Consider the following 57671-nt stretch of genomic DNA (forward strand, 5'->3'; position numbering starts at 1 on the left):
TAAGCAGGCTTTCAGCCTGCGTGATACAAGGCCATACTTTCGCCAGTTGAAAACTCGCGGCAGGTATTTAGCACTGGGCAATACCGGCATGTATACTTACGGAACTATCAATCAGTTATTTCTTCTGCTTCATGCCCTCTGTAAAACAGTGGCGGCAGCGGGCCTCGTAAGAGTCGGTTTCGCCCAGCAGCACCTGTTTCTCGTCGGCCACGTTACGGAACGAATAATTGGCAATGTCGCCGCACTGCACGCACACGGCGTGTACTTTGGTAACATACTCCGCCACCGCCATCAGGGCCGGCATCGGGCCAAACGGCTTGCCCAGGTAATCCATATCCAGGCCGGCGGCAATGACGCGCACCCCGCTGTTGGCCAGCTTCACGCATACTTCGGCCAGGCCGTCGTCGAAGAACTGCGCCTCGTCTATGCCCACCACATCGCAGCTACCGCCCAGCAGCAGCATATCCTGGGCAAAGTCAATGGGTGTGGAGCGGATGGCGTTGGCGTCATGCGACACCACATCCTCCTCATGGTAACGCTTGTCTATGGAAGGCTTAAAAATCTCGATCTTCTGCTTGGCAATCTTGGCGCGGTTCAACCTCCTGATCAGTTCCTCCGTCTTACCCGAGAACATCGACCCGCAGATCACCTCAATCCAACCCTTTCTGTTAACATGGCTTTTGTTGCCTACGCGCGGTTCAATAAACATGCGTTAATATGCTGGTATGGTAATTTTTGAATGAGTGATGGAGCAAATGAGTGAATCAGTATTTCCAGGATATGATGCGCAGGATTGAAACTCTATAACTCTCAAACTCTATAACTCTCAAACTCTATAACTTTCTAATTCCTAAACTTTCTAACTGCTATACTTCATGTGCGGCAGCTTTGTCTGCTCCGGCACCTTCCCGGTAATTTCGCCGCCTGTCAAAGTACACTGGCAGGTTAATCGTTCGTTATCCTTTAGGCGGCCTCTGTCGCGGTAGCGGATTTCGGCAGCCGTAAGCGGCCCAGTATGCTCCATTCCCTGCAAAACAATGATGCGGCAGGTAGTGCAGCGGCCCTTTGCCCCGCAAGCGTGCATCCAGTCGGTGCCGGCAGCCTGAAGCGCCTTCAGCAGCGTTTGCCCTTCGGTCACCGTTACCTCCAGGTTCGCCAGGTTTTGCACCTTTAACTTCGGCATAATTTTATAACTTTACAGGAGAAAGCGACAGCAATGGAAGACAAATATAATCAATTACACCTGGAACGGTACAGCAAAGAGCTGGCAAATCTGCTCTGCGACCGTCATTTTGCATCTCACGATACCCTGAACGGTCCTCAACTGATTAGTTTTACGCCCATCAAGCAGGTAAACCTGTTTGTAATAAAGGAGTTACTGCTGAAGTGGCACCACGAGATGGCCAACCTGCGCAGCCCGTACTTCGATTATGAGCACGAGGAGGTGAAAGAGGCCCTGGTGAACTTCATGAACGTGCTCTCGCGCAAGATCCTGATGAAGCGCGACGCCTTTGAGCCGCTGCTGCAAAAGGCCATCTACGACACCTTTCTGGTAGTGCTGGCACCGGTGGCTACCTTCGAGGAGAAGTTTTTGCGCATACAGGAGGAGATTACCCTGCCCAAGCTGCAGGAGAACCTGAAGTATATCGATATTGACAAGGGCCTTTTTGCAGGTTTTGTAGATACGCTCTCGCCAAGCAGCCGCGACCGCGAGTACATCCTGAGCCGCTTTAAGCTCTATGTAAACGCCAATCAGGGACTGCGCACGCCACTGCACCAATTGGTGGAGCAGTTCGACGCATTGCTGCCTGTTACCGAGGCCGAGATAAAGGAGCAGGCACAGCCAAAGTCCGCGCCATCGTTCCTGGACAGGCCTGCAGCCACTGCCAAGCCAGCCCCTGCTGCCCCGGTGCAGGAGAAGGACGTGGTAGCCCCGATACATACGGCCCAACGCGAGGCAGCTGCCCCTGTGGCACGCCCTGCCATGTATAAAGAGGAAGACGACGAGTTAGAAGAGGTAGCAGCCAACGTGCGCCCGACCCTGAACGATAACTTCCGCAAAGCCGCCGCTCCGTCGTCGCTGGCCACCGCGCACAGCAACCGCAAGATAGACTCGCTGAAGAACTCAATCTCCATCAACCAGCGCTTCAGCTTCATCAACGAGCTCTTCGACGGCGATAACCTGACGTACTACCAGACCATCCAAACATTGGACAATTTCACGGATGCGGACTCGGCGATGCAGTACATTACCGGCACCCTGGCCAGCAAGTATGACTGGAGCAGGAAGCAGGAACACGTGGCCAAGCTAATGAAGCTGGTTGAAAGAAAGTTTGCCTGATAAACGCCGGCATGAAGCTTAAAAGAGGAGCCGCTACTGGGTAGCGGCTCCTCTTTTTTATGGCTTTTTTATCCGGTTTGGCCGGCATTATCATACTTCCGGGCGGCGCTGTACTGATATTTTAGGCAACATGGCTAAATGTACAGTCGTAGGCATTGCAAATAAAGGCACGAAGTACTAATTATGCACTTTGCATTGCGCCAGGCTTCTGGAATTGCACTGAACTGCCTGATGGGAGCGGCAAAAAGTTTACCACGACCTGACACAAAGACTGTTTTAACCCGTAACAACTAAAAAGCAACCTGATTATCACCATGAGAGACGATTTTGACTACGAGGACGATTTCGCCTACAACGATTTCGACGATGAGGAGGAGGATGACTTCGGAATGACGTTTGAGGAGGATTTGTACCTGATGATACGGGAAAAACTCCGCGACACCATTCAGGAGTACAAGGGACAATACCCGGCTCTGAAAAAACTGGAGAGCGCCGTGAGCTCGTTTAAGGTGAACGCCAAAAATACGGACGACTCTAAATTCTACCCGCTGGCGGCCAAGCTTCTGAGCGAGCACATCAAGCCCCTAACGGAGGACTCGGAAGAGATCCAGGAAATCTACGACAACATGCAAACCGATATTTCTCGCTTCAAAAACCAGCGCGCGCATGGGTATGAGGGTGAGTTTTACCTGACAGATTAATCTGTTTACGAAAATATGCAGGGCAGCCTGAGCCGGATGGAACGGTTCAGGCTGCTTTTTTATTATATATAGATATATCTACTCACCTGACATTCTATATATATACTTCTACTAGCCAGCCACTTATATAAATCCTTTTGCTAATTATCCGTATAATAGTGCAAAATAAAGCATTGAGAAAATAATAAATTATATATTTGTGGCATTATATTGATGCAACCCTTTACAGGTTTTAGGAATCTTAAAGATACCGAACCGTAAAAATGAAAGCTGTGATACATTCATTATTTCGCTCCTTATTTACCATTAACAAACTTAATACTCCGGCCCGAATGGCGACAACGAAGCTACTAACTGGAGAGCAGTACCTTATTCAGACTGTGGATAAGCGCATAGCCCTCACAACTCACCGACTGATTCAGCGGCAGCACCCGCTGTCGTGGCGCAGCAGCAAAGCTGTTATGCTGGAGGACATTGCAGCCTGGGAAGTAAAACCCACAGGCTCGCAGGTGTACCTTGGCCTTAGCGTGCTCACAGCCTTGCTGGTATACTTTAACGAGTCCTTTTTCCTGCTTAGCGGCTTCTTCATCTCCCTCTTCTTCATGACACGCAGCCAAAAGGTGCATGTGCTAACCACACAGGGCCACAGCATGGTGCTGCCGCTTGATGTAGAGCAAAAACATATAAACAGCCTGATTGAGATGGTAAAGCAGGCACAGCAAAACCGCCTTAAAAAACTGGGTATTCAGAAACCTGTATACAACAAAACCAAGGCAGTGGCAGCTGTAGAAGGCGCCATGGCAGCTGCCTGACGTTCCCAACCATACATGCGAAAGCACAAAAAAGGCAGCCTGAGAGCTGCCCTTTTTGTTTTAGCCCTGCAGGCAATAATCTGGAACCACATCCGTATTATCGCTATATTTAGGCGCTAAACCGTCTATATTTCAGACAGGCGTCGGAGCTTTTACATACATATCCGGATAACGTGAACGCATATCAACTAAAAATAAAGCAGGTTTTCAGCGAGGTGGGCAAGGTGGTGGTCGGCCAGTCGTACATGGTAAACCGCCTGCTGATTGGCCTGTTTACCGGGGGCCACATCCTGCTGGAGGGCGTGCCCGGTCTGGCCAAAACACTTACCATCAACTCGCTCTCCAAGGCACTGCACCTCGATTTCCAGCGCATACAGTTCACCCCAGACCTGCTGCCCTCCGACCTGATAGGCACGATGATCTATAACCAGAACGCCTCGGTGTTTGAGGTAAAGAAAGGCCCTATCTTCGCCAACCTTATACTTGCCGATGAGGTGAACCGCTCTCCGGCCAAGGTGCAGTCGGCGCTGCTGGAGGCCATGCAGGAGAAGCAGGTTACCATCGGCGAAACCACTTACAAGCTGGACCTGCCTTTTCTGGTGCTGGCTACCCAGAACCCGGTGGAGCACGAGGGTACTTACCCGCTGCCCGAGGCACAGGTAGACCGCTTTATGATGAAAGTATACATCGACTACCCCAAGAAGGAGGACGAGCTGGAAATCATGCGCCGCATGGCCAACATGAGCTTTACCGGCTCGGTAGCCAAGGTACTTTCCAGAGAGGACGTGTTTGCCATCCGCAACGAGATTAACAATGTACAGATCTCCGAGACGCTGGAGAAGTATATTATCGAGCTGGTGTTTGCCTCCCGCCGCCCGTTGGAGTATGACCTGGTAGAGTTCGCGCCCTACATCCAGTTCGGGGTGTCGCCGCGGGCAAGTATAGCCCTTAACCGCGCCGCCAAAGCCGTGGCCTACTTCGACGACCGTGACTACGTGCTGCCCGAGGACATCAAAGAAGTGGCCTACGACGTGATGAACCACCGCCTTATACTTAACTACGAGGCCGAGGCCGACGGCATCCGCACCAAAGACTTTATCGAATCTATCCTTCGGAAGGTACCTATCAGCTAAAGCCTTCTAAACGTTATAGAGTATACCCACGTACCAGAAACTCCCGCTACACATGGCTGTAGCGGGAGTTTTTGACTTTGTTTCTGAGAAACTATGTGGAAAGGTCTTTTAAAACTATACTTCCTAAGGAGGCTTTTAGGCGGCGGGCGCGGTGACAGCGGTGGCAGAGGAGGTGGCTGTGGTTGCCTTGGCTTTGTCGTGCTGCTGGTTATACTTGCCGTAGTCTTCCTGCTCTTCCGCTCCTAAGCAACAGGCCACAGCAAGTATAAAAATAGACCCGCCCTGCTGGCGGGTCTATTGGCGCAGTGTGGGAGACTAAGCCACACCACTCTTGATGGCGCAGTAGATCTCACCCATCATGCGCAATCAGTTTCTTTGTTAAGGCAGGATTCATGCAACAAAACTATCCCGGCAATATTAGCTGTAGATTATTGCAGCATTACTGTTTTGTTAAAATCCACCCGACAGTCGTTTCCTGCCTCTGCAAGAGCGATTCATCTCCCCTACTCTGGCCAAAACCTGACCATATAGCAATAAGACTCTATACTTCAGTGCCTTACATCCAAACATTAGCCTTTATTAATAGAAGCTTAACCACCTATTAATATTGAGGTAATACGGCCCCTCTACTTTTGTCGCATCAATCAGACTACAATACAATGCGACAGAATCTCACCACAGTTCTATTTTTCCTGCTATCGGCTTTTCTTTCGGTGCATGCGCAGACGGGCAGCATACAGGGAGCCATCAAAGACGCCAGCAACGGCGAGGAGTTGATTGGCGCTATCATCAGGGTGCAGGACACGGGGATGGGGGCACCTTCGGATGCCTTCGGTAATTTCCGCATCGACAACGTGAAGGAGGGCTCTTATACTTTAGAAGTGAACAGCCTCTCATACACGCCCAAAACGATTGCCAATGTTACTGTAACGGCAGGCAAAACCACAACGCTCGATATCAGGCTGGAGCAAAACACAGCGCAGCTGGCGGAGGTAACCATCACGGCCAAAGGAAATAGGGAAACGGAGCAAATCTTACTCTTAGACCAGAAAAAAGCCGTTATAGCCACCCAGGCTATCGGCGCACAGGAACTCTCCCGGAAAGGCGTTAGCGATGCCGAAGGCGCCGTTGCCAAGATCTCGGGCGTTTCAAAGCGCGACGGCGTGAAGAACGTGTTCGTCCGCGGATTAGGTGACCGCTACAACACGACCACTCTCAACGGGTTTGCCATCCCCTCTGAAGACCCCGAATTCAAGAACATCTCCCTCGATTTCTTCACAAGCGATATGATTCAGTCGGTTGATGTGAACAAGGTATTCTCCGCATCGATGAATGGTGATGTGGGGGGCGCGCTGATTAACATCAACTCCAAAGAACTGGTTGATGACCATGCGTTTCAAATCGGCGTTTCAACCGGGATAAACAGCCAGGTGCCAGGCAGTAACTTTTATGTGCCCGATGGCCTGAGCAAATTCGGCTATGCCACCGCATCAGGCAACCCTAAGAATGGAAACGGGCAGCAATTCCTGAACAATTACTCCTTTAATAACTCGCTTGACCCGGCACAGAAAAACCCCTTGTTAAACGGCGGCATCTCTTTTTCCGGCGGCAAAAGGTTCCTGGACAAGCACCGCTTTTTTGTGATGGGCTCAATGGATAACAAGTACCATTACCAGGAGGGCGTTACCCGATTGATTACAGCGACCAATCCTGAAAACCCTTTCCGCGATTTTGACTACCAGCAATCCACCCGAAGCGCTTCCCATATGTTAGCGGGTAATCTAGAGATTAACCTGAACAACAGCCAACTACGCTACAACTCCCTGTACCTGCACACAGCTACCGCCGCAGCAGCAGGCTTCTACGGCAAGGAGACAGAACAATTCCAGGTAGCCGAGGACCACAACTCAGAAGGGTACACCAGGCGCCTGCAGGTGAACGACAATACGGCTTTTATAAACCAACTCATCTGGGACGGCAATTTATCGGATAGGATAACCTACAACGTAGGGGCTGCGGTAAACCATGTCATCGGCCAGGAGCCTGACCGCCGAATCATCATGTTCCCATCCATCGGAGACGGCATGGTACAATTGGGCGTGGGAGAAGGAAGAAACCAACGCTTCAACAGTAAAATAACAGAAACCGCTGTCCTGCCTAAAGTTAACCTGCAATACGCGCTTTCGACAGACCCGGCAAAACTATCTTACCTGGAAGTCGGCTACGATAGCCGGATTAGCTCCAAAAACTTCTCGGCCCCCATTTACAACCTTATCTGGGCTGACGGGCAGAGTACGCTCCCTACTTTCCGACTGGATGACATCCGCCTCGACCCATACTTTAACCAGGAGAGCTTAGCAAACGGCGACTTTAGAGTAGAGCACTTCAATGACACCTACGATGTGGAACGAAACAACCACGGCGCCTATGTGGATGTGGTGCATCAGGTCGGAACCAAACTTACCCTGAATGCAGGATTAAGGGCAGATGACATTTACACGAAGATTAACTATAAAGTTAACCGTGGCGCTGATGTCGGGTCTAACACGATTGATGAGTTCTTTCTATCGCCCAGCCTTAACGTCAAATACGAGCTCAACGATAAAAACCATCTAAGAACAGGCATCAGCCGCACCTATACCCTGCCGCAGGATAAGGAAATATCGCCTTTCATTTACCTGGGCATTGACGGAAACGAGAATGGTAACCCAAACCTGGAAGTATCCACCAACTACAACTTCGACCTGAAATGGGACTACTACCCATCAGCGGACGAGCAAATCTCGGTGAATGCCTTTTACAAGCATATCCTCAATCCCATCGCAAGGGTAGACCAGGGCAACTCGGCCGGCCTAAGAACCTATGATAACGTGTCGGACCATGCCGTGGCCACCGGTGTGGAGGTAGAGGTTAGAAAATCGCTGATGAATCTTGCCGAGAAGCATCGTCTGAATGCCGGCCTGAATGCCTCCTACATCCACACGAGAGTAAACCTGGACCCAACCTTCTTTGTGCAGAACACCTCCTCTACTCTGGAAGGAGCCGCCCCCTACATCCTCAACGCGGACCTGACTTACAACCTGCTCACCGACAGAAATGTTAGCGTAACATCAGCACTGGTCCTCAACTACCTGAGCGACAAAGTGCACACCATCGGCACACGTGGCTTCAACAACCTGATTGAGGAAAGCATCACCACCCTGGACTTTGTGACCGCCGTAGGCCTGAACGAGCACCTCAAACTCAATCTGAAAGCCAAAAACCTGTTGAACCCGGCCTACAGACTTACCCGAGAAGGCGCCGGCGCCGATACAGCTCCTCAGACCGTGGTTATCCGCAGCTATAAGCGAGGTGTTCAGTTCGACTTCGGCGTGACCTACCAGTTTTAACAATTAGTTAATAATCCGTTCACATTCAGTTGATTTCTCATTACTAACATTGTATAAACAATCAAAAAAATGAAAAAGACAATCCTTTACCTATTGATGATTCCGCTGGGGCTATTTTCCTGCAAAGAGGACGATGATTCGACACCAGCACCAGTTGTAAACAATGAACTAAGCGGTGACATCTCCACCGAAGTAACACTTGACCCGAACATCGAATACAAATTAACAGGGTCATTGCTTGTAGTGGATGGCGGTAAACTCCGTATTCCGGCAGGCACGGTTATCAAAGCCGAGAAGGGCTTCAACAAGTATATTCTGGTGGAGCAAGGTGGTCAAATCTTTGTGAACGGTACGGCCGACAAGCCGGTTAAAATAACATCTGCGGCGGCTAGCCCTGCGCAGGGCGACTGGGGTGGCTTGATTATTAACGGTAAGGCAAAACTTTCCGGCCCGGCTGGCAAAGTGACTACCAGCACCACAGAAATTAACCCGGCCGTTATTTACGGCGGCGATAATAACAACGACAACTCCGGCTCAATCGAATACCTTATCCTGGAGTATACCGGCGCAAAGTCTTCCGCTGATATCGAGCACAATGGTCTGACGCTGAATGCCGTGGGAAGCGGCACTAAAATCGAGAACGTTTACATACCGTATGGTGCTGATGACGCGATAGAGTTCTTCGGTGGCTCGGTAAATGTGAAGAACCTGTTGGTAGTGGATTCTGATGACGACATGTTCGACGTGACGCAGGGCTGGTCAGGCACGCTGGATAACGCCTATGGTGTTTGGAAGGCCGGCTATACCAGCACAGAGTCTGACCCAAGAGGCGCTGAGCTGGACGGCAACCTGGATGGCAACACTCCTGGCGACGTGAACCAGTCTGACTTCATCTTCAAGAACATCACGATTGCAAACGAGTCTACATTTGAGATGCAGGATGCGGTGAAGGTGCGCAGAGGCGCTAAGGCCCATATCACCAACCTCCTTATCAAAGGCGGCTCCGCCACAGACCTGATTGACCTGACAGACGGCAAAGGAAATGGAAATGCCGGTACTGTTATCGAGTATCACCATACCGGTGTAACGGTGAAAGGCCAGGAAGTGAAAAATCCTGACAGGGCCGACATCAAAGCCAACAATGCAAACACAGGCGCTGATACCTCCGTGTTCGGCTGGACTGGCTACAAATTCTAAACAGAATTTAAAACTATACTGGAGGCTGTTACAGATGGATATTTGTGACAGCTTTTTTTTGCGTGAGGGGATGAGAGAGGTTTATACTTTATAGCTGAAGGTGGCACGCATCGCGTTTTTATACTTTGCAGTAACTAAAAATAAAAGGCAACATTTGTTAACACTTTCTTAACATGAGCATAACGCATGAATAACATTGGCGTCCAACCTTTGTGGCGTTGAAAATAATTCAGTATTCTAAAGCTTTAAAAGGCTTTTCATATTCAACGGCTGCCTTCCTGCAGCGAGTAGACTCCGCGGCAGGAACAGACTAAGGCAGTAAGCAAAACTATTCTCACCCAAGAAATGAAAGTAACGACAGTAACGCGTGCTATCCTGGCGGCAGGACTAGCCACAGGCTTTTTTATCTCGAAAGAAGCGAAAGCACAGACTTCGGACTCTACCGCACAGCGCACGTCGGTGATGGTGCAGCAGCCAGCCCCTGCCGCGGTGCAGGAAGCACCTAAAAAGAAGGCTTGGTACGACATCATCTCTATCAGAGGCTACGCCCAAATCAGGTACAACCGCTTGCTCGAAACCAACCCCAACCTAAAATGCGACCAGTGCGACAGATCTTTAGGCGAAAATGGCGGCTTATTTATTAGGCGCGCCCGCCTGGTCTTCAGCGGCAATGTAACCGACCGTATCTCCTTTTATATACAGCCAGATCTGGCTTCTTCCGTCAGCTCTACCTCGCTTAACTTCCTGCAACTGCGCGATGCCTACTTTGATGTAGCGATGGACCAGAAGAAGGAATACAGGGTACGCCTTGGCCAGAGCAAGATCCCGTACGGCTTTGAGAACCTGCAGTCGAGCAGCAACCGCCTTACCCTGGATCGAAACGATGCCCTTAACAGCGCCATTGCCAACGAGCGCGACCTGGGTGTGTTCTTCTACTACGCGCCACAGGAAATCAGGGGGCGTTTTGATGAGCTGACCAGCTCTGGCCTGAAAGGGAGCGGAGACTATGGCATGTTGGGTATTGGTGTATTTAACGGACAAACCGCCAACAAACCCGAAGCCAACGACAACCTTCATGCTGTTGCCAGGCTAACCTATCCTTTTAAACTAACCAATGGCCGGTTTATAGAAACAGGCATACAGGCCTACTCCGGCAAGTATACGGTTACGCCTGACATGGTAACTTCTGGGGTTGCTGTTGACAAGAGCTACACAGACCAGCGCGTGGCGGCATCGCTTGTAGTATATCCGCAGCCGCTGGGCTTCCAGGCTGAGTATAATATTGGCAAGGGCCCTGAGTATGACCCTGCGGCAAACGCTATTGTAGAGAAGTCGCTGCATGGCGGCTACGCACAGGCCATGTACAGGCTTGAGGCAGGCGACCAAGTTATTATGCCGTTTGTAAAGGCGCAATACTACGATGGGGGCAAAAAGCACGAAAAAGACGCGCCCGGCTACCTGGTGTATGAAACAGAGATTGGTGCAGAATGGCTCATCAACAAGAGCCTGGAGTTTACTGCCCTCTACTCCATCGGCGACAGAACGGTGCGCAATGCAGCCAACCCGGATAACAACCAGCATGGCAACCGGCTGAGACTGCAGGCACAGTTTAATTTCTAACTCCTTCTTCGCAGATACGGCATACCCTTTGGCTGCAAGGCCAGAGGGTATGTTTTTTTATACTTCAATTTATAGGTTGCACCACCCTCCCCAGCCGCCTCCCAACCTCTCGCAGCCAGGTAAAAGTCCTTGTTAGCAGGACTTAACATTAAGTTAACATTGAGGTAACTACCAGGTAATATAACACGCGTTACTTTGCAGCGTAGATTGCAAAAAGTTATAGCTGCAGCCTGACTAACTGCAGGTAGTTTGCAAAGAACATATGGCCTGACTAACCATATAGAAGTATAAAGGTTAATTCTCACCTAACCCTTTGACTCGTGAACAGACGCTTTAAAAGAGCCGGATGGGCGCTCTTCTTTTTTATACTTGTGACCCATGCTACGCAAGGACAAAGTATAAATGACTCCAAATTTGGCAAGGGCCTACAGTTTGTAGCCGCCGACTCTTCCTTCGCCCTCAAGTTCAGTACCCGCTTTCAGCTACTCTACCAGGGCATCCAGAACCCTGCCACCGACAACTGGGACGACCGACTCCTTATTCGCAGGGCCCGCCTGAAGTTTGAAGGCTTTGCCTACTCCCCTAAGCTCACCTATAAAATCGAGGTCGGGCTGAGCAACAGCGACATCGGCAGCGACATTCCCGACAAGACTAACAACGCCGATAACGTTATCCTGGACGCAGTAGCCCGATGGAACTTTGCGCCGGGACTGGAACTGTGGGCAGGCCAGACCAAACTTCCCGGAAACCGCGAGCGGGTTGTATCCTCCCAGAAAATGCAGTTCGTGGACCGCAGCCTCCTTAACTCACAGCTTAACCTCGACCGCGATGTGGGCCTGCAGCTGCACCACCAGCACCAGGTGGGCGGCATGGTGCTGCGCGAGACTGGCGCCATCAGCATGGGCGAAGGCCGTGACATCACAGTGAATAATGCCGGAGGTTACGCCTACACCGCCCGGGTAGAATTGCTTCCCTTCGGCGAGTTTAAGGGCGGTGGCGATTACGTGGGCGGAGACCTGGAGCGGGAGCCGACACCGAAGCTAGCGCTGGCTGCCTCCTACGATTTTAACGATAATGCTTCCAGGGCAAGAGGCCAACTAGGAGACTTCCTGACGGAACAGCGTGACCTGAGCACAGTATTCGTGGACGCCATGTTCAAGTACAGGGGCTTCTCCTCCATGGCGGAGTATGCCAACCGGAGCGCGCAAGATGGCCCTGTAGTGCTAAGAGACGAAAGCGGCGCCGTGGAGGAGACTTTTGTAACGGGTAATGCCTTCAACATTCAGGCGGGTTACCTGCTGCCATCCAACTGGGAGGTGGCCGGACGCTACACCACCTTCAACCCGGAGAATGAAACCGGCATCAGCGCGCAGGAGCAGTACACATTGGGGGTATCGAAGTATATCGTGGGCCACAGCCTGAAGGTGCAAAGCGATGTGACGCTGCAGGATCAGCCGGGCAGGGACAATACCTACCAGTTCCGGCTGCAGATGGAGTTAGCGCTGTAAGAAGGGAAAAGCTTTATAATTTCTTAACACGCTAAATTATCAAAATCCGTCAGTTCTGTGTCACTTCGCACCCTAAAAGGCCCCTTAGCTGCGGCAGGCGCGGCTCCCAAAACTACTTACCTGACACACAAGTATAATCTGGAGTGTCAGCGCGTATTAGACATCTAAAAACCAACACTATAACCAACAGCTTATGTTAAAATTTAAGCTTACCAACCTAAACGCTGCAGCCATACTGGTGGGTACCTCCATGCTGTTTAGCGCCTGTGGCGGCAACCAGGAAAACACTGGCGACTCAGATCTTTCGGGCAGCGTGCAGATAGACGGCTCTTCTACAGTTTACCCGGTTACGGAGGCCGTGGCAGAGGAATACCGCGCTGAGGCTCCGAATGTACGAGTAACAGTGGGCGTATCCGGCTCAGGCAGCGGCTTTAAGAAATTGGTGAGAGGCGACGTAGACGTTGCCAATGCCTCCCGATCCATCCACGCCGATGAGGCCAAAACCGCGGAGCAGAATGGCCTGTCTTATGTAGAGCTGACCGTGGCGTATGATGGCCTGACGGTGGTGGTGCACCCGGAGAACGATTGGGTGAAGGAAATTACGGTGGAGGAGCTGAAAAAAATATGGGAGCCATCCGCACAGGGCAAGATTACCCGCTGGAACCAGATCCGCCCGGAGTGGCCTGACCAGGAACTGCACTTGTACGGACCTGGCGTGGAGTCTGGCACTTATGACTACTTTACAGAGGCTATTGTAGGGGAAGCCCGCGCCAGCCGCGGCGACTTTACGGCCAGCGAAGACGATAACGTGCTGGTGCAGGGCGTTTCTACCGATAAGTATGCGCTGGGCTTCTTCGGGCTTGCCTACTATGAAGAGAACAAGAGCAAGCTGAAGGCTGTAGCCGTGGACGATGGCGATGACAGCAACGGAAAAGGCGCCATTGTAGCCTCTCTGGAGACAGTGAAAGACGGTTCTTACGCACCGCTATCGCGCCCGCTGTTCATCTATGTGCAGTCCAAAGCCGTGGAGCGCCCGGAGGTGGTGGACTTTGTAAACTTCTACCTCGACGCAGCCGGTGAACTGGCCCAGGAGATTGGCTACATTCCGCTTCCGGACAACCTGTATGACGAGCAGCGACAGAAGTTTGAGCAGTTCGTTTCCGGCAAGGGAGCAGCCACCGCTAAGCAGCAGTAAACCTATACTTTAAAAACATTGCCCGGGTGTGGTTGGGGAAAACCACCATGCCCGGGCTACTTAAAATAAACAGCACCTTGAGAGTAACGGAGAAAATTATCGAGGGCCTGTTGTGGTTATCCGCCCTAATCACGATTCTTGTTACCATAGGCATTATCTGGGTACTGCTTTCAGAGTCCATCGGCTTCTTTAAAGAGGTATCCATTGTGGAGTTCCTGACAGAGAAAGAATGGACCCCGCTTTTTGCCAACAAAAAGTTTGGCATCATGCCGCTGGTAGCAGGCACCTTGCTTACCACCCTTATCGCCATCGCTGTGGCTTTGCCTATCGGCCTTACCATCGCCATTTACCTGAACGAGTACGCGCATGCCCGCATGAAGCAGATCGTGAAGCCGATGCTGGAGGTACTGGCCACCATACCAACGGTAGTGTACGGCTTCTTTGCCTTAACTGTGGTAACCCCTTTTCTGCAGCAGTTCATACCTGGCCTCGCGGGCTTCAACGCCCTGTCAGCCGGTATCGTCATGGGCATCATGATCATCCCGATGATTTCCTCCCTCAGCGAGGATGCCATCAGCTCCGTGCCGCGCTCGCTGCGGGAGGCTGCTTATGGGATGGGCTCTACCAGGCTGCAAACCTCCTTTGGGGTAATGGTTCCGGCTGCCTCCTCGGGTATTATAGTGTCGGTTATACTTGCTATTTCCAGGGCTGTGGGCGAAACCATGATCGTGGCCGTGGCCGCCGGCCAGCAACCGCGCCTCACCATGAACCCGCTCGTGCCCATCGAGACAATCACCACTTACATTGTGCAGGTAAGTATGGGCGACGTGCCGCAGGGCTCGCTGGAGTATAAAACCATTTTCGCGGCAGGCATTACGCTATTCGTCTTCACCTTCGCGCTGAACAACCTCAGCTTCTGGATTAAAAAGAAATATCAGGAAAAGTATGACTAACTCTGAACTTAACAGGTTAAAGGATAAAGCCTTCCAGGTTTTCGGTATCTTCTGTACCTTTATAGGGTTGGTGGTGCTGGCCATCTTCCTGATCGACATCGTAGTGGAGGGAGCCAAGCGCCTGGACTGGGATTTCCTGACGAGCCTGCCGTCGCGCAGGGCCAGCAAAGCCGGTATCATGACGGCCTGGGTAGGCACCCTCTGGATTCTGGTGTTAACCACGCTGATTGCCCTGCCCCTGGGCGTAGCCGCCGGGGTTTACCTGGAGGAGTATGGCAAGAAAGGCAGATGGGCCAATTTTCTGGAGATAAACATTGCCAACCTGGCCGGTGTTCCCTCTATAATCTATGGTTTGCTGGGCCTGGAGATTTTTGTGCGGCAGATGAGGCTGGGAAGCAGCCTGCTGGCCGGTGCGCTCACACTTTCGCTGCTTATACTTCCGATCATCATCGTAACAACCCGCGAGGCGATTAAGGCAGTGCCGCGCAGCATCCGCGACGGCTCTTATGCCCTGGGCGCGTCTAAGTGGCAAACGGTGTGGAACCAGGTACTGCCCGCCTCTTTCGGCAGCATCCTGACAGGCATCATCCTGGCCTTATCCAGGGCTGTGGGCGAAACAGCGCCGCTGATTGTGATTGGAGCCTTGGCTTACGTGCCGTTTACGCCAAGCTCTCCGCTGGATGAGTTTACCGTGCTGCCGATCCAGATCTTTAACTGGACCTCCAGACCGCAGGAGGCATTTTTGACAAACGCCGCCGCCGCAATTATTGTACTGCTGCTGCTCACTTTCCTGCTCAATGGCATTGCAGTATACCTGCGCAACAGGCAACAGCGCAAGGTAAAATGGTAAGGCAGGGGCTTATTTATACTTCCTTTTGAACATGAGCAAAAAACATAACAAGTTGGAGGCTAAAAACCTCAACGCCTACTACGGGGATTTCCATGCGCTGAAGAACATCAACATCGCCATGGATGAGAAGAATGTGACTGCCTTTATCGGCCCGTCGGGTTGTGGTAAATCTACGTTCCTGCGCACGCTAAACCGCATGAACGACTACATCGAGGGCTTTAGGGTAGAGGGCGATATTCTGCTGGACGGTCGCGACATCTACGCCAAGGACGTGCGCGTGGACGAGTTGCGCAAGGAAGTGGGTATGGTGTTCCAGAAGCCCAACCCCTTCCCGAAAAGCATTTTCGAAAACGTGGTTTACGGCCTTAAGATACAGGGCATCAAGAAGAAGTCAATACTAGAGGAAGCGGCCGAGCAGTCGCTGCGCCAGGCGGCCCTTTGGGAAGAGGTAAAGGACAAGCTCGACAAGTCGGCGCTGGCTTTGTCCGGGGGGCAGCAGCAGCGCCTGTGCATCGCCCGCGCGCTGGCCATCTCGCCCTCGGTGCTGCTGATGGACGAGCCTGCCTCAGCCCTGGACCCTATCTCCACGGCTAAGATCGAGGAGCTGATTTACGAGCTGAAAAACGACTATACCATCGTGATTGTGACGCACAACATGCAACAGGCCGGGCGCGTAAGCGATTATACCGCGTTCTTTTACATGGGCGAGCTGGTAGAGTACAACAAAACAAAATCGATGTTTACAAGTCCGAAAAACGAACGCACCCAGAATTACATTACGGGGCGCTTTGGTTGATTGGACATGCCTTTCCTTTTGTACCTGACAAACCTCATCCGCAAAAAAAGACATAGATGAACCAATTAGATATCGAGTTAAACCGCATCAAAACCAAGCTCATGGAAATGTGGGACTTGGTGGAGTACCAACTGCAGGCCGGTCGCGAAGCCATGCTGACAGCCAATAAAGAGTTGGCCGAGCAGGTAGTGAAACGCGACCGCAAGGTTAACCAGTTCGATATTAAGATAGACCGCATGTGCGAGAACTTTCTGGCGCTGTACACACCCGTGGCTGTGGACCTGCGCCTGGTGCTGGCTATACTTAAAATCAACTCGAACCTGGAGCGCATCGGCGATACGGTGGAGGGCGTGGCCCACTTCGTGGCAAAACTCGACGCTCCTTTTAACCTCGATCTTCTGGAGCAGACAAAGGTGGTGCATATGTATGATGAGGCTGAGAAAATGTTTGCCAATTGCCGTGTAGCCTTCATTAACAACGACACTGATCTTGCCAAGCAGGTGATCAAGCACGACAAGACCCTGAACAAAATCTACCGCAAATCGGACAAGATCATGACCCAGTATATGACTGCAAAGCCGGACATGATAGCGGAGGCGCTGGCTATACTTTCCATCATCAAGAAGATTGAGCGGGTAGGCGACCAGGTAACCAACATTGCCGAGGAAATCATCTTCTACCGCGACGCCAAAGTAGTCAAGCACAAGTCAGACAAGAAAAAGAAGAAGAAAGAGCAGTAACGCCAAGCCCCGGATAGCGCCCTCAGTTGTCCGGCAAAGTATAAAGTATAGTATGAGAGCATGAGCCACTGCGGCCCGTGCTTTTTTGCTTATGGCGGGTAATAAGGCGAGCTATACTTCTGGTAAAGGCTCAGGCGAACAAGATGAAAAGCTGGCCAAAGTATAAAGTAAGCCGGGAAGCAGCGTGGTTAACTTCCCAACTTTCTAATTTTTTAACGCTCCAACTCCTCAACTTCCAAACTCTCTAACTCAGATTACTTTCCCAACGATTTGTGCCTTACCTTTGTGGCAAAATAAAAGGAACGTGCTGTTTAAAGAGATTTTATACCTGATCCGCAAGGACCTGGTGCTGGAGTGGCGGCAGAAGTATGCCCTTAACGGGATGCTGCTGTATGTGGGCAGTGTGGTGTTTGTCTGCTACCTCAGCTTCGGCATGCGCTCAAACATTCTGGTGGCTCCGGTCTGGAACGCCATGCTCTGGATCATCCTGCTGTTTGTGTCGGTAAACGCCATTGCCAAGAGCTTTATGCAGGAGAACCGCGGGCGGCTGCTATACTTTTACTCCATAGTCAGCCCGCAGGGGATCATCCTGGCCAAGATCATCTACAATACCCTGCTGATGCTGCTGCTGGCCATCATCTGCTTCGTGTTTTATGGTTTTGTGCTGGGCAACCCGGTGGAGGATGTACCGATGTTCCTGCTCTCCATCCTGTTGGGTGCCGTGGGTTTCTCCACCTCGCTCACCATGATCTCGAGCATCGCCAGCAAGGCAGCCAACAGCAGCACCCTGATGGCCGTGCTCAGCTTTCCGGTTATCGTGCCGATGCTGCTGATGCTGATAAAGATGTCTAAAAACGCCATGGACGGCCTCGACCGTAGCGCCAGCTTCGACGAACTGCTTACTCTGCTCGCTATAAACATGATTGTAATCACTGTTTCTTACATCTTATTCCCGTACCTTTGGCGTTCGTAAAGGTATAGGAGCGAAAAGCGGGTGTTCTAAGCGGAAAAAGTGCTGCGTTAAGCTCGTAAACAGAGACAAAACAGAACGAATTAGAAGCTTTAAGTGTCTTTAGAAAAGCAGGCAACGCGCCCCGGAGACCTGCATACTTTGATTTGACATGAAGAAAAATTGGTGGAAAGTGCTGGCGGTTGTGCTACTGGTTTATACAGTAGTGGTCGGCATGCTGCATGAGGTTCCGAGACTGGCCATCCTAAACGAGACTATCCGTAACCTATACTTTCACGTGCCGATGTGGTTCGGCATGATCCTTATCCTGCTTATCTCGGTTATATACTCCATCAAGTACCTCCGCAAGCCTAGTATCGAGAACGATGTGATCGCCAGCGAGGCTGCCAAGGTGGGCATCCTGTTTGGTGTGCTGGGCATCATTACAGGCATGGAGTGGGCCAAGTTTACCTGGGGCGAGTACTGGAGCAACGACCCGAAGCAGAACGCATCTGCCATTGGCCTGCTGATATACTTTGCCTACCTGGTGCTGCGCAGCTCCTTTAACGAGCAACAGCAGCGCGCCCGCATCAGCGCCGTTTACAATATCTTCGCCTTTGCGGCGCTTATCCCGCTTCTGTTTATACTTCCGCGCCTGACCGACTCGCTGCACCCCGGCAACGGAGGCAACCCCGGCTTTAACGCCTACGACCTCGACAGCCGCCTGCGCATGGTGTTTTACCCTGCCGTGATGGGCTGGACGCTGCTGGGCATCTGGGTAGTAAACGTAAAATCAAGACTGGAAATACTGAGACAACGCTTATATGAAACTGTTTAAGATACTGGCCCTCTCGTGCTTTATACTTGTGGCAGCCGCCGGACTACAACCTGCACAGGCACAACCCGGACAAATGTCGGAGGTGGAGTTTTCTTCGGCCCCGCAGACACAGATAGAGATGGCCGACACCCTGCGCCAGGACGGCAAGATATACGTAGTAGTAGTAGTGCTGCTAACGGTGCTGGTGGGTACCATCGCTTACCTGGTTACGATTGACCGCAAGGTGAGCCGCCTGGAGAAGCAGCTGAAAGACGACCTGGTAAACAAATAAACCGGCTTACCGGCCAAAAATAGTTTTAGCACGGTGGATTTAAAACATGCCAGCGTGTGTTAGCCAAACAGAAAAAGAGCTCCTATATACTTTTACAAAGATGAAAAAGACACACATCATCGGGATTATGGTAATTGCCGTGGCAATTGTTATCATCATGTCTTCGGTAGGCGACGCCAGCACCTACGTTTCTTTTGGCGAGGCTATTGAGCGCGCCGACGATGGCGACATGACCAAGGTACACGTGGTGGGCCGCCTTAAGAAGGACGATCAGGGCCATATTGTGGGGATGAACTATGACCCGCTGGTAGACCCGAACTACTTCTCGTTTATGCTCGTGGACACAAACCGCTACGAGCAGAAGGTGGTCTATTTTAACCCTAAACCGCAGGACTTCGAGCGCTCAGAGCAAGTGGTGATAACAGGCAACATGCAAAACGACGTGTTCGTGGCCGACAAAATCCTGCTCAAGTGCCCATCCAAGTATGTGGAAACCGAAATAAAGGACGGTAAAACGGCAAGCCTTTAAAATATAGTTAGAAAGTTAAAAGGTTAGAGAGTTAGAAAGTGCTACTCTTTAATCTTTTAACTTTCTAACCTTCAAACTTTTTAACTTTCTAACTCATCAAGATGATTAACACGCTGATTGGGGATATTGGCCATACTGGTGTGATTGTGGCTTTCGTGGCGGCTATCGTATCCTCTTACGCATACTTTATGGCGTCCCGCACAAAGGTGGAGCTTTCCGGCGACGACAGCTGGCGCAAGCTGGGCCGCTGGTCATTTTATGTGCATAGTGCCGCCGTAATGGTGATTATTTTTACGCTGTTCAACATCATCTACGAACATCGTTATGAGTACTACTATGCCTGGAGCCACTCTTCCAACCACCTGCCTGTGCACTACATGGTGTCCAGCTTCTGGGAGGGCCAGGAGGGTTCTTTCCTCCTCTGGATTTTCTGGCATGTGGTGATCGGCCTGGTGCTGATATACAGCAGCAGCAAGAAGAAAGTATGGGAGGCGCCAGTAATGGGCATGTTCTCCTTTGTGCAGCTCTTCCTTACCTCCATGATTCTGGGTGTGGTGATTGGTGACCTGAAAATCGGTTCTTCTCCCTTTATCCTGATGCGCGACTTTATGCCGGATACCCCGGTGTTTGCCATGGACCCCAACTTTGTGCCTGCCGACGGAACGGGACTTAACCCACTGCTGCAGAACATTTGGATGGTGATCCACCCTCCTACCCTGTTCCTTGGCTTTGCCGCTACACTGGTGCCTTTTGCTTTTGCCATGGGCGGCCTGTGGAAAGGTAAGTACTCGGAGTGGATTAAGCCGGCCCTACCTTGGGCACACTTTGCGGCCGTATCGCTGGGCATGGGTATTATGATGGGTGCCTACTGGGCTTACGAAACCCTGAACTTCGGTGGCTACTGGAACTGGGACCCTGTTGAGAACGCTGTATATATTCCGTGGCTGGTGCTGGTGGGCGCTATCCATACCATGATTGCCTACAACCGTGGCAAGTCAGGCCTGAAGGCTTCCTTTATCCTCCTGATTGCCTCGTTCATACTTATACTTTACGCGACTTTCCTTACCCGAAGCGGTATTCTGGGTAACGCCTCCGTGCACTCTTTCACGGACCTAGGCTTATCCGGGCAGCTCTTTACCTACCTGGCAGCCTTCGCCGTGTTGTCTGTGGCCCTGCTGATTTACCGTTGGAAAAACATCCCGACGACAGAGAAGGAACTGACTACGTATAGCGGCGAATTCTGGGTGTTTATAGGCGCCATCGTGCTCTGCCTTGCCGCCTTCCAGGTACTGTTTACTACCTCCATTCCGGTTTATAATTCCTTCTTAGGCTTTATCGGGATTGAGTCTAACGCAGCTCTGCCAGCCGACCAGATCGCGCACTACACCAAGTTCCAGCTGTGGGCTGGCGTAGCGATAGCCGTGCTTACAGGCGTGGGCCAGCTGCTGTGGTGGCGCAAGGGCGAGAAGGGCACTTTTGTAGATGCCATCACCCTGCCAGGTATGCTGACGCTGCTGTTTGCCAGCTTGGTTATTGTGCTCTCAAAGATGGGCATGCTGCACGAAACCATGGATAACCCTAAGTTTATCATACTTCTGGTTGCCTCCCTGTTTGCCGTGTTTGCTAACCTGAGCATCATCCTGAGCCTGCTGCACAAGAAAGTAACGCTTTCCGGCGGAGCGGTGGCACACATGGGCATCGCCCTGATGCTACTGGGCATCCTGTTCTCCTCCGGCTACGATAACATCGTTTCGCAGAACACTTCCGGCCTGGTATACTCCCGTGAGTTCCCGGATGAAATTAACCGTGACAACGTGCTGCTGTGGCGCAACACGCCTACCGACATGGACAAGTATACCGTGAGCTACCATGGCCAGTTCCAGGAGGTAATCGGTGTGCCAGGCTATGTGAACCGCGAGCTGCTGTGGCCTACTGCCGACCCTTATACCTCCATTGCTCGTGGGCAAATCAAGGTAGGCGACAAGATATACTTTGAAGCAGGCGACACACTGGAAATGTACTCTCCGGAAAACACGTTCTACGAGGTGCAATACAAAGAGCGCGAGGGCGACAAGGTGTTTACGCTTTACCCGCGTGCTCAAGTAAACCCGAACATGGGACTGCTGGCCTCTCCGGACATCAAGCACTTCGCCAACAAGGACCTTTACACCCACGTTTCCTCTATTCCGGACCCGAACGAGGAGAAGGATTGGGGTGAGCTGCAGGAGTATGACCTTGCCATCGGCGATACCATTATCCTGAACGACTACATCGCTGTGTTTAACGGCATCGAACGCGTGCCGCAAGTGCCGGGCGTATCCATGGCAGAAGGCGACGTGGCAGTGCAGGCAGACCTGAAAATCTACGGCGAGCGCAAAGAATACCACGCACACCCTGTTATGCTGGTAAAGAACGAGATGGTAGGCCGTATCCCAGAAGAAGTTGCGGACCTTGGCCTGCGCCTCACGTTCCTGAGCATCGACACGGAGAACGACAAGTTTAAAATTGGCGTGAATGCCTCACAGAAGGACTACATCATCCTGAAGGCAGTAGAGAAGCCATTTGTGAACCTGCTTTGGATTGGCACCCTTGTGATGACCGTTGGTTTTGTGATGGCCATTGTGCGCCGAAAAGAAGGCAAGAGCACGGCTAAATCCAAAACCAAGGCCAGACCCACTGTGCCACAGGAAACAAGACGACAGGCGGCATAAAGCAACCTGCTAACTTACAGAAAAGCCTTTGCCACAGCGGCAAAGGCTTTTTTATTACGCCCCAACAGGCGTAAATTGCCGAGACAGCAAAGTATAAACGTATGAACGTAGCGATAATTGGGGCCGGGAATGTGGGCTGGCATCTGGCGCAGGCGCTGCAGGCAGCAGGCCATACTATCACGGGTGTTTACAGCCGTACCGCCGCTGCGCGCGAAGAGCTGGCAGCACAGTTGAAGTCAGCCCAGCCGCTCAATTCACTAGACCTGCAAAGTATAACTGCTGATGTGGTGGTGATAGCCGTGCCCGATGCCGCAATTGCCGCAGTGGCAACAGCGCTTCAGGTAAGGCCAAGAACGGTGGTGGCGCATACGTCGGGCTCGCAGCCACTGAGTATACTTGCTGCCGTGCAGGGCGCACAAACAGGCGTGTTTTATCCGCTGCAGACCTTCTCCAAAGCCAAGCCCGTTGATTTTAAGCAGGTGCCTATACTTTTGGAAGCCACAGACCAGGCGGCACTGCAACGGCTGCAGGAACTTGCCACAAGTATAAGCCATACCGTGGAGGTAGTGCCGTCGGGGGCGCGCAAGCACCTGCACCTGTCGGCGGTGTTTGCCTGCAACTTTACCAACCACCTGCTGGGCATCAGCCAGCAACTGCTGCAGGAGGCCAATCTGCCCCAGCACCTGCTGCAGCCACTCATCCAGGAAACAATTGCCAAAGCCATGCAGCACAACCCGTATACCGTGCAGACCGGCCCCGCTATCCGCCGCGACCAAAACGTGATAGAAGAGCACCTGCACATGCTGCAGCAGCACCCCCGCCTGCAGGAGCTCTACCGGCTGCTGACGCAAAGTATACAGGCCGCTCCGGAGGGGAGATAACCATTTGTGCCTAATTCTGTTAGATAAAGGCAACGCATAAGCCCGCGCCTATACTTTGATTCGGCAGGCTGGCTTTGTAACTTTGCACTTTATCATAAAGACACCGACATGAAAGTTGTAAATATAACGTTTAAGTTTGCTGATGGCTCACCGGATGAAACGCATCCGGCCGTGGAAGGCGAATCGGTATTGGATGTGGCCCTCAACAACAACATTAAACTGCAGCACAACTGCGGCGGCGTGTGCGGCTGCAGCACCTGCCATGTGTACGTGGAGGCGGGCATGGATGACCTTCCCGAGATTTCGGACAAAGAAGAGGATTACATTGACCGCGCCGTAGACCCGCGCATCAACTCACGCCTGGGCTGCCAGTGCGTGGTGCAGGGCAACGAGGATATTATAGTAACCATACCGGAGCAGGATTTCCTGGGCCACTAATTCATTTGTTATTTAACAACTCCCAGTAAGTGTTAGATGACAAATGTTAATTGATAACTGATAATTGATAACTGAAAACATGAGCTACGAGCCACCTATACACTGGAACGATTACGAGGACATCGCGATGGCGCTTTACGAGAAGTTCGGTGATGACTTCAACGAGTCTAAGATTTACCGCATCCGCTTCACCGACCTGCTGGAGTGGGTACTGTCGCTGCCAAACTTTGCCGGCACGCGCGAGCAGGCCAACGAAGGGCACCTGGAGCAGATCCAGGCGGCCTGGGTTTACGAGTGGCGCGACAACCAGGACTAAATCTTACCTGCGCTGGCAAGTATAAATTCAGAAAATTCTATACTTTTAAAGGCTCTTTCCCGGGAAGGAGCCTTTTGCTTTTCTATACTTTATTAACGCTTTTTTTCACAGTCTATACTTATGTCTATCACCCAAACAGACCTCACCAGCATTAACACCTTTGTTTTTGATGTGGACGGCGTACTGACCGACGGGCTGCTCTACTGCTTTGCCGACGGCGAGCAGGTGCGCGCCTTTAACATCAAGGACGGGTTTGCCATCAAGCACGCCATCAGCCAGGGCTACCGGGTAGCCATTATCTCGGGCAAAAACGAGCCGGGGGTGCGCCGCCGCCTGGAGCAATTGGGCATTGAGGATATTTTCCTGGGGATAGATGACAAGGTGGAGGCACTGGAGGACTACCTATACATGCAGGGTATAAATCCGGCCACCGCCGCCTACATGGGCGATGACATGCCTGATTACGAGGTGATGCAGCGCTGCGGCCTGCGCGCCTGCCCTGCCGATGCCGCTGACGACATACAGGCCATCGCCACTTTCATAGCATCTAAGGACGGAGGCAAAGGTGCCGTGCGTGAGCTAATAGAAACGGTGATGAAAGCGCAGGACAGTTGGTAAACAAAAACTACTTATACTTTTCTAGAAATAAATTGAATATTTTTTTTATCCCCTATTGTATATATAGAAATTAATTTTTAGATTACCAGCAGTTTAATTACCATCAACAGTTCAAATTTTATGAAGACAGGAAAAGTAAAATTCTTTATCGAGTCCAAAGGTTTCGGTTTTATCACTGAGGACGGAACAAACGAGGACTTCTTTGTGCATGTTACCGGCTTAAACGGTCTGCAGATTCAGCAGAACGACCGCGTTGAGTTTGACACGGTAGAAGGCAAAAAAGGAGTTAATGCTGTAAATGTGAGGAAGTTTTAAGACAAACATACTTTACAAGCACTGGAAAAGCCCCTGAGTCAGGGGCTTTTTTATTGCCCGGTAGCTTCTGTGTCGTATTTTTACAAAGTACAAAACGCCATACTTCTGCAAACACACCCGTGAAATCCATCCTGACGCTTATACGAGCCCGCAACCTGGTGATGATTGTGCTGTCCCAAGCCTTGGTGCAAGCTTGCCTGCTAGCCCATGGGCAGGACTGGCGGCGCCTGCTGGATGGCGGCTTCTGGGTGCTGGAGCTGTCCACGGTGTGCATTGCGGCGGCCGGCTACATCATCAACGACTACTACGATGTGAAGATAGACGCCATCAACAAGCCAGACCGGCTGTTGGTGGGCCGCCACATCCGCAGGCGCAGGGCTATGTTCGCCCACCTTATACTTTCGGGCATAGGGGTGCTGCTGGGCCTGCTGCTTTCCATACCGGTTGCCCTGATAAACATAGGCGCGGTGCTGCTGCTTTGGGGCTACTCAGCAAGGCTCAAGAAACTGATACTCGCCGGCAACGTGGTGATTGCTCTGCTGTCGGCTTCCATGCTGCTGGTAGTGGCTGTTTATGCCGATGAACTGAACCGCATCACGATGGGCTATGCCCTCTTCGCCTTCCTTATTTCGCTTATCCGGGAGATTATAAAGGACATCGAGGACATGAAGGGCGACGCCTCCTTTGAATGCCGCACCCTACCCATAGTGGTGGGCATGCGCGGGGCCAAACTGGTGCTGTACCCGCTCCTGGCTGTTTTTCAGGCTTTCCTGCTCGTGGTTATACTGCATGAGGCCTCCGGGTTGGTATTCGACGCCTATATGGTGGTGCTGGTGCTGCTGCCAAGCGTGTGGCTGGTCATAAAACTGGTGCGCGCCGACCGTAAGCGCGATTTCTCTTACCTGAGCAACCTCAATAAATTTATCATGCTTACGGGCATACTTTCCATGCTGCTCCTCTAGCAGATTTATAAGCATGCCTTTAACCACCTGCTATACTTTCAAAAATCAGGTTCGGCCGGGCTACAAAGTATAAAAGCCCGGGTACTGGCCCGGGCTTTTCATTAAACCAATAGAGTAAAAGGGTTATTTTACTATCAGGCGGCTGGAGGCGACATCGTTCTCGGCCATCACTTTAACAAAGTAAGTGCCGCGGGCATACTGCTGTGTGTTAATCTCCACAGTTCCGTTTGCGTTGCTCAGCTCCAGTACCTTACGGCCCAGCATGTCCATCACGGCTACGTTGGCGTTGCGTATCTTGCCCAGGCTCAACTTCACAGTGCCCGTCGAAACAGTTGGGTAAACGGCCACGCGCGAATCGCCGATCATGTCATCTATGCTAGCCACGGTACCGGCCGTCACTGTCTCAGTTACAGTGGCCAGCACAACATTGTCTTCGCGGCGCAGGATCAGGTCGTACTTGTAAATGCCTGGTGCGGAGAAGTTGATCTTAAAATACTCTTTGTAGGAAGTAGGCAGCGGCTCCCCTCCTTCCGGGCCAATCACGGCCACGCCATCGGTAAAGGAAACCTGGGTGTAAACGGCCTCATCCTCGTTGGCTGCATCGCGGTTGGAGTTGTAGTGCAGTGTGAAGTTGTTGCTTTGCGCCGGGTTGTGCAGTTTAATTTCCAGATTGGTCTTATCGCCCTGGCGGTCGAAAGAGTTAATGTGCACCTGCCACTGGACGTCGGAGCCTATCACCAGGTTACCTTGCTCGGAGATAACATCTAGTGTGCCGTTGACAGTAGCTTCCTTGGTTTGCGCATTGCTAACGCCTGTTGCCAGTACAAACGCGAAAACAGCAGCAGCAATGTGTAGAGCTTTTTTCATTGTAAGAAAATTTAACATTTTAACGTGATATATAACAATAAAAACTTATACTTAAGTATTTCGATACATACGACAAAGACTTGTTTTGGCTCCATTTTTTTGAATCTTTTTTACTATATAATATTTTTCGATATTTTTGGATTGTTTCTTTTCCGAGGTACTACCAGCTATATTTGAAATCGAAAGGAGTGGAATATCAATATAATGGACAAAGCACAAGCGCTTCTAGAGGAGTATGGTTTGCGCAAGACCGGCTGTCGGCTGGATGTTTTGCAGCAGTTTCTGGAGAATGATTTTGCACTATCGCACGCCGACCTGGAGAAGCTCCTGGACAGCAACTATGATCGCGTGACCATCTACCGAACATTGTACTCCTTTGAGGAAAAAGGACTTGTGCATAGTATAAACGATGTGAACGGCGCCGTAAAGTTTGCCCTGTGCAAGAACGACAACTGCAGCCAGCACAAGCACGAGGACAACCACATTCACTTTAACTGCGTTGCCTGCGGACAGACGTTTTGCCTGAACGACGTGGATATTCCGAGCCTGACGCTGCCTGACGGCTACACCGCCAAACGGCTGCACTTCTCGGCGGAGGGAGTGTGCAAAGGCTGCCACCAGGAAGCTTAATTTGCACTAGTACAAAGTATAAAACCAGCTACCATGAACCACCAGCTACCAGACCATGCCGCCGCGTTCCGCCAGCTGGTAACCTCACCGGTTAAGTTCCGCCTGTTCCTGATTACAAGGCTGCCCATGGCTTACCTGGCTGGCCTGCGCGTTGCCTCCCTTACACCGGAGCGTGCGTCGGTTACCATCAAGTATAAGTATCTTAACCAAAACCCTTTCCGCTCCATTTACTTTGCCTGCCTGAGCATGGCCGCCGAGCTTTCAACGGGTGCCCTGTGCATGATGTATGTGTACAAGGCAAGCCCTGCCGTATCCATGCTGGTGGTGCACATGCAGGCTACCTTCACCAAGAAGGCAACAGGCAAGATTACCTTTACCTGCCATGACGGGCAGCAGATACAGGAGGCCATTGCGCGCACAAAAGCCACCGGCGAGGGCGTAACGGTAACAGCCATAAGTATAGGCGTAGATGAGGCCGGCGACCAGGTGGCCGAGTTCCGATTTACCTGGTCGTTGAAAGCGAAGAGGCAAGTATAGCTTTATACTTGCAGCTGCCATTACCGCACAGTTCTCCCGTAGAAATAAACATATCCCTACCCATGAAAGACTACAAGAAGTACTACATTATACCTGCCGAGCCCGCGTTAGTATATGCTGCCCTAACCAACCCGCTCACCATACAAGCCTGGACCGGTGAAGAAGCCGAGATGAGCGTAGAGCCGGGGTCGGAGTTTTCACTGTGGGAAGGCAGCATTGTGGGCAAGAACCTGGAATTTGAGGAGGGCAAAAAGATTGTGCAACAGTGGTACTTTGGCGAACAGGCAGAACCTTCCATCGTTACCATCAAACTGCACCCGCATAAATTGGGCACCTCCGCCGAACTGCGCCACTCCAATATTCCCGACGAGGCTTACGAGGACATCACCGAAGGCTGGGATCACGCCTACTTCGCGGCGCTGATAGATTTTTATGAGGGGGAGGAGTAGAATTGAATCTCTGGCACCTGCAGTGTAAGCTCCAACCACCCCTGCCCCTCCTTGGCTAAGGCGGGGAGCTTGTCATTACTTTGGCTGAAGTATAAGTTTCATAGCCTCCGTTCTCACGCGGACAGGGCACAACCTGTCCCTACAAGTATAAGCCCATCCCCTACCCCCTCCCAAGAGGGGAATTATTCTTCATACATTCTCTGTCATCTCGAGCAGGGCAAGAGATCTACCGGGAATTCTATTTAGATCTCTCCCAAAGGTCGAGATGACATCATTAGCCGTGGCTATCGAACCTTATCCCAGCCTTTGGGTGGAGCGCCTTGTGGATGTTGCGGTGCCCGAAGGCGAGGCCTCCCGGCCTGGGAGGGCAGAAAGCGTAGATGCAACGATAGGTTCGTAATTCTATAGGGTGAACGGCAACTAGAAAGGATAGCTTGGTTCAAAAGGAAGGAAGCAGTGGCTAGAAAGGATAGCTTGTATCCAGTTGCAGGAAGGAGCGGCTATGAAAGTATAAGCTGGTAAGACAAGTATGAATCAGCAGTTATTAAAGTATAGCCAAAGTATAAAAAGGCACAAGCGGACACATGCGCCATAGAAAGTATAAAGTATAAGCCGGCAAGTATAAAAGCATAAGCCACAGGAAATAAAGGCTAACCTATACTTTTACACAAACCCATTTACTTCTCAAACCAAAACCCACTATATTTGCAGTTTAATTCAAGTCCGTACTTTTGGAACCAAAGGATAAAAAAAATATAGTCATTTTTGCTTCGGGGTCTGGGAGCAACGCGCAGCGCCTGCTGGAGCATTTCGAGCACCACCCTGCCATACGTGTGGCCGCCCTGTTCTCTAACAATCCGAAAGCGTATGCCCTGAAACGAGCCGAGACGTTCCATGTCCCGGCTTTTTTGTTTACCCGCGACGAGTTTTACAACACCGACAAAGTGCTGGAGCAGGTACAGCAATTCAACCCAGATCTAATTGTGCTGGCCGGCTTTCTGTGGCTGGTGCCCAACAATCTGCTGCGGGCTTTCCCGAACCGCATCATCAACATACACCCTGCCCTGCTGCCAAAGTATGGCGGCAAAGGCATGCACGGCATTAACGTGCACACGGCTGTGCTGCAAGCCCAGGAGCCGGAATCGGGCATCACCATCCACTACATCAACGAGGAGTACGATAAGGGTGAGTTTATACTTCAGGAGCGCTGCCCGGTGCAAGCCACCGATACTCCTGAGGAACTGGCCGCCCGCGTGCTGCAACTGGAGCATAAGCATCTGCCCGAGGTGGTGGAGAGGCTATTGCTGACGCAGGAACAAGTATAGAAATCAATCATCAACCCAATACTCAATCTCATGCAATCCGTTAAGATAAAATCCGCATTAATTTCGGTTTACTATAAAGACCGCCTGGAACCACTGGTGGAGCTGCTGAAGCAACACGGTGTAACCATCTACTCCACCGGCGGCACCCAGACCTTTCTGGAGGAGCAGGGCGCTCAGGTAGTAGCCGTAGAGGACCTCACCGATTACCCTTCCATCTTCGGGGGGCGCGTTAAAACGCTGCACCCTAAAGTGTTTGGGGGCATCCTGCACCGCCGCGATAACCAGAGCGACCTGTCGGAGCGCGAAAAGTATGAAATTCCGCCGATAGACCTGGTGGTGGTAGACCTTTACCCCTTCGAAGAAACCGTAGCCTCCGGTGCCTCAGAAGCGGATGTGATCGAGAAAATCGACATTGGCGGTATCTCCCTGATCCGGGCGGCGGCCAAGAATTTCAAGGATGTGCTGATCGTCTCTTCCCGCGAGCAATATGACGAGGTGGTGGAGCTGCTGCAGGCCAAGGATGGCGCCACGGACTTGGAAGACCGCAAGCGCTTTGCTGCCAAGGCCTTCAACGTATCGTCGCACTACGACACGCATATTTTCAACTACATGAACGCCGACAACGAGAATCAGGCCTTTAAGCAGAGCGTGCAGCACAGCATGCCGCTGCGCTACGGCGAGAACCCGCACCAGAAAGGCACATTCTATGGCAAGCTGGAAGACTTGTTCGAGCAGCTGAACGGCAAGCAGCTTTCTTATAACAACCTGGTAGACGTGGACGCTGCCGTGGCCCTGGCCGCTGAGTTCGAGGAGCCAGTGGTAGCTATCCTCAAGCACACGAACGCCTGCGGTTGCGCCATTGGCGACACGATAAAAGAGGCCTACCTGAGCGCGCTTTCCTCGGATCCGGTTTCTGCTTTTGGCGGGGTGATTATCGCGAACAGAACCATAGACCTGCCTGCTGCCGAGGAACTGAACAAGCTCTTCTTTGAAGTACTGATTGCCCCGGAATTTGACGCAGATGCCTTGGACCTGCTGAAGACCAAGAAAAACCGCATCCTGCTGAAGCAGAAGCCAGTGGAGCTGCCAACCAAGCAATTTAAGACGCTTCTGAACGGAGTGATTGAGCAGGACAAGGACCTGGCCACCGAGACAGAGGCTGACTTTAAAACCGCTACCAAGCGCCAGCCAACTGCCGAGGAGAAAAAGGCCTTAGTGTTCGCTGCCAAAGTATGCAAGCACACCAAATCCAATACCATCGTGCTGGCTACAGATAAAATGATGTTCTCCAGCGGCGTGGGCCAGACCTCGCGCGTGGATGCCCTGCGCCAGGCCATCGAGAAAGCCCAGAGTTTTGGCTTTGACGTGAGCAAAACCGCGATGGCCTCCGATGCCTTCTTCCCTTTCCCGGACTGCGTGGAGATTGCAGACAAAGCAGGCGTTAAAGCGGTAGTGCAGCCAGGCGGATCCATCAAAGACCAGGACTCCATCGACTACTGCGACGCCCACGGCATGGCTATGGTTATGACGGGTGTGCGCCACTTCAAGCACTAATTCCCTCGCTTCTAATAGCACTTTTCACATAAAAGTCCCTGCCGCCGCTAAGGCCAGGGACTTTATTATTTCCAGCCAGACCTCAATTTTAGCCCACACGCGGCGTTAGCTAGGCATTCAGTGGCCTGTTAAACAAATTTCAGGTATAAATAAATATTTATTCAAGTAACAGTGGATAACTTGCACTACTAATTACACTGAAATTCGCTAATTTTGCCGCAAGTTTCTGACTAGAAATATTGTATATTGAAAATATAACAGGCGGGCGCACGCCTCTCAAACTTCACCATGGGACTATTTAACTTTCTGACCAGCGATATAGCCATAGACCTGGGTACCGCCAATACCCTCATTATCCATAACGATAAGATTGTAGTTGACGAGCCTTCTATCATCGCCGTGGACCGCACAACCGGCAAAGTGCTGGCCATTGGCCGCCAGGCGATGCAGATGCACGAAAAAACGCACGAAAACATCAAAACCATTCGTCCGCTGAAAGACGGGGTAATCGCTGACTTCCACGCGGCTGAGGAAATGATCCGCGGCATGATCAAGATGATCGACACGGGCCGCCGTCTGTTTCAGCCCTCGCACCGCATGGTGATTTGTATTCCTTCGGGCATTACCGAGGTGGAGAAGCGTGCCGTACGCGACTCTGCACAGCATGCCGGAGCCAAGGAAGTATGGATGATCCAGGAGCCCATGGCCGCAGCCATCGGTATCGGCATCGACGTGGAGCAGCCGATTGGCTCTATGATTGTGGATATCGGGGGTGGTACCACCGAAATTGCCGTGGTAGCTCTTTCCGGCATTGTTTGCGACCAGTCTATCCGCATCGCCGGCGACGTGTTTACCAAAGACATTCTGGACTACATGCGCCGCCAGCACAACCTGCTGATCGGGGAGCGCTCCGCTGAGAAAATCAAGATTGAGGTAGGTGCCGCGCTGACAGAACTGGAGAACCCACCAGCCGACTACGAGATCCGTGGCCGCGACCTGATGACGGGTATTCCGAAGGTTATCAAAGTTACCTACCAGGAGATTGCCATCGCGCTGGATAAGTCTGTTTCCAAGATAGAGGAGGCCGTGCTGAAGGCACTGGAGATTGCGCCACCGGAACTTTCCGCCGACATTTACGACAACGGCATACACCTGACAGGCGGTGGCGCCCTGCTCAGAGGCTTCGACAAGCGCCTGGCCGCCAAAACCAAGCTCCCGATACACATCGCCGAAGACCCGCTCAGAGCGGTAGTGCGCGGTACGGGTGCCGCCATCAAAAACATCGAAGGATTTAAGAATGTCCTGCTAACCTAACAGGGCCGAATGCGGAATCTATTTGCATTTATTTACCGGTTCCGTGCGTTCCTCGTGTTCCTGTTGCTGGAGGCGTTGTGCGTGTTCCTGATCGTGCGTTACAACACGTACCAGGGCGCAGCTTTCTTTAACTCGGCCACCAGGTATGTGGGGCAGGTGCTGGAGTTCCAGAGCGGTATTACAGACTACTTTAGCCTGGCCACCGTTAACGAGTCGCTGGCCAGCGAGAACGCGGCCCTGCGCCAGGAGCTGATGCAGTACCGTTTGGCGGCCTTAACAGACAGCACTGCCAGCCTGGACACCACCTACTTTGTCGCTACCGACAGCAGTATGGCCTATCCGTACCACCTGATGGCCGGGCGCGTGATCAACAACTCAGTGCGCCGCATGAACAACTACCTGACCATCTCGAAAGGTACTGCCGACGGGGTACAGCCAGGCATGGGCGTTATTGCGCCGGAGGGCGTGGTAGGCCGTGTAAAAACCGTATCAAAGCACTACGCCACCGTTACTTCGCTGCTGCACTCGCAGATGCTGGTTTCTGCCAAGCTGGAGAAGGACAACACGTTTGGCACCATCAAGTGGCAAGGCGGCGACTACCGATCTGCGCTGCTCGACTACATCCCGCTGCACGTGAAGCCGGAAGTGGGCGACACAATTGTCACGAGTGGCTTTAACACGGTATTCCCTGAGGGGATTATGGTGGGCACCATCAGTTCTGTAGAGCAGGAACCCGACAAGAGCTTCTACACGATAGGCGTGCAGCTGAGCGTTGACTTTGCGCAGCTCTCTTTCGTGTACGTGGTGGAGAACACCTACCGACCTGAACAAGATAGCTTAGAACAAAACGCAGGCATCATTACCGATGAACAATAGCTTTGGAGCATCCCATATTGTACAATTTTTTTTACTGGTAGCGCTTCAGGTTCTGCTCATGGATAACCTGGTGCTTTACAGTATGGGCTTCTGTTTTATCTATGTTGCCTTTTTGCTATATTTACCTCTGAGTATCAATAGAGTATGGCTGCTTTTCCTGGGTTTTATAGTTGGTTTCACAGTTGACATCTTCTATGATACCATGGGCATACATGCCGCTGCCAGCGTGCTGCTGGCCTTTTTAAGGCCCCACGTTTTGAACCTTCTCACACCGCACGATGGTTACGACAGCAGCGACGAGGTAAACATACATGTGATGGGCACACGCTGGTTTCTGACGTACGCCTTCACGCTGATACTGCTTCACCATGCGGCTGTTTTTTTCCTGGAAACAATCAATTTCCAGACAGCTCTGTACACCTTGGCGAAGACTATACTCAGCACAATTTTTACGGGCATCGTGGTGGTTATAATACAACTTCTGTTCTTCTCACCTAAGCGAGAGCGAATAGATTACCGATGAATTACTTAGAAAACAGAAAATACGTTATTCAGGGCATCTTCCTGCTGGTGGGCATTATCTACATCATCAGGCTTTTTTACATACAGGTAGTGGACAGCAGCTACAAGCAGGCTGCCGAGACCAACGCCATTAAGCCCATCATCCAATATCCTTTCCGGGGGCTGATTTACGACCGGAACGGCAAGCTGCTGGTGCAGAATACCCCCGTGTATGACCTGATGGTGATACCCAAGGACGTAAAGAACCTGGACACGCTGCGCCTGGCCAAACTCGTAAACCTGCCGCTGGAGGACGTGCGGGAGCGCCTGAAAAAAGCCCGCGCCTTTTCTTCCGTCCAGCCCTCCCCTTTCTATCAGAAACTAAGCACGCAGGAATTCGCTTATATCCAGAACAACCTCATTGATTTTCCCGGCTTCCACATCAACGCCCGTACGGCACGCGGATACCCGCACCAGAGCCTGGCGCACGCGCTAGGCTATATTGCAGAGATAAGCCCAAGGCAGTTGGAGGATAGCACCTACAAAGGCTACCGCCCCGGCGACTACATTGGCAAGAGCGGCATTGAGCTGGAGTACGAGAAATACCTGATGGGACAGCGCGGCGTAAAGTATAAAATGGTGAACGTGCGTGGCGTGGAGAAAGGCTCCTTCCGCGACGGGGCCTTCGATACGCTGGCCGTGGCCGGGGAGAACCTGGTAAGTACCATTGACCTGGACCTGCAGGCCTACGGCGAGTACCTGATGAACGGCGCTAAAGGCAGTATCGTGGCCATAGAGCCCGCCACCGGCGAGGTGCTGGCTTATGTATCGGCACCATTCTACGACCCCAACCTGTTTACCGGCAAAGACTACGGTAAGAACTACATGGAGCTGCTGCAGGACTCGAACAAGACCATGTTTAACCGCCCCATCATGGCCGACCAGAACCCGCCAGGCTCTGTTTTTAAGCTGACGCAGGCCCTGATTGCCTTACAGGAAGGGGTTATTACGCCTAATACCACCTACGCCTGTAACAGGTCGCTGGTAAACTGCCACAACCACCCTTCTCCACTTAACCTGTACGGGGCGGTGCAGCACTCCTGCAACCCGTGGTTTTACCAGGCTTACCGCTTGCTGATTAACCAGGGAAAATCGAAAAACACCTTTACAGACACGGCCCTTGGCCTGAAGGAGTGGCGGGAGCAGGTGCTATCTTTCGGCTTTGGGCAGCAATTGGGCATTGATATACCGGGCGAGAAGAGAGGCATCGTCGCCTCCACCGACCTCTACGACCGCGTGTACGGCAAAAACCGCTGGAAGTACTCCACTATCTACTCACTGAGTATAGGCCAGGGCGAGCTGGGAGTAACACCGCTGCAGATGGCCAATTTTGCGGCTATCATTGCCAACAGGGGCTATTATGTTACGCCGCACATTATTCGCTCCATTGGCGACGAGGGCAAGCCCCTGAAGGAATACCGGGAGAAACATTATACTTCTGTAGACCCAAAGCACTTCGAGCCGATAGTGGAGGGCATGGCGGAGGTAGTGCGAGCCGGTACCGGCCGCCGTGCCAACCTGCAGAAGTCTGGTATAGAGGTATGCGGCAAAACCAGTACAGCCCAAAACCCTCAGGGCCCTGACCACGCTGTGTTTATAGCCTTCGCGCCAAAGGTTAATCCTAAAATCGCTATCGCGGTGTACGTGGAGCACGGAAAGTGGGGCGGACAGTCGGCGGCCCCTATCGCAGGCCTGATGATAGAGCAGTACCTGACTGACACAGTGACGATAAAAGAACAAGAGAAGTGGGTGCTCAGCAGAAAGTACCTCGACATCAGATCCAAATAGAAGTATGGAGAAAGTACTTGGACAAAAGTTAGCAAGCCCTACGCCCCGCATCAGCAGCAGCCGCCGCAGCTACGGGTCCATATTCCCGCACCTGGACTGGCTGACCATACTGACATACTTTGTGCTGGTGGCCTTGGGCTGGATGAATATCTACGCGGCGGTTTACAGCCCTGACAACGTAGTTAACATCCTGAGCTTCGACATTAATTCGGGCAAGCAGCTGGTTTGGATAGGCGCCTCTTTCCTGCTGATTATGGTGCTGCTGGTGGTGGACTACAAAGTATACGAGCACCTTGCTTATCCTATTTACGGCTTTATCATACTGCTGCTGCTCATAACACTGGTAGTAGCCAAGCCTATTGCCGGCTCCCGCTCCTGGCTGGACCTGGGGGCAGGAATACGCTTACAGCCCGCTGAGCTGGCCAAATTTGCCACAGCCCTGGCCGCATCGCGGTTCCTGGGAAGTATAAACCTGCGCCAGCAGAACTTCAGGGACCAAATGATTCTGGCGGCCATTACCTTCATTCCTCCCATTATCATCGTGCTGCAGAACGAAACGGGCTCTGCCCTGGTGTTTGCTGCCTTTATACTTGCTTATTTCCGGGAAGGCATGTCACCGCTTATACTTATAATCGGCGGGGCGGCGGCGGCTATTTTTATACTTACCCTGCTGGTTCCGCAATTATACCTGATTGCCGGCATCACCATACTCATGGCCCTGGCCACCTGGCTGGATTACCGCCTGCTACGCCGTTTCAAAATCATGATTGCCCTCTGGATGGTCGTAGTGGGTATGATTTTTAGTGTGGACTTCTTTGTGAACAATGTACTGCAGCCGCACCAGCAGAACCGTATCAAGGCTCTCATTAACCCCGAGGCAGACCCGCTGGGCTATGGCTGGAACGTGACGCAGTCGAAAATTGCCATCGGCTCCGGGGGCTTCTGGGGAAAGGGCTTTCTGGAGGGTACCCAAACCAAGTTCGACTTCGTGCCGGAACAAAGCACCGACTTCATCTTCTGCACTATCGGCGAAGAGCACGGCTGGGTAGGCAGCTCTATCCTAATCGCGCTATTCCTGCTGCTGCTTGTCCGGATCGTAAACATTGCAGAACGGCAGAAGTCAGTGTTTGCGCGCACTTACGGCTACTGCGTGGCCTCTATCATCTTCTTCCACTTCCTGGTCAACATCGGCATGACGATAGGCCTGGCGCCGGTGGTGGGCATCCCGCTGCCTTTCTTCAGCTACGGCGGTTCCTCGCTCTGGTCGTTCACCATACTGCTGTTTATACTCATCGCCATAGACGCCAACAGGGCCAAGGATCTGGCGAGGTAGATTTGGAGTAAGTTTTACACTTAAGAGGCGCCTCTTATACTTTAAAGTATGGGAGGCGTTTTTTGTGGGGTTAAAGTATAATAGAAGGAGGATTTTGAATTACTGCCATAAAAGCAAAAAGGCTGCTAGTTGAGTGCTAGCAGCCTTTTTTGTTGTTATAGTACCAGGAGCGGGAATCGAACCCGCACGGCCTTGCGGCCACAAGATTTTAAGTCTTGCGTGTCTACCTATTCCACCATCCCGGCAACCTTCAGGCTAATCCCGAAGAAGTGACTTTAAAAAACAAAGACGTTGTTCACCACAACGTCTTCTCTTTGCTTTCCGTGAGCGGGAAACGGGATTCGAACCCGCGGCCTCGACCTTGGCAAGGTCGCGCTCTACCAACTGAGCTATTCCCGCTTTTTTGTTTTTCCTAAACCGCCGTAGTGATTTAGTGATGCAAAGATAGAGACAAAATCTGACTTGTCAATAGCTGCTGTAAAAAAAATCATCCTCTTTATACTTCTACACTGATAATCAGGCAGAAATTTTTCAGACTTCTTTAGAAGCAGCCGTGCAGCCAGCCGCTCCACGCCCTCACTTCTGTAAAGTTATACTTCCGGTACCGGAAAACAAGCGGATTTATACTTTAAAAGTATACTCTAGCGGCTACAGCAAGTATAGTTCTCCGACAGTATAGTTCACACTCCCCTCCTCAAAGGCAAAAGGCTAAAACGTTCTTTTTTGTCATCCTGAAAGGATCTTGTTAAAGAGGGCCCCTACCCCCGCCAGTAGCGATAGCTTAACCTCCCTTCCACCAAGATTCTTAACAGAATGACAGGGAATTTATAGCTGCATTTTCTAAAATGAAACAGCCCTACCTTCTCAGGAGAACTTTTCCTTCTACCGCGCTCCTGCCTTTTGCTTGTCCTGCAGCAGCAGTTTTAGCTCGTTTAGCTTCAGCAACGCCTCCACGGGCGTGATGGTGTTGATGTCCAGCTGCTCCATCAGCTCCTTTACGCGCTCGAGTTGCGGGTCGTGCAGCTCGAACATGCTGAGCTGGTAATTGCTCTTCGGCGCCGACTTCATTTTCTGCTGCGGGGACTGCTCCGATACTTTTTCCTTCTCCAGGTGATGCATAATCTCGTCGGCGCGCAGCACCACGCTGTTGGGCATGCCGGCCATCTGCGCCACATGGATACCAAAGCTGTGCTCACTGCCGCCAGGCACCAGCTTGCGCATAAACAAAATCTTACCACCCGCCTCGCGAACTGACACGTTGAAATTCTTCACGCGGGGTAGCTCCTCGGCCAACTGGTTCAGCTCGTGGTAGTGCGTGGCAAAAAGCGTCTTGGCTTTATACTTGGGGTGGTTATGCAGATGTTCCACAATGGCCCAGGCAATCGAGATACCGTCGTAGGTGCTCGTGCCACGGCCAATCTCATCCATCAGCACCAGGCTGCGGTCTGATAGGTTGTTGAGAATGCTGGCTGTCTCGGTCATCTCCACCATAAACGTAGACTCGCCTTTCGAGAGGTTATCCGACGCGCCCACACGGGTGAAGATTTTATCGATGATGCCGATTTTAGCGGCTTCTGCGGGCACAAAGGAGCCAATCTGCGCCATCAGCACGATGAGGGCAGTCTGGCGCAGCAGCGCGCTCTTACCGGCCATGTTCGGACCCGTGATGATAATCACCTGCTGCTCCTCGTTGTCCAGGAAGATATCGTTCGGCACGTAGGTCTCGCCCAGGGGCAGTTGCTTCTCAATAACCGGGTGGCGGCCCTTCCTGATGTCGAGCACATGACTCTCGCTCACCTCCGGCTTCACGTAGTTGCTGGCCAGGGCTATACTGGCAAAAGCGCTCAGGCAGTCGATGACGCCGATGACCTTGGCATTTTGCTGTACCTGCGCCACATAGTCCAGCGCCTGCAGCACCAGCTCGTTAAACAGGCTGTACTCGATAGTATAAATGCGTTCCTCGGCGTTCAGAATCTTCTCCTCGTAAGTTTTGAGCTCCTCGGTGATGTAGCGCTCGGCATTCACCAGCGTCTGCTTGCGTATCCAGGAGCCTGGCACTTTGTCTTTATGCGCGTTGCTTACCTCCAGGTAATAGCCAAATACCTTGTTGTAGGCAATTTTAAGCGAGCTGATGCCCGTGTTCTTGATTTCGCGCTGCTGCACCTGCGCCAGGTAGTCCTTGCCCGAGAAGGCGATGGCACGCAGCTCGTCGAGCTCTGCGTTCACGCCCTCGTTTATCATGTTGCCCTGGTTGGTGAGCATCGGCGGCTCAGGCTTAAGGATGTTGCGGATTTCCTCGCGCAGGCCATCACAGGGAGCCAGCTGCGCCGCCAGTTTCTGCAGGGCCGGAATATCGCTTAAGGCCAGTAATTTCTGAATCGGGAGGATGGCTTCCAGGGCCTTGGCCAGCTGCACCAGTTCGCGCGGGTTCACGCGGCGCACGGCCACCTTCGAGATGAGGCGCTCCAGGTCGTTTATACTTTTCAGGTGCACGATTAGCTCGTCCAGCAGCTCGCGGTGTTTGGTCAGGGCCTCTACCGTATCCAGGCGGCGACGGATTTGGGCCACGTCCTTGAGCGGCAGCACCACCCACTTTTTCAGCAGGCGGGCTCCCATCGGCGTTACGGTTTGGTCGAGTACCTGTATCAGCGGCACGCCCTCGGGGTGCTGCGGGTAGAGCAGTTCCAGGTTGCGCACCGTGAAGCGGTCGAGCCAGACGTACTTGTCCTCCTCCAGGCGAGAGATGGTGGCGATGTGGCTAATCTCGTGGTGCTGCGTTTCGGAGAGGTAATGCAGGATAGCGCCGGCCGAGATAATCGCCTCGTGCATGCCCTCGATACCAAAACCTTTAAGGGAGGCAGTGCCAAACTGCCGTGTCAGCGACTCGTAGGCGAAATCATACTTGAACACCCACTCCTCAAGGGCATAATAGCGGAAGTCAGGGCCGTAGCGATCGGTAAAGGTTTCCTTTTCGCGTTTGCAGAAAAGCACCTCGGCCGGGGCCAGGCTCTGCAGCAGTTTGCCAATGTAGCTTTTATCCCCCTGGGCGGTGATGAACTCGCCGGTCGAGATATCCAGGAAGGAGATACCCGTTTCAGTTTTACCGAAATGCACGGCCGCCAGGTAGTTGTTGCTGCGGCGCTCGAGCACCTGGTCGTTAAACGACACCCCCGGCGTTACGAGCTCGGTTACGCCGCGCTTCACGATGCCCTTTACCGTCTTCGGGTCTTCGAGCTGGTCGCAGATGGCCACACGCTCGCCGGCACGCACCAGCTTGGGCAGGTAGGTGTCCAGAGCGTGATGCGGAAAACCGGCCAGCTCCGTTTCGGAGGCCGAGCCGTTGCCGCGCTTAGTCAGTACGATGTCCAGAATTTTACTTGCCTTGATGGCGTCCTCGCCGAAGGTTTCGTAAAAGTCCCCTACCCTGAACAGCAGCAGCGCCCCCGGATGCTTCGCCTTAATGGCGTTGTATTGCTTCATCAGCGGCGTTACCGTGCCTTTGTCTCCTCCTTTCATACTTCCTCTATGGTTAAATGGCTGCATGGTTAAATTGTTAACGCTGCAGCTGATTTTATACTTTGTTATGGATGGACTTAACCCACCCCTGAGAGCTACGCTCGTTAGCTCAAAACTCGCGTTTTGGCTAGTCCAGAGGAGGGGAATTTATACTTTGCTTTCGGACTTCCTTATCTGAAAGCTATATGCTGTTCCGGATTTGTAATCCGGAACTTTGTTACCTGCGGATTTGCAATCCGCTTTCATGTCCGTAGCCGCTGTCTTTGCTATTGCGGATTGCAAATCCGCAATAGCAAAGACAGCGTGCTTATACTTTGTACCCTATTTATACTTTATACTTCCTCCATCAATTTAACCATACAGCCATTTAACAATTTAACTGTGGTTTGACTTTTGCCCAAAACCGCCGGACCTTTGCGGCAGCGCTGGAAACAAAAGGTCTTGTGTCTTATGTCTAATATCTGGCGTCTAAAAACATGCGCAAACTTTCGATGGACGACCTCAACCGCGACTCGGTTGAAGAATTCAAAAATAAGAAAAAAATACCGTTAGTCTTGGTGCTGGATAATGTGCGCAGCCTCAACAACGTGGGCTCCGTTTTCCGCACCGCCGATGCCTTTATGGCCGAAAAAGTATACCTCTGCGGCATCACGGGCAAGCCTCCCCACCGTGATATTGAGAAAACCGCCCTGGGCGCCACCGAGTCGGTGGAATGGGAGCACGTGCCGGATACCCTGGAGCAGGTAAAAGAGCTAAAGGCGCAGGGTTATCAGATTGGTTCGGTGGAGCAGGCGGAAAGAAGTATAAAGCTGAACGAGTTCAGGCCGGAGCCGGGGCAAAAGTATGCACTGGTGCTGGGCAACGAGGTGTTTGGCGTGGAGCAGGAGGTCATCAACCATTCAGATTTTGTGCTGGAGATTCCGCAGTTTGGCACCAAGCACTCGCTCAACATCTCGGTGGCCACCGGCGTGGTGGTGTGGGATTTTCTGAGCAAAACGCTGTCACAGCAAGTATAAAACCGCCGTAAAGTATAAAACACCGGAGCACTGGCCACGGCTGGTGCTCTTTTTTTGCCTTATACTGAGCCATCAGTTGCCCTACTCCCGGAGCCGTGCACGTTTTTTCGCAGAAAAATTTGCACCGGCTTTAAACTTTCACCCGCCTTTTTTGTCGCACTATATACAAACGGAGCCTTCACCCGCCGCTCCGCTGGCTGCCTTTTATACTTTCGCGGATTTTATAAGAACTATGATGAAGACATACTTTCGGCTTATACTTTACTTCTTGTTTATACTTTCGCCGGTGGTGCTTTCGGCACAAAACCAGACTATTGGCAAGGTGAGCGGCAAGCTCCTGGATGCCGGCTCAGGCAAACCCATCGGCTTTGCCAACGTGGTGCTCCTCACGCTGCCCGACTCCAGCCTCGTCACCGGCGCCACCACCGACATAGAAGGTGTGTTTATACTTGAAAGAGTCCCCTCCGGCCGCTTTGTCCTGCGGGCCTCCATGGTGGGCTACCCGAACAAGTATGCAAGCGTCAACCTTACCGCCGACAAGCCGGAAGCTGCCCTGGGCAATATCAGCCTAAAGGCCTCTGCCACCCAGCTGGGCGAAGTAGAGGTGGTGGCGCAGCGGCAGTTGGTGGACTTTGAGCTGGACAAGCGGGTGGTAAACGTGAGCCAGGACCTGAACGCGCAGAGCGGCACGGTGGCGGAGGTGATGCAAAACCTGCCTTCGGTGGAGGTGGACATAGACGGCAACGTGAGCATGCGCGGCAGTTCTAACGTCACCATCCTGATAGACGGCAAACGCTCGGCCCTTTCCGAAATTCCACTGGACCAGATTCCGGCTAACATGATTGAGAGCATCGAGCTCATCACCAACCCTTCCTCTAAGTATAACCCGGAGGGCACCTCGGGTATCATCAACTTGGTGCTTAAAAAAGAGAAGAAACCCGGCTTCAATGGCTCGGCCTCCATCACGGCCGGCACCTACGACAACTACAATACCTCGCTCAACCTGAACTACCGCTACAACAAGTGGTCGCTAAATACGGGGTATGATTTCAGGCAGCGCACACGGCCCGGCACGCAGAAGAACAATACTACCAACTTCTACCTCAACGACGCCGGGCAGATAGACAGCACCAGCTACCGCCTGCAGGAGGGCGAGCGCAACAGCACCGACCTCTCCCATAACTTCCGGCTGGGCGCAGACTATTACCTCACGCCCAAGCATACCTTGTCGGCCTCGGCGCTGTACCGTTTCGGGGAGGACGAGAGCACCAACAACATCCGCTACCGCTTCCTGGACGAGAACCGCCTGCTGCAGAGCACCCGCACCCGCGACGCCCGCGAGGTGGAGGACGAACGCGCCCTGGACCTGACCCTGGGCTACCGCCAGACCTTCGACCGCAAAGGCCAGGAACTGACAGCCGATGTGGTCTACAATGCTAACGTGGATGACGAAGTGGCGCTTTTTGATGAAAGGCGGATTGGCGCCGAAACCTCCACGGAACTACAGGAAACGCTGGTAGACGACAAGAACTATGAGTTTGTAACCAAGGCCGATTACGTGCATCCTTTCTCGGAGAACAGCCGGCTGGAAGCAGGTTTCCGGACTTCGTTTGAGCGCCTGGATGAGGATTCCCGTTTCTTTAACCAGAACGTGGAAACAAGTCAGATGGAGTATGACACCACCCGCAGCAACCATTTCGTGTTCGACCAGCAGGTATATTCCCTGTACACCAACTACAGCAATAAGTATAAAAGTATAACCTACCAGGTAGGCGTGCGGGCCGAGCACACCATTACCAAGTCTGACCTGCGCAATACCGACGACACCTATAAGAACAACTACTTCAGTCTTTTCCCTACGCTGTTCATCACCAATGATTTTGATGAGGACAACAAACTACAGTTCAGCTACAGCCGTCGCATCAACAGGCCGCGCAGCCGCTTCCTGAACCCGTTTGTGGACCAATCCGACAGGTATAACCTTTCCTACGGCAACCCTAAGTTGGACCCGGAGTTTGTGAACTCGCTGGAGTTGAGCTACCTGCGCTATTGGGGACAAGCCTCGTTTAACGCCACTGTTTTTTACCGCCACACCACCGACGGCATAGAACGCTTCCGGCAAGCGACGACCATTGACATAAACGGCGTGGAAGAACCGGGTACGCAAACCACCTTCATCAACCTGTCGGATAACCGGTCCTATGGCCTGGAGCTGGGCACCAATTACCCTATCACCAAGTGGTGGCGTCTGAATGCGAGCTGGTCGGGTTTCCGGACAGAGTTGAGCACTGTGCAAAACGATACCGAGCTGAGCAACACCCAACTGAGCTGGAGCGCCAAACTCAACTCCAACATGACCGTGTGGAAAGACCTGGACATACAGCTTTCTGGCTTCTACCGCGCGCCCAGCAACGACATTCAGGGGCGTATGGAGCAGATGTTCAGCGCCGACCTGGGCATGAAAAAGGATGTGCTCAAGAAGAAAGGCACGGTTTCGCTGCGTGTGTCGGATTTGTTTAATACGCGCCGCTTCGATTTCCTGAGCTACGGGCCGGAGTTCCGTTCTGAAATCCAGAACCGCCGCCAGAGCCGCATCCTGTACCTGGGCTTCACCTACCGCCTCAACAGCGACGACAGTGACCGCCGTAACCGCCGCAACGAGCAGAACGGCGGCGGGGAGGAGGATGAGTTTTAGGTGCCGCCGGGTCCAACCACCCCTGGCCCCTCCTTGGCTAAGGAGGGGAATCTGTAATTGCTTTAGCTAAAGTATAAGTTGCATAGCCAAAGTATAAACACCCCTATGGTCCCCTCAAGGGGACAATCTATAATTACCCACTAGCGCGAGAGAGCTATCGGGAATTCTAATCAGATCTCTCCCGAAGGTCAAGATGACAGCAAGGCAGCGGCTATCGAATTGATTCCCAGCCTTTGGGTTGAGCGCCTCGAGAGGTTCCGGCGACGAGCGCAAGCGAGGCAGCCCGAGGCACGAGGGCAGGAAGCGAAAGCAGCGCGATGCCCGAAGGCGAGGCCTCCCGGCCTAGGAGGGCATCAAAGCTAGAGATGAAACAGTAGCCTATGTAAGTCTGGAGGATGAACGGCAGCTAGTATGGATAGCTTGTGTCAAGTTGCAGGAGGCAGCGGCTAGGAAAGTATAAGCCGGCAAGTATAGAAGTATAGCCAAAGTACAAGTATGACTATTCAAGCCAGTTGGGTTACAAACCCAACATCATCGTAGGCACGGGTTGCAAACTCGCGCCAGCGAGAGGATACTAGGGAAGAGCAAAGGCACAAGCGGACGCTTGCGCCAGTGGGAAGTAAACCAAAGTATCCTATACTTCCTCCTTCAACACCAACTCCATTTTAATATCCGCCCGCTCGTAAATGCTTGGCGGCATCGGCACCTCCACGAAGCCCAGGCGCTGGTACAGGTTCAGGGCAGGTAGCAGGCGGCGGTTCGACACCAGGAATATTTTATGAGCACCTGCGCGACGGGCCCTGTCTATGGCAGCTTCGCCCAGCATTTTGCCAATTTTCATGCCCTGCATCTTAGGGGCCACCGCCATCTTCGCCAACTCAAACACGCCCTCACTGTCTTTAATTAAAGCACAGGTACCTACCGGCTCCCCGTTAAAGAGCGCCATCAAAACATGCCCGCCTTTGTTGATGATGTAGCCCTGCGGGTCGCTGAGGGATTGGTTGTCGGCCTCCTCCATCACAAAGTGCGTCGAGATCCACTCGTGGTTGAGGTCGTAGAAAGCCTGCGCGTAGAACAGGTTGAAATCAACAATCTGTATTGCGGAAGGAGTATTATAGTGCTGTGCCATGGTATGCTAAACGTGTATGCTGCAAAGTTACGGAATTGCCCCAATCACCGCAGATTATACTTTATACCTCTGATTACAGTATACTAGGCTGCAAATTCCCAAAGTATGGAAAGCGACCTCTCTATTATCCCGCTGTGGCTGCAACTGGCGTATACTGCCTTTTTACTGGTACTAGTGCCGGTCTATTGGAAAAAGTATGGCCCGGGCAATTTTCTGTGGTTCTCCGATATCGCCTTGTTCTCGGTGGGCATCGTGCTCTGGACCGGCAATAAATTGCTGCTAAGTATGATGGCCGTGGGCGTGCTGGCGCTGGAGCTAATCTGGAACCTGGACTACTTCGGCAGGCTGCTGACGGGGCACCAGTTGCTGGGCCTAAGCGCTTATATGTTCGACGAGAGCAAAAGTCTCTTCCTGCGCGGGCTTTCGCTGTTCCATGTAGTGCTGCCTGTACTGGTAATATGGCTTCTGCTGGAGTGGGGCTACGAGCCGGAGGCGCTGTACTGGCAAACAGCCCTGGCCTGGGTGGTGCTGCCGCTCACCTACTTCCTCACAGACCCGAAAGAGAACATCAATTGGGTGTTCGGTCCGGGCAACGAGCCACAACATAAAATTCCGGCCCGCTTATACTTTGCTATGATGATGCTCATCTTTCCAATAGGCGTGTACCTCCCCTCCCACTTCCTGCTGCAGCGGCTCTTCAACTGACTTTATAAAGTATAAAAGCTATACTTCTACGGGATCAGGTTGCCCCGTAACTCACCGTTGGGGTGGGTGGTGCTGTGGATGTTCACGTACCAGCGGCCGGCTTTCAGGTCATCCTCCTCGGCCTGGGTTAGGGGCCTGGTAGAGCCGGAGATGGTGCCGCTGGAGCCTTGGTTAAATCCCTCCTCAATGTTAATTACAGGCGGTGCGCTGGAGTCACGGTCGGCCGGGCCGTGGAAGTGCATGGCCGTGGTGGCATCGGCAGGGTTCCCTAACTGCCAGGAGATGGTATAGCTCAGCGTATTGTTCAGCTCATTAAACACGACATCCATTTCCCCGGCACCTGTCGTTACCACTCCCGGACGCTCGTTTGAGCCGAGCAGCGCTACATCGTTAAACTCTATCTCATCATCCAGCTGCGTGTTGTCTTCGTCATCGTCGCAGGCGGCCAGCAGGCCGCTTAGCAGCAGCGCCACGCACATGACGTAGTTTTTATACTTGTTTTCCATAGCTCCTGAAGTTTAGTTCTATACTTTAATCTTACTACGTTGTTTACCAGTTGTTATAGCAAACCGGTTACTATTCCGTAAGCCCCGGAAAGTATAGCTCCAACAGCATCACCCGAAAAGCGGGGCACAAAAAAAAGCGGGCTCAAAAAGCCCGCTCTCTCCCCTTGAACAAACAACAAACAAATTCTTTTAAGTTAGATTTGCACCGTATTGGCTTCCGGCACTTTCACTTTTTCGTTTTTCTGCAGCCCCGACACCACCTCTATGTTGATGCCGTCGGAGATGCCGGTTTTGATCTTGCGCTTCTCAAACCGCTGCGGCGCCGTCTCTACCTCCACGTAAGGTTGCTCTTTCTCAAACTTGAGCATGCTTTCCTTTATCGCCAGTGTTTTGTCGCGCTTGTCGAGCACGATGTCGGCGTTGGCGCTGTAGCCGGCGCGTATAAAATCATTTTCATCCAGCAGCACCCGCGCCCGTATCGGGAACTTGATGGAGCCTTCCTCATCCACGCCTTTCGGGGCGATGAACTCCAGCTTGGCGTTAAACACGCGGCCCTCGATGGCCCCGATGGTCAGCAGCAGGTCCATGTTCTCTTTCAGCTTGCCCACCTCCGACTCATCAATCTTACCCTCGAAAATAAGGCTGCGCATATCGGCTACCGAGGCAATGGTGGTGCCTTCGTTAAAGTTGTTGCGCTCGATGATGGAGGAACCCACTTTCACCGGCACATCTAGCAGCATGCCATCGATGGTGGAGTATACCTGGTTGGACTGCTGCTGCCCGCGCTTGCGCGAGGAGCCTTCGCGCACCAGTTGCAGGTTACTTTCAGCGGCAGAAAGTGCCTCCCGCTTCAGGTTAAAGTCAGCTTTATACTTTCTAAACTCCTGCTCCGGGATCACCTTGTCGGCATACAGCTGCTCGTACCGCTTCAGCTCCCGCTCGGCCTCCTCGAAGTTCAGTCTGGCCGTCTGCAGCTGCGTTTCGGCATTGTTCACGCTTACCATGTTGGGCACAATGCGGATTTTGGCCAGCAGCTGCCCTTTCTTCACCAGTTCGCCGGCCTCTACGTACAGCTCCTCCACAATCCCCGATACCTGCGACTTTATCTCCACTTCCTTGCGCGGCACGATGGCGCCCGTGGCCACCGTTTTCTTCACGATATCGGTCTCAAAGGGTGCCTCGGTCTTATACACCACAGGGTCAGTGTTAGCCTTATTGTAGAAGTAATAGCCTAGCCAGCCCGAAAGGCCCAGGAAAATCAGGATGAATACGCCTAACAATACCTTTTTCATAGCGTTGTCAATTATCAATTACCAGTTATCATTTATCAGTTTTGATGCCCCTTGTGGTTCTTATACTTGAGAAGAGCATTTTGCCCAATTCATCAGCATCCGCAAACAGGCTTTGGTGCTGTCTCTCGTCTATATAGCCTGTATCCTTGAGCAAGTCTGTCCAATACTTCGTTTCCAGGCATTCTTTGTAAGCAATGGAAAGTTTAGAGGAGAACTCCGCATCCGAGATTGCGCCATTGGCCTCTGCCACATTCGCGCCAATGGATGTACCGCTACGCAGCAACTGCTTGGCAAGTATAAACTCCCGTTTTTCCTGCCCCAGGTACTGGTAAGCTCTTACCACCCTGATTGCAAAAGCATATGCTTTGTTGTAAAGTACATTCTCCTTCATGTGTAGTATGATTGTTAATTGTTAAATGGTTATTGTTAACTGAATTACTCGTCTTTTAGCGCCACTACCGGGTTCACCCGGGCGGCTTTGGTGGCAGGAATCAGGCCGGCCAGCGCGCCGGTTACCACCAGCAGCACAGTAGCTGTCAGGGCAATGCCGGGATTTACTTCCGGGATGCCGAAGAAGCCCGCCTGCACGTCGTTTTTCCGCATCACATACTCTATCAGCGCGATGATGCCCGTGCCAGCCAGCAGGCCCACATAACCCGCCAACCCGGTTATCACGATGGATTCCTGGATGATCAGGCTGATGATGGAAAGCGGCGTGGCCCCGAGGGCCTTGCGTATACCTATCTCCTTGGTGCGCTCCTTTACCACAATCAGCATGATATTGCCTACCCCAATGATGCCTGCCACGATAGTGCCTATACTTACCAGCCAGCTAAAACCGGCGATACCTGCAAACAGCCCCTGCACTTCCTGAAACTCCTTCTCCACGTTGGCCGAGCCAAAGGCTTTCAGGTCGGTGGGGGCTACGCGGTGGCGCTGCATCAGCAGGGTTTTGGTCTTCTCCTCTATCACGGCGGCGGGCACACCTGGCTTGGGTACCATGGCCATAAAGCCCACTTTGTTTACCTGGTTATAAGTTTGCTGCAGGGCCGTGAGCGGGATGTAGATCACTTTGGCGTCTTCCACCACGTCCTCGCCCTTGCCCACCGGCTCAAAAGTGCCCACTACCTGAAAGTAACTACCTTTGATGCTGATATACTTGCCAATCAGGTTTTTCTCGTTAGGGAAGAGCACCTCCAGCACGCGCGGCCCCACTACGGCCACCTTGCGCTTCTCCTGCATGTCGATTTCGTTGATGAAACGGCCGGTTTTTACCTTCATCGGCTTTACAGACAGCATATCGGGCGTTTCGCCGTTTACCGTGAAGGCAGAGCTCTTGTCTTTGTAGTTGACCGAAAAATCGCCCCAGAGCTGGCTGCTGGGTGCCACCACGCCTACTTCCGGTATACTTGCCCGGATGGCTGCCACGTCGTCGTTCGTCAGCTGAATGGTGCGGCCGGCGTTCATGCCCATGTAAGGCACGCTGGTGCGCTGCGTCCAGACAAACACAGCGTTCTTGGCGATGTTGAACTCGCTGGTAATGCCGTTCTCCAGACCCTTGCCCGCTCCCAGCAACACCACCAGCATGAAGATGCCCCAGAACACGCCAAAAGCCGTTAGTGCCGTACGCAGCTTGTGCTTCTTGACGGTGTTATAGATCTCGGTCCATTTATCGATATCGATCATAGCTTTTCAGTTTTGAATGAGCGAATGAGTGGATGCGTGATTGAGTGAATGTTTTATTGTTAAATGATTAAATTGTTAATTATTGGTTGTTGATGCTTCTATACTTCCTGAATCCTTTTGAGGCGGAGGCACTGGTACACGAAGTATAAATTCACCCAATCACTCATCCACTCATTCGCTCATTCACAATTAATACTTTAATCCGCCCTAAGCGCCTCGATGGGTTTGATATGGGCAGCCCGCAAGGCCGGCATCAGTCCGGCGATGGCTCCCGAAACCACCAGCACCACCGTGGCCGACAGGGCTACCCGCAGGTCTACCTCCGGACTGGCAAAAAACGGCAGCTCCGCTCCCGACGACACCAGCATGTGCTCTATCAGCGCCAGGATCATGGTGCCAAACAGCAGCCCCAGGTACCCGGAGAAAGCCGTTATCACCACCGACTCCTGCAGTATCAGGCTCACGATGGAAAGCGGTGTCGCCCCCAGCGCCTTGCGCACCCCAATCTCCCGGGTACGCTCCTTCACAATGATCAGCATGATATTGCTCACGCCTACAATACCAGCTATCAGGGTGCCGATGCCCACAATCCAGACGAAGATGCGGATGCCATTGAACAAGCCCTGCACCTTCAGGTACTCGGCCTCGGTATTCTCCACCCCGATGGCCATGTCGTCTGTTTCGGCAAACTTGTGGCGCTGGGCCAGCAGGGTGCGCAGTTTGTCTTCCATCTCCTTGGCCGGCACGCCGTCCTGGGCCGTCAGCAGCATCAGCTGCACCTGGTTGGGTTGGTTAAAGGCCGTTTGCAGTGTAGAGAACGGGATGTAGGCGCGCTCCTCGCGGCGGCCGCTGTTGTTGCCGCGCACCTTAAAAGTGCCCACCACCTTAAAGTGGATGCCCCGGATGTTCACGTACTCGCCAATGGGATTTTGCTCCTTAAAAAGCACCTGCGCCACCTGCTCTCCCAGCACAATCACCTTGCGCTTCTCCCGCTCATCGAGCTCGTTGAGGATGCGGCCGCGGAAAGCGCGTTCCCCGTTTATCTCCATAAAGTCCGGGGCGGCGCCAAACACCTGGTAAGAGCCGTTCTGGTCTTTGTAGTTGATCGTGTATTCGCCCCAGATGCGGTTGCGCGGCGCCATCAGGTTCAGCTCCATTAGTTCGCGTTCGATGGCATCCAGGTCTTGGTTGGTAAACTTTATCTCGCGCCCGGGCTTCATGCCTTTGTGCGCCACGGCGGTTTTGCCGCTCCACACAAAAATGCTGTTTTTGGCCCCATCGCCAAAGCGGTTCACCACGCCCTTTTCCAGCCCTTTGCCCACGCCCAGTAGCAGCACCAGCATGAAGATGCCCCAGAACACGCCAAAAGCCGTGAGGAAGGTGCGCAGCTTGTTTTTGCGCATCGTGCCCAGTATCTCCTGCCATTTATCTATGTCAAACATTAGGCTGATTGTTAAATTGTTGATTGTTGGGGTTAGGACGGAATTCAGCTGGCTATCACGCCTGCCGCTGTTGCTTCTGCCGCTTCCTGCACGCCGTGATCGTCGTTCACGATCAGGCCGTCCTTCAGCCGGATGATGCGATGTGTCTGCGCTGCGATGTCGTTCTCGTGCGTTACGATTACCACCGTCATGCCCTTGCGGTTCACTTCTTTAAAGATGTCCATCACTTCATAGGAAGTTTGGGAATCCAGAGCACCGGTCGGCTCGTCGGCAAGTATAAGTTTGGGTTGGGAGATAAGCGCCCGCGCAATGGCCACCCGCTGCCGCTGCCCACCCGACATTTCGTTGGGCGAGTGCTCGGCCCACTCCTTCAGGCCCACCATCTCCAGGTACTGCAGCGCCAGCTTGTTGCGCTCCCGGCGCCCCACCTTCTGGTAGTAGAGCGGCAGGGCCACGTTCTCCATCGCGTTTTTAAAAGAGAGCAGGTTAAACGACTGGAAAACAAAGCCCAGGAAGCGGTTGCGGTAATAAGCTGCCTTGGCCGCGCTAAGATGTTTTATGGTGGTGCCCGCCAGCGTGTAGTTGCCCCGGTCGTAATCGTCGAGGATGCCCAGGATGTTGAGCAGCGTAGACTTACCCGAGCCCGAGGCGCCCATAATAGACACAAACTCCCCTTCCTGAATCTGCAGGTCGATGCCTTTGAGTACATGCAGTTTGTTTTGCCCTACGGCGTAGTATTTGTGGATGTCCTTGAGCTGTATCATAGGCAATGGCTTAAGCTGTACTTCTTCCTAAGGTTTACGGTAGTAGGCTATACAAGGTACCGATAATTCAAATAAATTATAAATTACTTTATACTTACAACGCTTATTTATCGACTTATCACATATCCATATCTACCAACTTGGTTAAGCGCAGGCAGCACAGGGGTAAGCGGATAAGGGTGATAAGGGAGCGCAGGCAAAAAGCCGGTGCAATGGCTTTATAGAGTAAAGATGCAGCAGGTAGCTTCTTGGTTGCCTGGCCTTTAAAAAAAGTAAACGCCCCACCGGTTCAGCGGAGCTAGGCCTGTAGTCTTGCCATACTAACCTGCCAGTTTTCTCCTCCCGATAAGGTAATAGAGCACAAGGCCCAAAAGCGAAATGTTTGCCATGGGGCGCTTGGTTAAAATCATTGAATATAGGGATTACACTATAATTAACCAAACACCGCACAAACCCAGTACTATCCTATAGTTATCCCGCTACAACGTATGATGATGGAGCAGCCGTTGCCCGAACCTATCCTGTTTCACCCGCTCAAGCACCACCTGGGCTTCCTGAAAGATTTCGCTGCCCAAAGTATAGCGTGGCCGGAGCCGGAGCTAATAAGGACTTTTAAACGCATTGGCGGCTCGCAGTTGGATTTGTACATCGGTCCGCTCTCGCCGCTGCAGATTGCCGGGGAGGTGATTTTATACTTGCAGCAGCAATGCCTGCTTATGCCCGAAGAATACCAAAGCTATCTGGGCGCTGGTGGTTACCGCCTCTGCTCCCTCTCCGACGGCTCTGCCTGGACGTTGCGCTGGGGGGTGCATGCCGGAAGGCACGTGCACCTGCACCCGGGCCGCTACTCGCTGCACACGCTGCGGGTAAAGGCCAACCACCTCAAAACTGCGCTTGCCGTAGCTATAGCAAGTATAAAGTATAACCAGCCTGTAACCCTGCCCCTGCTGAACCAGGTGCGGGCCGGGTGGCTGGCGTTGCCGCCAGTGCCAGGTTATACTTCGGAGGAGGGCCTTGGCAAGGTGCTGGAGCTAGTGCTGAACAAAGTTTAAACTAACAGCGCCACCCCGTTAATGAGGTGGCGCTGCCCGCACAAGTGTTATATCGTTACCGGTTCATGCTTTGCAGCGAGCCCAGTGTTACTTTCTGGTCGTTCAACTGCGTGTACTTAAAGTCGTTACCTCCCCTGAAGCTGGCACCCTTTATGTTAAAGTCGCCGGCTACTTTGGTATACTTAAAATTGGCGGTGCCATCGAACAGGGCTTTTTCGAAATTGGCACCACGCGCAAACTTGGTATACTTGTAATTGGCCTCGCCCTTGTAAGTGGCGCCGGCAAAGCTGGCCCGCTCCGGGAACTCCACATACTTAAAGTTAGCCTCGCCGCCAAAGCGCACGTTGCTGAAGTTCACGCTCCTATCAAACTCAGCGTACTTGAAGTTGGCCTCCTCAGCAAAGCGGCTGCTCATAAACGAAACATCGCCTTCGAACTCGCTATACTTAAAAGCGGCTTTCTGCTTAAAGGAGCAACTCTCGAACAGGACCTCTTTCTCGAAGTTTGTATTGTATACCTCGCTGGTCTTCTTCTTCAGGTTTACCCGCAGCTGCTCCACATTATCCGGGTTAAAGTATGCCAGCACATCGCCCGTAAAAGTGCAGTTTACAAAGCTAACCGGAGCCGTAACCGTGCTTACATACTTCTTGGTGCTATACTTGTCCTCGCCCCCTTCCACCAGTTTCATGTTGCTCAGCTTCGTCATGTCCAGGTCGCCCACTACTTCTACATTCTTATAGCGAACAGCCTCGCCCCGATTCATCTTGGCGATGATTTCGGAGGCATTTACTTTGGTCTGCGCCATACTTAGCAGCGGCAGAAACAATAGCAGGAATAGCGTTTGTACGTGTTTTCTCATAGTAGTGAAGGATAATGTTTTGTGTGTCTGGATATAAAGATGGAGAAAGTATGGCAGAGGTTGCCTGGGTGGTGAAATATTTATACTTCATTTGCTGACCTGTCTTCTAAACACAAAAAGCGCCACCCTTTGCAAGGCGGCGCTTTTATACTTCGCACTTCTATACGTTGCTTAAATGTGCAGCGCGCGGTTATCGGTGGCTGCCAGGCAAGCCTCTTTAAGGGCCTCGGTATAGGTTGGGTGCGCGTGGCTCATACGGGCAACATCCTCTGCCGAGGCACGGAACTCCATCGCTACTACCGCCTCTGCAATCATATCCGCAGCGCGGGGGCCTATCATGTGCACACCCAGAATCTCGTCGGTGTTCTTATCGGCCAGCACCTTCACAAAGCCATCCGTATCCATAGACGCCTTGGCACGGCCAGACGCTTTGAACGGGAACGAACCGGATTTGTAGGCACGGCCCTGCTCTTTCAGCTGCTCCTCGGTGGAGCCTACGCCGGCCACTTCCGGCCAAGTATACACCACACCAGGTATCAGGTTATAGTTGATGTGCGGCTTCTGGCCAACGATCTGCTCTGCTACCAGCACGCCTTCTTCCTCGGCTTTGTGGGCCAGCATCGCGCCACGCACCACGTCGCCAATCGCGTAGATGCCCGGCACGTTTGTTTCCAGATGGTCGTTTACGGCAATCATGCCACGCTCGCCCATCTGCACACCGGCGTTCTCCAGTCCCAGTCCTTCGGTGTATGGTTTGCGGCCTACCGATACCAGCACGTAGTCGCCTTCAAAGGTTACCACCTCGCCTTTTGGATTCTCAGCGGTTACTTTTACAACCTCGCCCTCGTTCGTAGCACCCGTTACCTTGTGGCTCATGAAGAACTCAAACTTAAGCGACTTTTTCAGCACGCGCTGCAGCTCTTTGCCCAGGGCACGGTCCATGGTCGGGATGATGGCATCCATGTACTCAATCACCTGTACTTTAGTGCCCAAACGGGCATATACAGAGCCAAGCTCCAGGCCAATCACGCCGCCCCCGATCACGATCAGGTTTTTAGGAACCTCTGTGAGCGATAAAGCCTCGGTAGATGTGATGATGCGCTTCTTATCGATAGGCAGGAACGGCAGCGTCGTTGGCTTAGAACCTGTTGCAATGATCGTTTTGTCGGTTTCGATCTGCTGCTCCTTGCCTTCTGCGTCTGTTATCTTGATTGTGTTTTTGTTCACGAAAGAGCCCAGGCCGTAGTAGGTATCGATCTTGTTTTTCTTCATCAGGAACGCGATGCCGTCGTTGTTCGACTTCACGACACCTGCCTTGCGCTGAATCATCTGCCCGATATTTACCTGCAGGTTTTCCAGCTCGATGCCGTGCTCTGTAAAAGTATGCGCTGCGTTGTGGAAGTGCTCTGAAGAGTCCAGAAGCGCTTTTGATGGGATACAGCCCACATTCAGGCAAGTGCCGCCCAGCACGTTATACTTCTCTATGATAGCGGTTTTCAGGCCAAGTTGCGCGCAACGTATCGCTGCCACGTAGCCTCCAGGGCCAGAACCGATTACGGTAACGTCGTATTTCACGTCTTAAATAGTTAAGAGTTAAAAGTTATGAGTTAAGAGTTGTTTCTTTTTGATGTAAGAATGATACTGCTTAACATCTTTTGCAACTCTACGCAATCCCTGTTTATACTTTCAAAGGCTGCGGTTTCTATTAATTCAACGGCATGAAGCAATCGTAGCCAATAGCTGGTTTCCCGTGCCTCTTTCAAGGCGATGTGTAGCTTATGTATGAAGTCGGATTTGGATTGAGCCGCAACAGCTTCTTCTGTATTAGCACCTATAGATGTACCGCTTCTTACCAGTTGCTTGGCAAGTATAAACTCCTGCTTGTGGTCTTTCAAGTACATGTATAGTCTTACAACCCTTATTGCAAACTGAAATGACTTCTGCGCTACAATGCTATCAGCCATGGTTATATATAGTTAAAAGTTTAGAGTTATGAGTTAAAAGTGGATTACGAAGATTTTATACTTTTATCCGAAACCACTCTTAACTCATAACTTTTAACTCTTAACTGCGCTTGTTGTGTAGGCGGCGTTAGACGCCAAGCAATAAGCGCATCGGATCTTCCAGCAGTTCCTTCACACGTACCAGGAAGCTTACCGACTCACGGCCATCGATGATGCGGTGGTCGTAAGAAAGGGCTAGGTACATCATCGGGCGGATCTCTACTTGGCCGTTAACGGCTACCGGGCGCTGCACGATGTTGTGCATACCAAGTATAGCCGACTGCGGCGCGTTGATGATAGGCGTAGACATCATGGAGCCGAACACACCACCGTTGGTGATGGTGAAGGTACCGCCTGTCATCTCCTCGATAGAAAGCTTGCCGTCACGGGCTTTTTTGGCCAGGCGCACCACTTCCTTCTCAATGCCGTCCAGCGACAGACCTTCCGCGTTGCGGATAACCGGCACCACCAGGCCCTTTGGAGAAGAAACGGCGATCGACACATCTACAAAATCATTAAAGACAATGTCGTTGCCATCGATCTGGGCGTTTACTGCCGGCCACTCCTGCAGCGCTACAGTACAAGCCTTCGTGAAGAACGACATAAAGCCCAGGCCAACGTCATGCTTCTCTTTGAACTTGTCTTTATACTTGGCGCGGATGTCCATAATAGGCTTCATGTCTACCTCGTTGAAGGTGGTGAGCATGGCCGTTTCGTTTTTCACCGTTACCAGTCGGCGGGCAACTGTTTTGCGCAGGGAGCTCATCTTCTCGCGGCGCTGGTTGCGGTCGCCGGTAGCGGCAGGCGCCTCGCTGGCGGCCGCTTGCTTAGGAGCAGCCGCAGCCGGTTTGGCAGCAGCTTTCTGCGCGTTCTGGGCATCCTCCTTCGTAATGCGACCGCCACGGCCAGAGCCCTGAACATCGGCAGGGTTTATACCTTTTTCAGCAAGGATTTTTCCGGCAGCCGGCGATGGAGTGCCGGAAGCGTATGTCTGCGCACCTGACGGAGCTGAAGCAGACTGGGCAGCCACGTGCTGTGTAGCGGCCTCCTGCTTGGCATTTGCCTGAGCATTAGCCTGAACCTGGCCTGCACCCGGTACGATGCGGCAAAGCAAGCCACCAATTTCTACCGTGTCGCCCTGCTGCGCCACGATTTGCAGGGTGCCGGCTGCCTCGGCTGGCAGCTCAAAGGTAGCCTTGTCAGACTCCAGTTCGGCAATAACTTCGTCCATCTCTACATGGTCGCCATCCTTTTTCAGCCAGCTGGCAATGGTTACCTCCGTGATGGACTCGCCTACGGTTGGCACTTTCATTTCCACGGTCTCGCCGGCGCCGCCTGTGGTGGCAGCGGGCGCAGCCCCTTGCGCCGCCGCTGGTGCAGCAGCTTGCTCAGCAGCAGGAGCCGATGGAGCGGATGCCGCAGCACCGTCCTGATCGATCTGGCAGATGACACCTCCTACTTCGATGGTGTCGCCTTCCTGTGCTACAATGCGTAAAATGCCTGCGGCTTCGGCTGGCAGTTCGAATGTGGCTTTGTCAGACTCGAGTTCCGCAATCACCTCATCCATCTCCACGCGGTCGCCGTCATTTTTTAGCCACTTGGCTATCGTTACCTCGGTGATGGACTCACCTACGGCAGGCACTTTAACTTCTAAGCTCATATTTTATCAGAATTATGAATTACAAATTTTGAATTACGAGTGATTAATG

56 protein-coding genes and 2 tRNA genes are annotated in these 57671 nt (G+C 52.4%); 39 read left to right on the forward strand and 19 right to left on the reverse strand.

The genetic code is table 11. From position 1 onward, the window contains the following. Window positions 1–115: 115 nt before the first annotated feature. On the reverse strand, window positions 116–709 hold the full coding sequence (locus BM040_RS14125; protein ID WP_092102664.1) for a thymidine kinase: 594 nt from the start codon (window positions 707–709) through the stop codon (window positions 116–118). Window positions 710–859: 150 nt separating this feature from the next. Further along, window positions 860–1183: a 2Fe-2S iron-sulfur cluster-binding protein gene (locus BM040_RS14130; RefSeq protein ID WP_092102667.1), complete on the reverse strand. Its 324-nt coding sequence runs from the start codon at window positions 1181–1183 to the stop codon at window positions 860–862. A 33-nt stretch (window positions 1184–1216) separates the two neighbouring features. Here BM040_RS14130 and BM040_RS14135 point away from each other — a divergent pair, with 33 nt between their 5' ends. The 4 genes from BM040_RS14135 to BM040_RS14150 all read left to right on the forward strand — a co-directional run bounded on the left by BM040_RS14135 (window position 1217) and on the right by BM040_RS14150 (window position 4987). After that, complete coding sequence (locus BM040_RS14135) at window positions 1217–2341, forward strand: hypothetical protein (protein WP_092102670.1); 1125 nt, start codon at window positions 1217–1219, stop codon at window positions 2339–2341. Between the two features lie 314 nt (window positions 2342–2655). After that, complete coding sequence (locus BM040_RS14140) at window positions 2656–3042, forward strand: hypothetical protein (RefSeq protein WP_092102674.1); 387 nt, start codon at window positions 2656–2658, stop codon at window positions 3040–3042. 332 nt (window positions 3043–3374) lie between these two features. Then, the gene (locus tag BM040_RS14145; protein WP_092102677.1) at window positions 3375–3854 is read left to right on the forward strand and encodes a hypothetical protein; all 480 of its coding nucleotides are present in this window, start codon (window positions 3375–3377) and stop codon (window positions 3852–3854) included. Window positions 3855–4027: 173 nt separating this feature from the next. Further along, a complete protein-coding gene (locus tag BM040_RS14150; RefSeq protein ID WP_092102680.1) occupies window positions 4028–4987 on the forward strand; it encodes an AAA family ATPase in 960 nt (319 codons plus the stop codon). 135 nt (window positions 4988–5122) lie between these two features. Here the strand turns inward: BM040_RS14150 and BM040_RS22095 are convergent, their stop codons facing one another. Continuing rightward, entirely contained in the window at window positions 5123–5245 is a 123-nt protein-coding gene (locus BM040_RS22095; protein WP_262502459.1) for a hypothetical protein, read from the reverse strand. A 401-nt stretch (window positions 5246–5646) separates the two neighbouring features. Between BM040_RS22095 and BM040_RS14155 the strand changes: the two genes are divergently transcribed. The 20 genes from BM040_RS14155 to BM040_RS14250 all read left to right on the forward strand — a co-directional run bounded on the left by BM040_RS14155 (window position 5647) and on the right by BM040_RS14250 (window position 26063). Further along, window positions 5647–8376 (forward strand): TonB-dependent receptor, encoded by a 2730-nt coding sequence (locus BM040_RS14155; RefSeq protein WP_092102683.1) that lies wholly within the window; start codon window positions 5647–5649, stop codon window positions 8374–8376. A gap of 69 nt (window positions 8377–8445) precedes the next feature. Beyond that, window positions 8446–9573, forward strand: coding sequence for a hypothetical protein (locus BM040_RS14160; RefSeq protein WP_175491074.1), 1128 nt, complete (start codon window positions 8446–8448; stop codon window positions 9571–9573). Window positions 9574–9918: 345 nt separating this feature from the next. Further along, a complete protein-coding gene (locus tag BM040_RS14165) occupies window positions 9919–11193 on the forward strand; it encodes a porin (RefSeq protein ID WP_092102688.1) in 1275 nt (424 codons plus the stop codon). Between the two features lie 320 nt (window positions 11194–11513). Further along, window positions 11514–12701: a porin gene (locus BM040_RS14170; RefSeq protein ID WP_092102695.1), complete on the forward strand. Its 1188-nt coding sequence runs from the start codon at window positions 11514–11516 to the stop codon at window positions 12699–12701. 193 nt (window positions 12702–12894) lie between these two features. Beyond that, window positions 12895–13896, forward strand: a complete 1002-nt coding sequence (locus BM040_RS14175) for a PstS family phosphate ABC transporter substrate-binding protein (protein WP_092102698.1) — start codon at window positions 12895–12897, stop codon at window positions 13894–13896. 47 nt (window positions 13897–13943) lie between these two features. Beyond that, on the forward strand, window positions 13944–14849 hold the full coding sequence (pstC, locus tag BM040_RS14180; protein ID WP_175491075.1) for a phosphate ABC transporter permease subunit PstC: 906 nt from the start codon (window positions 13944–13946) through the stop codon (window positions 14847–14849). Continuing rightward, complete coding sequence (gene pstA, locus BM040_RS14185; protein ID WP_092102701.1) at window positions 14842–15699, forward strand: phosphate ABC transporter permease PstA; 858 nt, start codon at window positions 14842–14844, stop codon at window positions 15697–15699. The genes pstC and pstA overlap by 8 nt, the downstream gene beginning before the upstream one ends. Window positions 15700–15730: 31 nt before the next feature. Beyond that, the gene (gene pstB, locus BM040_RS14190; protein ID WP_092102704.1) at window positions 15731–16495 is read left to right on the forward strand and encodes a phosphate ABC transporter ATP-binding protein PstB; all 765 of its coding nucleotides are present in this window, start codon (window positions 15731–15733) and stop codon (window positions 16493–16495) included. Window positions 16496–16551: 56 nt separating this feature from the next. Continuing rightward, window positions 16552–17235 (forward strand): phosphate signaling complex protein PhoU, encoded by a 684-nt coding sequence (gene phoU, locus BM040_RS14195; RefSeq protein WP_092102707.1) that lies wholly within the window; start codon window positions 16552–16554, stop codon window positions 17233–17235. 331 nt (window positions 17236–17566) lie between these two features. Beyond that, a complete protein-coding gene (locus BM040_RS14200; RefSeq protein ID WP_092102942.1) occupies window positions 17567–18208 on the forward strand; it encodes a heme exporter protein CcmB in 642 nt (213 codons plus the stop codon). A 148-nt stretch (window positions 18209–18356) separates the two neighbouring features. Continuing rightward, window positions 18357–19022: a cytochrome c biogenesis protein CcsA gene (gene ccsA / locus BM040_RS14205; RefSeq protein ID WP_092102710.1), complete on the forward strand. Its 666-nt coding sequence runs from the start codon at window positions 18357–18359 to the stop codon at window positions 19020–19022. Continuing rightward, complete coding sequence (locus BM040_RS14210) at window positions 19009–19293, forward strand: CcmD family protein (protein ID WP_245756223.1); 285 nt, start codon at window positions 19009–19011, stop codon at window positions 19291–19293. Before ccsA (BM040_RS14205) ends, BM040_RS14210 begins: the two co-directional genes overlap by 14 nt. A gap of 100 nt (window positions 19294–19393) precedes the next feature. Continuing rightward, window positions 19394–19822, forward strand: coding sequence for a cytochrome c maturation protein CcmE domain-containing protein (locus BM040_RS14215; protein WP_092102713.1), 429 nt, complete (start codon window positions 19394–19396; stop codon window positions 19820–19822). Between the two features lie 101 nt (window positions 19823–19923). After that, on the forward strand, window positions 19924–22533 hold the full coding sequence (gene ccsA / locus BM040_RS14220; RefSeq protein ID WP_092102716.1) for a cytochrome c biogenesis protein CcsA: 2610 nt from the start codon (window positions 19924–19926) through the stop codon (window positions 22531–22533). Between the two features lie 101 nt (window positions 22534–22634). Next, window positions 22635–23414 carry a Rossmann-like and DUF2520 domain-containing protein gene (locus BM040_RS14225; RefSeq protein WP_092102719.1) on the forward strand — a complete coding sequence of 260 codons (780 nt, stop codon included), beginning with the start codon at window positions 22635–22637 and terminating at the stop codon, window positions 23412–23414. 108 nt (window positions 23415–23522) lie between these two features. Further along, on the forward strand, window positions 23523–23852 hold the full coding sequence (locus BM040_RS14230; protein ID WP_092102722.1) for a 2Fe-2S iron-sulfur cluster-binding protein: 330 nt from the start codon (window positions 23523–23525) through the stop codon (window positions 23850–23852). 79 nt (window positions 23853–23931) lie between these two features. Next, a complete protein-coding gene (gene iscX, locus BM040_RS14235; protein WP_092102725.1) occupies window positions 23932–24168 on the forward strand; it encodes a Fe-S cluster assembly protein IscX in 237 nt (78 codons plus the stop codon). Window positions 24169–24288: 120 nt separating this feature from the next. After that, the gene (locus tag BM040_RS14240; RefSeq protein WP_092102728.1) at window positions 24289–24786 is read left to right on the forward strand and encodes a KdsC family phosphatase; all 498 of its coding nucleotides are present in this window, start codon (window positions 24289–24291) and stop codon (window positions 24784–24786) included. 120 nt (window positions 24787–24906) lie between these two features. Then, window positions 24907–25101, forward strand: a complete 195-nt coding sequence (locus BM040_RS14245; protein WP_092102731.1) for a cold-shock protein — start codon at window positions 24907–24909, stop codon at window positions 25099–25101. A gap of 119 nt (window positions 25102–25220) precedes the next feature. Next, window positions 25221–26063 (forward strand): geranylgeranylglycerol-phosphate geranylgeranyltransferase, encoded by an 843-nt coding sequence (locus BM040_RS14250; RefSeq protein ID WP_092102734.1) that lies wholly within the window; start codon window positions 25221–25223, stop codon window positions 26061–26063. A gap of 123 nt (window positions 26064–26186) precedes the next feature. Here BM040_RS14250 and BM040_RS14255 read toward each other — a convergent pair whose 3' ends face one another. Continuing rightward, complete coding sequence (locus BM040_RS14255; protein WP_175491076.1) at window positions 26187–26930, reverse strand: T9SS type A sorting domain-containing protein; 744 nt, start codon at window positions 26928–26930, stop codon at window positions 26187–26189. Window positions 26931–27134: 204 nt separating this feature from the next. Here BM040_RS14255 and BM040_RS14260 point away from each other — a divergent pair, with 204 nt between their 5' ends. From BM040_RS14260 to BM040_RS22100, 4 genes are all read left to right on the forward strand, one after another. After that, window positions 27135–27560, forward strand: coding sequence for a Fur family transcriptional regulator (locus BM040_RS14260; RefSeq protein ID WP_092102740.1), 426 nt, complete (start codon window positions 27135–27137; stop codon window positions 27558–27560). Between the two features lie 33 nt (window positions 27561–27593). Next, window positions 27594–28097 carry a PaaI family thioesterase gene (locus BM040_RS14265; RefSeq protein WP_092102743.1) on the forward strand — a complete coding sequence of 168 codons (504 nt, stop codon included), beginning with the start codon at window positions 27594–27596 and terminating at the stop codon, window positions 28095–28097. A gap of 62 nt (window positions 28098–28159) precedes the next feature. Beyond that, entirely contained in the window at window positions 28160–28546 is a 387-nt protein-coding gene (locus tag BM040_RS14270) for an SRPBCC domain-containing protein (protein WP_092102746.1), read from the forward strand. A 265-nt stretch (window positions 28547–28811) separates the two neighbouring features. Next, a complete protein-coding gene (locus BM040_RS22100; RefSeq protein ID WP_262502460.1) occupies window positions 28812–28946 on the forward strand; it encodes a hypothetical protein in 135 nt (44 codons plus the stop codon). Between the two features lie 100 nt (window positions 28947–29046). Here the strand turns inward: BM040_RS22100 and BM040_RS21790 are convergent, their stop codons facing one another. Continuing rightward, the gene (locus BM040_RS21790; protein WP_175491077.1) at window positions 29047–29184 is read right to left on the reverse strand and encodes a hypothetical protein; all 138 of its coding nucleotides are present in this window, start codon (window positions 29182–29184) and stop codon (window positions 29047–29049) included. 93 nt (window positions 29185–29277) lie between these two features. On the opposite strand from BM040_RS21790, the gene purN reads away from it, so the two are divergent. The 7 genes from purN to rodA all read left to right on the forward strand — a co-directional run bounded on the left by purN (window position 29278) and on the right by rodA (window position 37297). Beyond that, entirely contained in the window at window positions 29278–29871 is a 594-nt protein-coding gene (gene purN / locus BM040_RS14275; protein WP_092102749.1) for a phosphoribosylglycinamide formyltransferase, read from the forward strand. A 30-nt stretch (window positions 29872–29901) separates the two neighbouring features. After that, window positions 29902–31425: a bifunctional phosphoribosylaminoimidazolecarboxamide formyltransferase/IMP cyclohydrolase gene (purH, locus tag BM040_RS14280; protein ID WP_092102752.1), complete on the forward strand. Its 1524-nt coding sequence runs from the start codon at window positions 29902–29904 to the stop codon at window positions 31423–31425. A 288-nt stretch (window positions 31426–31713) separates the two neighbouring features. Then, window positions 31714–32739 carry a rod shape-determining protein gene (locus BM040_RS14285; RefSeq protein ID WP_092102755.1) on the forward strand — a complete coding sequence of 342 codons (1026 nt, stop codon included), beginning with the start codon at window positions 31714–31716 and terminating at the stop codon, window positions 32737–32739. Window positions 32740–32748: 9 nt separating this feature from the next. Then, window positions 32749–33615 (forward strand): rod shape-determining protein MreC, encoded by an 867-nt coding sequence (mreC, locus tag BM040_RS14290; RefSeq protein ID WP_092102758.1) that lies wholly within the window; start codon window positions 32749–32751, stop codon window positions 33613–33615. A 202-nt stretch (window positions 33616–33817) separates the two neighbouring features. Then, the gene (locus BM040_RS22000) at window positions 33818–34138 is read left to right on the forward strand and encodes a Rod shape-determining protein MreD (RefSeq protein WP_245756224.1); all 321 of its coding nucleotides are present in this window, start codon (window positions 33818–33820) and stop codon (window positions 34136–34138) included. Beyond that, entirely contained in the window at window positions 34135–35964 is a 1830-nt protein-coding gene (gene mrdA, locus BM040_RS14300; RefSeq protein WP_092102765.1) for a penicillin-binding protein 2, read from the forward strand. Before BM040_RS22000 ends, mrdA begins: the two co-directional genes overlap by 4 nt. Window positions 35965–35968: 4 nt before the next feature. Continuing rightward, on the forward strand, window positions 35969–37297 hold the full coding sequence (gene rodA, locus BM040_RS14305) for a rod shape-determining protein RodA (RefSeq protein ID WP_092102768.1): 1329 nt from the start codon (window positions 35969–35971) through the stop codon (window positions 37295–37297). A gap of 161 nt (window positions 37298–37458) precedes the next feature. Here the strand turns inward: rodA and BM040_RS14310 are convergent. From BM040_RS14310 to mutS, 3 genes are all read right to left on the reverse strand, one after another. Then, window positions 37459–37542 (reverse strand) — tRNA-Leu (locus BM040_RS14310). Between the two features lie 81 nt (window positions 37543–37623). Then, window positions 37624–37696 (reverse strand) — tRNA-Gly (locus BM040_RS14315). Between the two features lie 483 nt (window positions 37697–38179). Next, window positions 38180–40813 (reverse strand): DNA mismatch repair protein MutS, encoded by a 2634-nt coding sequence (mutS, locus tag BM040_RS14325; RefSeq protein WP_092102949.1) that lies wholly within the window; start codon window positions 40811–40813, stop codon window positions 38180–38182. A gap of 476 nt (window positions 40814–41289) precedes the next feature. Here mutS and BM040_RS14330 point away from each other — a divergent pair, with 476 nt between their 5' ends. Both BM040_RS14330 and BM040_RS14335 read left to right on the forward strand, forming a co-directional pair. After that, window positions 41290–41829, forward strand: a complete 540-nt coding sequence (locus BM040_RS14330; RefSeq protein WP_092102774.1) for an RNA methyltransferase — start codon at window positions 41290–41292, stop codon at window positions 41827–41829. A 232-nt stretch (window positions 41830–42061) separates the two neighbouring features. After that, window positions 42062–44524: a TonB-dependent receptor gene (locus tag BM040_RS14335; protein WP_139217814.1), complete on the forward strand. Its 2463-nt coding sequence runs from the start codon at window positions 42062–42064 to the stop codon at window positions 44522–44524. Window positions 44525–45158: 634 nt separating this feature from the next. Here BM040_RS14335 and BM040_RS14340 read toward each other — a convergent pair. Next, entirely contained in the window at window positions 45159–45653 is a 495-nt protein-coding gene (locus BM040_RS14340; protein WP_092102781.1) for a GNAT family N-acetyltransferase, read from the reverse strand. 105 nt (window positions 45654–45758) lie between these two features. Between BM040_RS14340 and BM040_RS14345 the strand changes: the two genes are divergently transcribed. Then, window positions 45759–46358: a membrane-associated protein gene (locus BM040_RS14345; protein ID WP_092102784.1), complete on the forward strand. Its 600-nt coding sequence runs from the start codon at window positions 45759–45761 to the stop codon at window positions 46356–46358. Between the two features lie 26 nt (window positions 46359–46384). Here BM040_RS14345 and BM040_RS14350 read toward each other — a convergent pair whose 3' ends face one another. The 6 genes from BM040_RS14350 to BM040_RS14375 all read right to left on the reverse strand — a co-directional run bounded on the left by BM040_RS14350 (window position 46385) and on the right by BM040_RS14375 (window position 52048). Further along, window positions 46385–46864 (reverse strand): CHRD domain-containing protein, encoded by a 480-nt coding sequence (locus BM040_RS14350; protein WP_092102787.1) that lies wholly within the window; start codon window positions 46862–46864, stop codon window positions 46385–46387. Window positions 46865–47058: 194 nt separating this feature from the next. After that, entirely contained in the window at window positions 47059–48156 is a 1098-nt protein-coding gene (locus tag BM040_RS14355) for an efflux RND transporter periplasmic adaptor subunit (protein ID WP_092102790.1), read from the reverse strand. Window positions 48157–48184: 28 nt separating this feature from the next. Next, on the reverse strand, window positions 48185–48547 hold the full coding sequence (locus tag BM040_RS14360; protein WP_092102793.1) for a four helix bundle protein: 363 nt from the start codon (window positions 48545–48547) through the stop codon (window positions 48185–48187). Window positions 48548–48591: 44 nt separating this feature from the next. After that, entirely contained in the window at window positions 48592–49842 is a 1251-nt protein-coding gene (locus BM040_RS14365; RefSeq protein ID WP_092102798.1) for an ABC transporter permease, read from the reverse strand. Between the two features lie 197 nt (window positions 49843–50039). Then, window positions 50040–51284: an ABC transporter permease gene (locus BM040_RS14370; protein ID WP_092102803.1), complete on the reverse strand. Its 1245-nt coding sequence runs from the start codon at window positions 51282–51284 to the stop codon at window positions 50040–50042. A gap of 44 nt (window positions 51285–51328) precedes the next feature. Next, complete coding sequence (locus BM040_RS14375; protein WP_092102807.1) at window positions 51329–52048, reverse strand: ABC transporter ATP-binding protein; 720 nt, start codon at window positions 52046–52048, stop codon at window positions 51329–51331. A gap of 488 nt (window positions 52049–52536) precedes the next feature. Between BM040_RS14375 and BM040_RS14380 the strand changes: the two genes are divergently transcribed. Then, the gene (locus tag BM040_RS14380) at window positions 52537–53100 is read left to right on the forward strand and encodes a hypothetical protein (RefSeq protein WP_245756225.1); all 564 of its coding nucleotides are present in this window, start codon (window positions 52537–52539) and stop codon (window positions 53098–53100) included. A gap of 55 nt (window positions 53101–53155) precedes the next feature. On the opposite strand, the gene BM040_RS14385 is transcribed toward BM040_RS14380, so the two are convergent. The 4 genes from BM040_RS14385 to odhB form a co-directional block, all read right to left on the reverse strand. Continuing rightward, complete coding sequence (locus tag BM040_RS14385; RefSeq protein WP_092102810.1) at window positions 53156–53959, reverse strand: pentapeptide repeat-containing protein; 804 nt, start codon at window positions 53957–53959, stop codon at window positions 53156–53158. A gap of 171 nt (window positions 53960–54130) precedes the next feature. Beyond that, window positions 54131–55534, reverse strand: a complete 1404-nt coding sequence (gene lpdA, locus BM040_RS14390) for a dihydrolipoyl dehydrogenase (protein ID WP_092102813.1) — start codon at window positions 55532–55534, stop codon at window positions 54131–54133. A gap of 32 nt (window positions 55535–55566) precedes the next feature. After that, window positions 55567–55923: a four helix bundle protein gene (locus BM040_RS14395; protein ID WP_092102816.1), complete on the reverse strand. Its 357-nt coding sequence runs from the start codon at window positions 55921–55923 to the stop codon at window positions 55567–55569. A gap of 127 nt (window positions 55924–56050) precedes the next feature. Then, a complete protein-coding gene (odhB, locus tag BM040_RS14400) occupies window positions 56051–57622 on the reverse strand; it encodes a 2-oxoglutarate dehydrogenase complex dihydrolipoyllysine-residue succinyltransferase (RefSeq protein ID WP_092102819.1) in 1572 nt (523 codons plus the stop codon). Window positions 57623–57671 lie beyond the last annotated feature (49 nt).

This window comes from Pontibacter chinhatensis (assembly GCF_900113285.1).
GTDB classification, from domain to species: domain Bacteria; phylum Bacteroidota; class Bacteroidia; order Cytophagales; family Hymenobacteraceae; genus Pontibacter; species Pontibacter chinhatensis.

Bases quoted from the DNA above. Each gene is read 5' to 3' on its own strand.
- BM040_RS14125 (WP_092102664.1), bottom strand. From the start codon at position 709: ATGTTTATTGAACCGCGCGTAGGCAACAAAAGCCATGTTAACAGAAAG.
- BM040_RS14130 (WP_092102667.1), bottom strand. From the start codon at position 1,183: ATGCCGAAGTTAAAGGTGCAAAACCTGGCGAACCTGGAGGTAACGGTG.
- BM040_RS14135 (WP_092102670.1), top strand. From the start codon at position 1,217: ATGGAAGACAAATATAATCAATTACACCTGGAACGGTACAGCAAAGAG.
- BM040_RS14140 (WP_092102674.1), top strand. From the start codon at position 2,656: ATGAGAGACGATTTTGACTACGAGGACGATTTCGCCTACAACGATTTC.
- BM040_RS14145 (WP_092102677.1), top strand. From the start codon at position 3,375: ATGGCGACAACGAAGCTACTAACTGGAGAGCAGTACCTTATTCAGACT.
- BM040_RS14155 (WP_092102683.1), top strand. From the start codon at position 5,647: ATGCGACAGAATCTCACCACAGTTCTATTTTTCCTGCTATCGGCTTTT.
- BM040_RS14160 (WP_175491074.1), top strand. From the start codon at position 8,446: ATGAAAAAGACAATCCTTTACCTATTGATGATTCCGCTGGGGCTATTT.
- BM040_RS14165 (WP_092102688.1), top strand. From the start codon at position 9,919: ATGAAAGTAACGACAGTAACGCGTGCTATCCTGGCGGCAGGACTAGCC.
- BM040_RS14175 (WP_092102698.1), top strand. From the start codon at position 12,895: ATGTTAAAATTTAAGCTTACCAACCTAAACGCTGCAGCCATACTGGTG.
- pstC (WP_175491075.1), top strand. From the start codon at position 13,944: ATGCCCGGGCTACTTAAAATAAACAGCACCTTGAGAGTAACGGAGAAA.
- pstA (WP_092102701.1), top strand. From the start codon at position 14,842: ATGACTAACTCTGAACTTAACAGGTTAAAGGATAAAGCCTTCCAGGTT.
- pstB (WP_092102704.1), top strand. From the start codon at position 15,731: ATGAGCAAAAAACATAACAAGTTGGAGGCTAAAAACCTCAACGCCTAC.
- phoU (WP_092102707.1), top strand. From the start codon at position 16,552: ATGAACCAATTAGATATCGAGTTAAACCGCATCAAAACCAAGCTCATG.
- ccsA (WP_092102710.1), top strand. From the start codon at position 18,357: ATGAAGAAAAATTGGTGGAAAGTGCTGGCGGTTGTGCTACTGGTTTAT.
- BM040_RS14210 (WP_245756223.1), top strand. From the start codon at position 19,009: ATGAAACTGTTTAAGATACTGGCCCTCTCGTGCTTTATACTTGTGGCA.
- BM040_RS14215 (WP_092102713.1), top strand. From the start codon at position 19,394: ATGAAAAAGACACACATCATCGGGATTATGGTAATTGCCGTGGCAATT.
- ccsA (WP_092102716.1), top strand. From the start codon at position 19,924: ATGATTAACACGCTGATTGGGGATATTGGCCATACTGGTGTGATTGTG.
- BM040_RS14225 (WP_092102719.1), top strand. From the start codon at position 22,635: ATGAACGTAGCGATAATTGGGGCCGGGAATGTGGGCTGGCATCTGGCG.
- BM040_RS14230 (WP_092102722.1), top strand. From the start codon at position 23,523: ATGAAAGTTGTAAATATAACGTTTAAGTTTGCTGATGGCTCACCGGAT.
- iscX (WP_092102725.1), top strand. From the start codon at position 23,932: ATGAGCTACGAGCCACCTATACACTGGAACGATTACGAGGACATCGCG.
- BM040_RS14240 (WP_092102728.1), top strand. From the start codon at position 24,289: ATGTCTATCACCCAAACAGACCTCACCAGCATTAACACCTTTGTTTTT.
- BM040_RS14245 (WP_092102731.1), top strand. From the start codon at position 24,907: ATGAAGACAGGAAAAGTAAAATTCTTTATCGAGTCCAAAGGTTTCGGT.
- BM040_RS14255 (WP_175491076.1), bottom strand. From the start codon at position 26,930: ATGAAAAAAGCTCTACACATTGCTGCTGCTGTTTTCGCGTTTGTACTG.
- BM040_RS14260 (WP_092102740.1), top strand. From the start codon at position 27,135: ATGGACAAAGCACAAGCGCTTCTAGAGGAGTATGGTTTGCGCAAGACC.
- BM040_RS14265 (WP_092102743.1), top strand. From the start codon at position 27,594: ATGAACCACCAGCTACCAGACCATGCCGCCGCGTTCCGCCAGCTGGTA.
- BM040_RS14270 (WP_092102746.1), top strand. From the start codon at position 28,160: ATGAAAGACTACAAGAAGTACTACATTATACCTGCCGAGCCCGCGTTA.
- BM040_RS22100 (WP_262502460.1), top strand. From the start codon at position 28,812: ATGACATCATTAGCCGTGGCTATCGAACCTTATCCCAGCCTTTGGGTG.
- purH (WP_092102752.1), top strand. From the start codon at position 29,902: ATGCAATCCGTTAAGATAAAATCCGCATTAATTTCGGTTTACTATAAA.
- BM040_RS14285 (WP_092102755.1), top strand. From the start codon at position 31,714: ATGGGACTATTTAACTTTCTGACCAGCGATATAGCCATAGACCTGGGT.
- mreC (WP_092102758.1), top strand. From the start codon at position 32,749: ATGCGGAATCTATTTGCATTTATTTACCGGTTCCGTGCGTTCCTCGTG.
- BM040_RS22000 (WP_245756224.1), top strand. From the start codon at position 33,818: ATGGGCATACATGCCGCTGCCAGCGTGCTGCTGGCCTTTTTAAGGCCC.
- mrdA (WP_092102765.1), top strand. From the start codon at position 34,135: ATGAATTACTTAGAAAACAGAAAATACGTTATTCAGGGCATCTTCCTG.
- rodA (WP_092102768.1), top strand. From the start codon at position 35,969: ATGGAGAAAGTACTTGGACAAAAGTTAGCAAGCCCTACGCCCCGCATC.
- mutS (WP_092102949.1), bottom strand. From the start codon at position 40,813: ATGAAAGGAGGAGACAAAGGCACGGTAACGCCGCTGATGAAGCAATAC.
- BM040_RS14330 (WP_092102774.1), top strand. From the start codon at position 41,290: ATGCGCAAACTTTCGATGGACGACCTCAACCGCGACTCGGTTGAAGAA.
- BM040_RS14335 (WP_139217814.1), top strand. From the start codon at position 42,062: ATGATGAAGACATACTTTCGGCTTATACTTTACTTCTTGTTTATACTT.
- BM040_RS14340 (WP_092102781.1), bottom strand. From the start codon at position 45,653: ATGGCACAGCACTATAATACTCCTTCCGCAATACAGATTGTTGATTTC.
- BM040_RS14345 (WP_092102784.1), top strand. From the start codon at position 45,759: ATGGAAAGCGACCTCTCTATTATCCCGCTGTGGCTGCAACTGGCGTAT.
- BM040_RS14350 (WP_092102787.1), bottom strand. From the start codon at position 46,864: ATGGAAAACAAGTATAAAAACTACGTCATGTGCGTGGCGCTGCTGCTA.
- BM040_RS14355 (WP_092102790.1), bottom strand. From the start codon at position 48,156: ATGAAAAAGGTATTGTTAGGCGTATTCATCCTGATTTTCCTGGGCCTT.
- BM040_RS14360 (WP_092102793.1), bottom strand. From the start codon at position 48,547: ATGAAGGAGAATGTACTTTACAACAAAGCATATGCTTTTGCAATCAGG.
- BM040_RS14365 (WP_092102798.1), bottom strand. From the start codon at position 49,842: ATGATCGATATCGATAAATGGACCGAGATCTATAACACCGTCAAGAAG.
- BM040_RS14370 (WP_092102803.1), bottom strand. From the start codon at position 51,284: ATGTTTGACATAGATAAATGGCAGGAGATACTGGGCACGATGCGCAAA.
- BM040_RS14375 (WP_092102807.1), bottom strand. From the start codon at position 52,048: ATGATACAGCTCAAGGACATCCACAAATACTACGCCGTAGGGCAAAAC.
- BM040_RS14380 (WP_245756225.1), top strand. From the start codon at position 52,537: ATGATGATGGAGCAGCCGTTGCCCGAACCTATCCTGTTTCACCCGCTC.
- BM040_RS14385 (WP_092102810.1), bottom strand. From the start codon at position 53,959: ATGAGAAAACACGTACAAACGCTATTCCTGCTATTGTTTCTGCCGCTG.
- BM040_RS14395 (WP_092102816.1), bottom strand. From the start codon at position 55,923: ATGGCTGATAGCATTGTAGCGCAGAAGTCATTTCAGTTTGCAATAAGG.
- odhB (WP_092102819.1), bottom strand. From the start codon at position 57,622: ATGAGCTTAGAAGTTAAAGTGCCTGCCGTAGGTGAGTCCATCACCGAG.